This is a genomic window from Streptomyces sp. NPDC052107 (assembly GCF_040680215.1).
GTDB lineage: Bacteria > Actinomycetota > Actinomycetes > Streptomycetales > Streptomycetaceae > Streptomyces.
Map to the genome: position 1 here is coordinate 1 of NZ_JBFAWG010000051.1, position 56,061 is coordinate 56,061.

General features: G+C 69.8%; 51 protein-coding genes and 3 pseudogenes. 27 read left to right on the forward strand and 27 right to left on the reverse strand.

What is annotated here, in order from left to right; genetic code table 11:
* Window positions 1-555 precede the first annotated feature (555 nt).
* Both AB0M27_RS33745 and AB0M27_RS33750 read right to left on the reverse strand, forming a co-directional pair.
* Entirely contained in the window at window positions 556-3,798 is a 3,243-nt protein-coding gene (locus AB0M27_RS33745; protein ID WP_365727423.1) for a tetratricopeptide repeat protein, read from the reverse strand.
* Window positions 3,799-3,801: 3 nt separating this feature from the next.
* Window positions 3,802-4,155 carry a hypothetical protein gene (locus tag AB0M27_RS33750; RefSeq protein ID WP_365727425.1) on the reverse strand — a complete coding sequence of 118 codons (354 nt, stop codon included), beginning with the start codon at window positions 4,153-4,155 and terminating at the stop codon, window positions 3,802-3,804.
* Window positions 4,156-4,331: 176 nt separating this feature from the next.
* Here AB0M27_RS33750 and AB0M27_RS33755 point away from each other — a divergent pair, with 176 nt between their 5' ends.
* From AB0M27_RS33755 to AB0M27_RS33785, 7 genes and pseudogenes are all read left to right on the forward strand, one after another.
* The gene (locus AB0M27_RS33755) at window positions 4,332-4,538 is read left to right on the forward strand and encodes a hypothetical protein (RefSeq protein ID WP_365727427.1); all 207 of its coding nucleotides are present in this window, start codon (window positions 4,332-4,334) and stop codon (window positions 4,536-4,538) included.
* Window positions 4,539-4,605: 67 nt separating this feature from the next.
* Window positions 4,606-4,866, forward strand: a pseudogene (locus AB0M27_RS33760) (transposase); the annotation flags it as partial.
* Window positions 4,867-5,166: 300 nt separating this feature from the next.
* Entirely contained in the window at window positions 5,167-5,454 is a 288-nt protein-coding gene (locus AB0M27_RS33765) for a transposase (protein ID WP_365727429.1), read from the forward strand.
* Window positions 5,442-7,502: an IS3 family transposase gene (locus AB0M27_RS33770; protein WP_365727431.1), complete on the forward strand. Its 2,061-nt coding sequence runs from the start codon at window positions 5,442-5,444 to the stop codon at window positions 7,500-7,502. Before AB0M27_RS33765 ends, AB0M27_RS33770 begins: the two co-directional genes overlap by 13 nt.
* Window positions 7,409-8,008 carry a methyltransferase domain-containing protein gene (locus AB0M27_RS33775; protein ID WP_365727433.1) on the forward strand — a complete coding sequence of 200 codons (600 nt, stop codon included), beginning with the start codon at window positions 7,409-7,411 and terminating at the stop codon, window positions 8,006-8,008. Before AB0M27_RS33770 ends, AB0M27_RS33775 begins: the two co-directional genes overlap by 94 nt.
* 365 nt (window positions 8,009-8,373) lie before the next feature.
* Complete coding sequence (locus tag AB0M27_RS33780) at window positions 8,374-8,934, forward strand: sigma-70 family RNA polymerase sigma factor (protein ID WP_365727435.1); 561 nt, start codon at window positions 8,374-8,376, stop codon at window positions 8,932-8,934.
* Entirely contained in the window at window positions 8,931-9,236 is a 306-nt protein-coding gene (locus tag AB0M27_RS33785) for an anti-sigma factor (protein ID WP_365727437.1), read from the forward strand. The genes AB0M27_RS33780 and AB0M27_RS33785 overlap by 4 nt, the downstream gene beginning before the upstream one ends.
* Window positions 9,237-9,882: 646 nt before the next feature.
* Here the strand turns inward: AB0M27_RS33785 and AB0M27_RS33790 are convergent.
* The 6 genes and pseudogenes from AB0M27_RS33790 to AB0M27_RS33815 form a co-directional block, all read right to left on the reverse strand.
* Complete coding sequence (locus AB0M27_RS33790; protein WP_365727439.1) at window positions 9,883-10,092, reverse strand: MerR family DNA-binding transcriptional regulator; 210 nt, start codon at window positions 10,090-10,092, stop codon at window positions 9,883-9,885.
* 19 nt (window positions 10,093-10,111) lie between these two features.
* Entirely contained in the window at window positions 10,112-10,597 is a 486-nt protein-coding gene (locus AB0M27_RS33795) for a hypothetical protein (RefSeq protein WP_365727509.1), read from the reverse strand.
* Window positions 10,598-10,607: 10 nt separating this feature from the next.
* Window positions 10,608-11,399, reverse strand: a pseudogene (locus tag AB0M27_RS33800) (FAD-dependent oxidoreductase); the annotation flags it as partial.
* Window positions 11,288-11,548: an FAD-dependent oxidoreductase gene (locus AB0M27_RS33805; protein ID WP_365727441.1), complete on the reverse strand. Its 261-nt coding sequence runs from the start codon at window positions 11,546-11,548 to the stop codon at window positions 11,288-11,290. The pseudogene AB0M27_RS33800 and the gene AB0M27_RS33805, both read right to left, overlap by 112 nt.
* Window positions 11,549-11,662: 114 nt before the next feature.
* Window positions 11,663-11,923: a zf-HC2 domain-containing protein gene (locus AB0M27_RS33810; protein ID WP_365727443.1), complete on the reverse strand. Its 261-nt coding sequence runs from the start codon at window positions 11,921-11,923 to the stop codon at window positions 11,663-11,665.
* 41 nt (window positions 11,924-11,964) lie between these two features.
* Window positions 11,965-12,525, reverse strand: a complete 561-nt coding sequence (locus AB0M27_RS33815; protein ID WP_365727445.1) for a sigma-70 family RNA polymerase sigma factor — start codon at window positions 12,523-12,525, stop codon at window positions 11,965-11,967.
* Between the two features lie 72 nt (window positions 12,526-12,597).
* Between AB0M27_RS33815 and AB0M27_RS33820 the strand changes: the two genes are divergently transcribed.
* On the forward strand, window positions 12,598-12,903 hold the full coding sequence (locus tag AB0M27_RS33820; protein WP_365727447.1) for a zf-HC2 domain-containing protein: 306 nt from the start codon (window positions 12,598-12,600) through the stop codon (window positions 12,901-12,903).
* Window positions 12,904-12,986: 83 nt separating this feature from the next.
* Here AB0M27_RS33820 and AB0M27_RS33825 read toward each other — a convergent pair whose 3' ends face one another.
* Window positions 12,987-13,346 (reverse strand): DUF427 domain-containing protein, encoded by a 360-nt coding sequence (locus AB0M27_RS33825; RefSeq protein ID WP_365727449.1) that lies wholly within the window; start codon window positions 13,344-13,346, stop codon window positions 12,987-12,989.
* Window positions 13,347-13,536: 190 nt separating this feature from the next.
* Window positions 13,537-14,193, reverse strand: a complete 657-nt coding sequence (locus AB0M27_RS33830) for a methyltransferase domain-containing protein (RefSeq protein ID WP_365727451.1) — start codon at window positions 14,191-14,193, stop codon at window positions 13,537-13,539.
* Window positions 14,194-14,790: 597 nt separating this feature from the next.
* Between AB0M27_RS33830 and AB0M27_RS33835 the strand changes: the two genes are divergently transcribed.
* The 11 genes from AB0M27_RS33835 (at window position 14,791) to AB0M27_RS33885 (ending at window position 25,799) form a co-directional block, all read left to right on the forward strand.
* Entirely contained in the window at window positions 14,791-16,218 is a 1,428-nt protein-coding gene (locus AB0M27_RS33835) for an FAD-dependent oxidoreductase (RefSeq protein ID WP_365727453.1), read from the forward strand.
* Window positions 16,215-16,706 (forward strand): MauE/DoxX family redox-associated membrane protein, encoded by a 492-nt coding sequence (locus tag AB0M27_RS33840; RefSeq protein WP_365727455.1) that lies wholly within the window; start codon window positions 16,215-16,217, stop codon window positions 16,704-16,706. Before AB0M27_RS33835 ends, AB0M27_RS33840 begins: the two co-directional genes overlap by 4 nt.
* Window positions 16,706-18,112, forward strand: a complete 1,407-nt coding sequence (locus AB0M27_RS33845; protein ID WP_365727457.1) for a radical SAM domain-containing protein — start codon at window positions 16,706-16,708, stop codon at window positions 18,110-18,112. The genes AB0M27_RS33840 and AB0M27_RS33845 overlap by 1 nt, the downstream gene beginning before the upstream one ends.
* A 19-nt stretch (window positions 18,113-18,131) precedes the next feature.
* Window positions 18,132-18,920, forward strand: coding sequence for an MTAP family purine nucleoside phosphorylase (locus tag AB0M27_RS33850; RefSeq protein ID WP_365727459.1), 789 nt, complete (start codon window positions 18,132-18,134; stop codon window positions 18,918-18,920).
* On the forward strand, window positions 18,917-19,606 hold the full coding sequence (locus AB0M27_RS33855) for a TIGR04282 family arsenosugar biosynthesis glycosyltransferase (RefSeq protein WP_365727461.1): 690 nt from the start codon (window positions 18,917-18,919) through the stop codon (window positions 19,604-19,606). Before AB0M27_RS33850 ends, AB0M27_RS33855 begins: the two co-directional genes overlap by 4 nt.
* Window positions 19,603-20,385, forward strand: a complete 783-nt coding sequence (locus tag AB0M27_RS33860) for a TIGR04283 family arsenosugar biosynthesis glycosyltransferase (RefSeq protein ID WP_365727462.1) — start codon at window positions 19,603-19,605, stop codon at window positions 20,383-20,385. The genes AB0M27_RS33855 and AB0M27_RS33860 overlap by 4 nt, the downstream gene beginning before the upstream one ends.
* Window positions 20,382-21,797 carry an MFS transporter gene (locus AB0M27_RS33865; RefSeq protein WP_365727465.1) on the forward strand — a complete coding sequence of 472 codons (1,416 nt, stop codon included), beginning with the start codon at window positions 20,382-20,384 and terminating at the stop codon, window positions 21,795-21,797. Before AB0M27_RS33860 ends, AB0M27_RS33865 begins: the two co-directional genes overlap by 4 nt.
* A 22-nt stretch (window positions 21,798-21,819) precedes the next feature.
* Window positions 21,820-23,496: a radical SAM protein gene (locus AB0M27_RS33870; RefSeq protein ID WP_365727466.1), complete on the forward strand. Its 1,677-nt coding sequence runs from the start codon at window positions 21,820-21,822 to the stop codon at window positions 23,494-23,496.
* A gap of 25 nt (window positions 23,497-23,521) precedes the next feature.
* Window positions 23,522-24,730 (forward strand): FAD-dependent oxidoreductase, encoded by a 1,209-nt coding sequence (locus AB0M27_RS33875; RefSeq protein ID WP_365727468.1) that lies wholly within the window; start codon window positions 23,522-23,524, stop codon window positions 24,728-24,730.
* Between the two features lie 215 nt (window positions 24,731-24,945).
* Window positions 24,946-25,170 carry a hypothetical protein gene (locus tag AB0M27_RS33880; protein WP_365727470.1) on the forward strand — a complete coding sequence of 75 codons (225 nt, stop codon included), beginning with the start codon at window positions 24,946-24,948 and terminating at the stop codon, window positions 25,168-25,170.
* Between the two features lie 149 nt (window positions 25,171-25,319).
* Window positions 25,320-25,799, forward strand: a complete 480-nt coding sequence (locus AB0M27_RS33885; protein WP_365727471.1) for a hypothetical protein — start codon at window positions 25,320-25,322, stop codon at window positions 25,797-25,799.
* Between the two features lie 97 nt (window positions 25,800-25,896).
* On the opposite strand, the gene AB0M27_RS33890 is transcribed toward AB0M27_RS33885, so the two are convergent.
* The 4 genes from AB0M27_RS33890 to AB0M27_RS33905 form a co-directional block, all read right to left on the reverse strand.
* Entirely contained in the window at window positions 25,897-26,607 is a 711-nt protein-coding gene (locus AB0M27_RS33890; RefSeq protein ID WP_365727473.1) for a Crp/Fnr family transcriptional regulator, read from the reverse strand.
* A 188-nt stretch (window positions 26,608-26,795) separates the two neighbouring features.
* Window positions 26,796-27,596, reverse strand: coding sequence for a TVP38/TMEM64 family protein (locus AB0M27_RS33895; RefSeq protein ID WP_365727475.1), 801 nt, complete (start codon window positions 27,594-27,596; stop codon window positions 26,796-26,798).
* 142 nt (window positions 27,597-27,738) lie between these two features.
* Window positions 27,739-28,419, reverse strand: a complete 681-nt coding sequence (locus tag AB0M27_RS33900) for a haloacid dehalogenase type II (protein WP_365727476.1) — start codon at window positions 28,417-28,419, stop codon at window positions 27,739-27,741.
* An 86-nt stretch (window positions 28,420-28,505) separates the two neighbouring features.
* Window positions 28,506-29,075 carry a carboxymuconolactone decarboxylase family protein gene (locus AB0M27_RS33905; protein ID WP_365727478.1) on the reverse strand — a complete coding sequence of 190 codons (570 nt, stop codon included), beginning with the start codon at window positions 29,073-29,075 and terminating at the stop codon, window positions 28,506-28,508.
* Window positions 29,076-29,177: 102 nt separating this feature from the next.
* On the opposite strand from AB0M27_RS33905, the gene AB0M27_RS33910 reads away from it, so the two are divergent.
* Window positions 29,178-29,840 (forward strand): TetR/AcrR family transcriptional regulator, encoded by a 663-nt coding sequence (locus AB0M27_RS33910; protein ID WP_365727479.1) that lies wholly within the window; start codon window positions 29,178-29,180, stop codon window positions 29,838-29,840.
* Window positions 29,841-30,285: 445 nt separating this feature from the next.
* Here AB0M27_RS33910 and AB0M27_RS33915 read toward each other — a convergent pair whose 3' ends face one another.
* From AB0M27_RS33915 to AB0M27_RS33925, 3 genes are read right to left on the reverse strand one after another with little or no spacing between them, the layout of a single operon-like run.
* The gene (locus AB0M27_RS33915; RefSeq protein ID WP_365727481.1) at window positions 30,286-30,780 is read right to left on the reverse strand and encodes a hypothetical protein; all 495 of its coding nucleotides are present in this window, start codon (window positions 30,778-30,780) and stop codon (window positions 30,286-30,288) included.
* Between the two features lie 30 nt (window positions 30,781-30,810).
* Window positions 30,811-30,963, reverse strand: a complete 153-nt coding sequence (locus AB0M27_RS33920; RefSeq protein ID WP_365727482.1) for a hypothetical protein — start codon at window positions 30,961-30,963, stop codon at window positions 30,811-30,813.
* The gene (locus tag AB0M27_RS33925) at window positions 30,935-32,398 is read right to left on the reverse strand and encodes an RHS domain-containing protein (protein ID WP_365727483.1); all 1,464 of its coding nucleotides are present in this window, start codon (window positions 32,396-32,398) and stop codon (window positions 30,935-30,937) included. The genes AB0M27_RS33920 and AB0M27_RS33925 overlap by 29 nt, the downstream gene beginning before the upstream one ends.
* Window positions 32,399-32,904: 506 nt before the next feature.
* Between AB0M27_RS33925 and AB0M27_RS33930 the strand changes: the two genes are divergently transcribed.
* The 3 genes from AB0M27_RS33930 to AB0M27_RS33940 all read left to right on the forward strand — a co-directional run bounded on the left by AB0M27_RS33930 (window position 32,905) and on the right by AB0M27_RS33940 (window position 38,689).
* Window positions 32,905-34,260 (forward strand): beta-1,3-glucanase family protein, encoded by a 1,356-nt coding sequence (locus AB0M27_RS33930; RefSeq protein ID WP_365727484.1) that lies wholly within the window; start codon window positions 32,905-32,907, stop codon window positions 34,258-34,260.
* 697 nt (window positions 34,261-34,957) lie between these two features.
* Complete coding sequence (locus AB0M27_RS33935) at window positions 34,958-38,254, forward strand: discoidin domain-containing protein (RefSeq protein ID WP_365727486.1); 3,297 nt, start codon at window positions 34,958-34,960, stop codon at window positions 38,252-38,254.
* A 171-nt stretch (window positions 38,255-38,425) separates the two neighbouring features.
* Window positions 38,426-38,689: a hypothetical protein gene (locus AB0M27_RS33940; protein WP_365727513.1), complete on the forward strand. Its 264-nt coding sequence runs from the start codon at window positions 38,426-38,428 to the stop codon at window positions 38,687-38,689.
* Here AB0M27_RS33940 and AB0M27_RS33945 read toward each other — a convergent pair.
* The 9 genes and pseudogenes from AB0M27_RS33945 to AB0M27_RS33985 all read right to left on the reverse strand — a co-directional run.
* A pseudogene (locus tag AB0M27_RS33945) lies at window positions 38,677-38,760 on the reverse strand (DeoR family transcriptional regulator); the annotation flags it as partial. The gene AB0M27_RS33940 and the pseudogene AB0M27_RS33945 overlap by 13 nt on opposite strands.
* A gap of 228 nt (window positions 38,761-38,988) precedes the next feature.
* Window positions 38,989-41,058 carry a discoidin domain-containing protein gene (locus tag AB0M27_RS33950; RefSeq protein WP_365727511.1) on the reverse strand — a complete coding sequence of 690 codons (2,070 nt, stop codon included), beginning with the start codon at window positions 41,056-41,058 and terminating at the stop codon, window positions 38,989-38,991.
* 245 nt (window positions 41,059-41,303) lie between these two features.
* The gene (locus AB0M27_RS33955) at window positions 41,304-41,588 is read right to left on the reverse strand and encodes a radical SAM protein (protein ID WP_365727488.1); all 285 of its coding nucleotides are present in this window, start codon (window positions 41,586-41,588) and stop codon (window positions 41,304-41,306) included.
* 185 nt (window positions 41,589-41,773) lie between these two features.
* On the reverse strand, window positions 41,774-43,297 hold the full coding sequence (locus AB0M27_RS33960; RefSeq protein WP_365727489.1) for an MFS transporter: 1,524 nt from the start codon (window positions 43,295-43,297) through the stop codon (window positions 41,774-41,776).
* A gap of 165 nt (window positions 43,298-43,462) precedes the next feature.
* Entirely contained in the window at window positions 43,463-43,894 is a 432-nt protein-coding gene (locus AB0M27_RS33965; RefSeq protein WP_365727490.1) for a heme-binding protein, read from the reverse strand.
* Window positions 43,891-45,393: a DHA2 family efflux MFS transporter permease subunit gene (locus AB0M27_RS33970; RefSeq protein WP_365727492.1), complete on the reverse strand. Its 1,503-nt coding sequence runs from the start codon at window positions 45,391-45,393 to the stop codon at window positions 43,891-43,893. The genes AB0M27_RS33965 and AB0M27_RS33970 overlap by 4 nt, the downstream gene beginning before the upstream one ends.
* Window positions 45,390-45,974 carry an NAD(P)H-dependent oxidoreductase gene (locus tag AB0M27_RS33975; RefSeq protein ID WP_365727494.1) on the reverse strand — a complete coding sequence of 195 codons (585 nt, stop codon included), beginning with the start codon at window positions 45,972-45,974 and terminating at the stop codon, window positions 45,390-45,392. Before AB0M27_RS33975 ends, AB0M27_RS33970 begins: the two co-directional genes overlap by 4 nt.
* Window positions 45,975-45,990: 16 nt before the next feature.
* Window positions 45,991-46,926, reverse strand: coding sequence for a fumarylacetoacetate hydrolase family protein (locus tag AB0M27_RS33980; RefSeq protein WP_365727496.1), 936 nt, complete (start codon window positions 46,924-46,926; stop codon window positions 45,991-45,993).
* A 258-nt stretch (window positions 46,927-47,184) separates the two neighbouring features.
* Entirely contained in the window at window positions 47,185-48,036 is an 852-nt protein-coding gene (locus AB0M27_RS33985) for a hypothetical protein (protein WP_365727498.1), read from the reverse strand.
* Window positions 48,037-48,505: 469 nt separating this feature from the next.
* Between AB0M27_RS33985 and AB0M27_RS33990 the strand changes: the two genes are divergently transcribed.
* The 4 genes from AB0M27_RS33990 to AB0M27_RS34005 all read left to right on the forward strand — a co-directional run bounded on the left by AB0M27_RS33990 (window position 48,506) and on the right by AB0M27_RS34005 (window position 54,699).
* Window positions 48,506-49,333 carry a GntR family transcriptional regulator gene (locus AB0M27_RS33990; protein ID WP_365727500.1) on the forward strand — a complete coding sequence of 276 codons (828 nt, stop codon included), beginning with the start codon at window positions 48,506-48,508 and terminating at the stop codon, window positions 49,331-49,333.
* Entirely contained in the window at window positions 49,330-50,949 is a 1,620-nt protein-coding gene (locus tag AB0M27_RS33995; protein ID WP_365727502.1) for a thiamine pyrophosphate-dependent enzyme, read from the forward strand. The genes AB0M27_RS33990 and AB0M27_RS33995 overlap by 4 nt, the downstream gene beginning before the upstream one ends.
* A gap of 107 nt (window positions 50,950-51,056) precedes the next feature.
* A complete protein-coding gene (locus AB0M27_RS34000; RefSeq protein ID WP_365727504.1) occupies window positions 51,057-52,514 on the forward strand; it encodes a benzaldehyde dehydrogenase in 1,458 nt (485 codons plus the stop codon).
* A 529-nt stretch (window positions 52,515-53,043) separates the two neighbouring features.
* The gene (locus AB0M27_RS34005; protein WP_365727506.1) at window positions 53,044-54,699 is read left to right on the forward strand and encodes a xylosidase; all 1,656 of its coding nucleotides are present in this window, start codon (window positions 53,044-53,046) and stop codon (window positions 54,697-54,699) included.
* A 237-nt stretch (window positions 54,700-54,936) separates the two neighbouring features.
* On the opposite strand, the gene AB0M27_RS34010 is transcribed toward AB0M27_RS34005, so the two are convergent.
* Complete coding sequence (locus AB0M27_RS34010) at window positions 54,937-55,737, reverse strand: hypothetical protein (RefSeq protein WP_365727508.1); 801 nt, start codon at window positions 55,735-55,737, stop codon at window positions 54,937-54,939.
* Between the last annotated feature and the right edge of the window lie 324 nt (window positions 55,738-56,061).

Below are 56,061 nucleotides of genomic sequence, written 5' to 3' on the forward strand. Positions count from 1 at the left end.
TGGGCGCTGATCCGGCCGCTGAGCTCGCCCTCGATCAGCTCCTGCAGCATGCGCTCGGCGACGTTGCGGACGAGCTCGATCCCGTCCGCCGTGCGCAGTGACTCCAGCAGGCGTTGTGGGTCAAACTGGGACAAGGCCATCGGGCACCTCCAGGGTGGAACTGGCCGTTCACCAGGGAGATTTGCACGGTGGCCTGCCTTGTGCGCAGGGAGCGAAGACCGTCACCGGATGCACGCCCCGGGCACCCGCCCGCGCACACCCGCACGGTGATCGTCTACACCATCACGCGGGACGCCATCCACCCGCATCTGGCCAGCGAAACCACCCGCACGGCAGTCGGCAGTCGGCACACCCGACGGGACCACGTGTGGCCCATGCACTGGACCTGCACCTCCACAAGGACGGCTCCTTCCCGGCCATCCTCCTTGAGGAATAAGCATCGATTTGCCCACGCCAGCGGCACCGGAGAGGGGCCGGGCTCCCGCCGGATAACGAGGGCGAAGGGGTGTCGCCGCTACCGCCCCGGCGGGTGTGCCTCCCGGATCCCGCACGGGCTTACGGGAGTCGCCACCGCCGATCACTGCGTCCATCGGGTGCAACGGGTCCCCTGTAGGGCTGGCCGACCAACTCAGCAAAGCCCAGCTCGCCTTCGGACATACGGTCCAGATCGTGAGCGATGCCATGGAGATCGGCGCCGTTCGGATTGCCCCGTAGCCAGTTGCCCAGCAGCCACAGAACGCCCACGAGGAATTTGGCCTCGGGCGGAAGCCCGGTGCCGTCGTCCGGCGGGAGCACCTCGTCGATCTCTAGCACTCTTCGTTCGATTACGGCGGCCGGCGCGGTCCGCGCCGCTTCCTTCAGGGCATGGATGGCAATCGGCAGGAGCGTCAACCGCAAGCGCTCGTCCGCGGACCGGATGCAGACGTGACCGGCCAGCATGGCGGCCGACCAGAGCGACTCTCCGTCCATCTGACGGCTTGCACACCCAACGAGTTGGGCTAGCACGTCCCCGCCTATGTCCCAGGCGCCGATCTTCACCGCGAGGGCCGCCGATTCACGGTAGTAGTCCAGCGCCGCGGTGTATTGCTCGCGCAAGGTCAGGAGCTCAGCCAGATCGTAGGCGAAGCACACTACTTCGTAGGAGTCATCGATGCGGCGGGCCTGTGCCAGGCCCCGGACGGCGTACCGTTCCGCAACGGCGAGGTCGCCCTTGATGCGGTAGCACGAACCGAGGCGGCCGAGAGCCGTCAGCTCCTTGCGTTCATCGTGGTCGAGACGGGACAACTCCAGGGCCCGGTTCGCCGCCGCGATCGCCGCGTCGGTCTCCCCCTGAAGCAGGTGGAGGGTGCTCTGGTCGAGGTTGAACGCGACCTGCTCGCCCCGGTTCTGCAGCCTGACCGCCAGCGCGTGGCCCTCCTGTGCGTATGTCAGCGCTTCGCCGTACCGCTCAAGCCGCTTGCTGAGCTGCCCTAGCAGTCCCATCGCACGCATGGTCCCGTCGCGGTCCTGCTGCTCCTTGCACAGGTCGTGCGAGGCGAGCGCCAGACTCTGTGCCTGCTCCCAGTCACCGAGCTGCATATGGATCGTGGCCATCTGGTGGAGCACGGATGCCCGGTCACGGCAGAACTCGCCGTAGCCGGCGCAGCGCCCGAAGTCCGCCAGTGCCGCGGTCCACTCGTGGCGCTGCCTGTGCAGCATGCCGGTCGCGTGGAACCTGTCGGCCCACCGTGGCTTGGCCTCCTCCGGCGGTAGGTCGAGCCGGTTCAGAGATCCCTCGATCCGTACGATCAGCTCGTCCTCCGTTGCCCAGCCACCGGTGGGTTGCGAGTCGTGCCAGGTCAGCATGCGCAACTCGGTGAGCAGAACGTCGACGTACGCCGGTGTCCGCTCCTGCGGCGTGCCCTCAACAGTCCTCCGCAGTACGGTCATCTCCCGGTGCAGCACGCGTGACAGCTTGCTCGGCTTCCTCCCGGCAGCGTCGTCGAGGATCGCGCAGGCGGCGAGCGCGGTCTCCGCTCCGGTGACGGCATGGTCACGCCGGTGGTCCAGTCGTCCGGCAACGGTTCCCACGTACAGGTAGGAGCGTTCAATCCCAGCACGTAGCCCGGTGTCCACGATCGCCTCGCACGCGGGCATCTCCTGTGTGGTGAGCCGGTCGACCACGAGACGGGCGAAGTCGGCGGCGGGTTTCGAGGGAATGGACCACAGCGACCCGATGTATCCGCGCGCGCCGGCCCTGATGAACTCACTGCCCACCCCAGTCCAGGACAGGCAGGAGTTGTTGAAGATGACGGGCCGATGGCTGAGGGTCAGCCATTGAGGGATCAATGAGTTGCGAAGCGGAATTTCGCCCAGCAAGATCGAATCGTCCGAGCCATGGGTGTTGAAGAAGATGAGCTCGACCGGAAGTTTTTTGGGAAGGGTGACCAGGGCGTCCAACAAGGTGTCCCGTTCTGACAGCAGGATCGGATGCGTCAGATGGGTGCCGACAGCGCGCATCACATCCTTGGTCTCCGACACGCGGAAGAACCCTGGGTCGAAAACAAGGCTGAACGCCGCGGTCGGCTGAGGGGCTACGGCGCTGTACAACTCGTTGAGGATGATGAGGACGGCATCCGCGGCCACGTGCCCGATGGGCTTGCATGACCAGTCGGCGGTGTCGGTGCGGACGAACGAGTACGGAATCCCTGTGGTGAACGCGGTGAGGCGGCGGCCTCCCACCTCGGCGATCACAGAAAGTGGGACCTGTTCGGTCACCGCGCTCTCCACCTCGGCGAACGGGTTGCCCCCGCCGGCAGCCAACACCCGCCACAGCACGTCGAGGAACGCCGGTCCCCTGGCCTCCTCCTCGCTGACCGAGCGGGCCGCCGCGGTGATCCGGCGCTGTTGCTCAGCGATCGCCGTCCGGACCGGTCGCAGGTCCGGCCGCGGCGTGATCACCAGACGTGCCGCACGATGGTGCGCGTAGATCGCGCCCAGCAGGGACTCGGCGGACCCGGTGTTCTCCACCAGAACCGCCTCCTCCGCGTCGGGATTAGCCGCCGAGAGGGCAGCCGACGGCTCCACGTCCGCATGCTCGACGGCGCACAAGGTCGCCCCGGTGCGCAGGGCGGCGAACAACGCCGCCACGTAGACCGTCGGATCGTCCGCCGGTACCTCGATCACGCGTTCCGGTGCGCCATTCGGATCACGCAGCAACTGCCAAGCATGCGAGGTCAGTCGTGTCACATCCGTACTCGGCAGCCGAATCTGTTCCGGCACGCTATCGAACATGCGCTCACCGGTCTGGTCCGCAGCGTACGTCTCGCCCAGGAGCCCAGCCTGATAGCCGTGCCATTGCGCGGCAAGCGCGGGATCGATGGCATTCAGTTCCTCTGGGGCGAAGTCGTCGAGGAATACGGCGCGTTGGATGCCAAAACCGGTCATGAGGGACGAGACCAGCTCGTTGCGTTTGATCCAGGAGCGGTAGGGCGCGATCAGCTCTCGGAGCCCGTCGGTCCTGCCCATCTGGGCGATCAGGCGATGCACCGCCTGGCGGTCGGCTGAGGCAGCCTCGTCTTTGCCGATATCTGTCCCCACAACTTGCTGAACACCGTCCTGTGACCGCTTCAGCTCTTCGTACAGGGCGATGTACTCCGCCTCCGGCATTGGCGGCGACTCGACCGTGACAACGGGCGTCAGCCGGTCGGCAGGGAGGCACGACACCACGATGGCCGCTTCACGCAACTGATGGGGGCGACACACCACCACGGTTTCGCTGACACCTGTACCGGCTCCGTGAAGCGAAGCGAAATCCATGGCCTACAGGCCGTTCAGGTACGAGTCGACCAGAGCGTAACGCTTGGGAGCGCTGGGATGAGGCGAGGGCCCTGAATGGCTGGACCGCATCTCCGACCGTGTCAGCTGACGGCCTTTGCGTGTCATGGAGTTGATCAGAACTGGCGTGGACACACCGATGTACAGCGCACCCCAGTATGTAGTGGCAGGCATCACCAACGCGAGCAGTCCGCCAAGGCCCCCGAAGGCAACGGACGCTATGAGGTAGAACCACGACCACGCGAACCGGGTCGGATCCTCGCGGATGCTGTACAAACGGACGATCTCCGGTGCCAACGCGCCCACCATGCCCAGGGAGAAGACCACTTCGGAATTCACGCAATAACACTAGATCGCTATCTCGGCGCTTGGGCTCGAACCTCAGCATCCAGTGGGCGGTTCGTGAGTTGATGTCCGTTCCGAAGTGAGGCTTGGGTCAGGGATGCTGCCCACGGTGCCAGCTGCTGCCGGGCAAAGCCGCATTGGACGTCTTCGAGCAGGGCTGGAGCCCGCCCATGCCCTTCCTGTTCCAGCGCCGCCACGGGATCGAGCACCATGCTCTCACCCGCAGCTTTGTCCGTACTTCCCTGATCCGGGCACTCACCACAGCCGGGCTGACTGACGCCAGCAACCAGCCACTGACGTTCACGCCTCACGATTTCCGCACGCTGTTCATCACCGATGGATTGCGTCCACTGAAGTGGTGTACGGGTTCGACCTGATCCGGGGGTTTGCTCCGGCATCGGTGTGATGCCCGCATAGACGAACGGCCACCGGCTGATCTTCGAGGTGTCGAAGCCCGAAGGAGATCAGCACGATGACCGCACCCGACAGTCTGCCCCTGCGGCCCTCGCCGAAGACAACCTCGCCGCGGCGAGTCCCGATCTGCTGCGCGCGATGGTCAAGACGTTCGCCGACGCCCTCATGTCCGCCGAGGCCGACGCCCTCTGCAACGCCGAATACGGCCAGGTCAGCGAGGAGAGAGTCAACCACCGCAACGGTTACCGCCCACGCGAGTGGGACACAAGGGCCGGCACGGAGCCTGTTGCGTTTTCATTCGGGCTGCGCAGCAGCCATAGGGCACCGCTTCCGACCTGGATGCCCCGGTCGTCTCAAGCCCATGGCTGTCTGTCCTGGTGGATGCAGACGCCGGCACTGGTCTTCCTGTCGGCTGGATTCCCCTCAGCCAGCCAGGGCTGCTGCCCGAAGGCGGGAGTCCAGTCGGCAGAACTTGCGGAGGTTGAGCACCAGCGCGGCGAGTTCCAGTTCAGACTGGCAGGCCGTCCGCCCTCGGCGGGTGTCCCTCCCCTCGTAGCGTGAAGACCCTGACTGCAGGGGAAGTTGGGATTCATGGCGGAGAAGCGACGGAAGTTCGATCCGGAGTTCCGCGAAGGGGCGGTACGGATCGTGACGGAGACCGGGAAGCCGATCGCCGAGGTCGCCAAGGACCTGGGCATCAACGAGACCACGCTCGCCAGCTGGGTTTCGCGTGCTCGCCGGGCCGGGACCACGTCGGACGGCGAAGGTGACGAGCTGGAGCGGTTGCGGCGGGAGAACGCCCAGCTCAAGCGAGACAACAAGGAACTGGTCATGGAGCGTGATGTGCTCAAACGCTGCATGGTCCTGTGGGTGAAGTAGCCGTGGCGGACCCGGCACAAGTGGCCGGGGTGATCAGCGACTTCAGGACCGCGCACCGTATCCCGCACCGCGTCTCGTGCCGCGCCCTGGGCGTGAGCGAGTCGTGGTTCTACAAGCACCGCACCCGCCGGCCGACCCGGCGGGAAGTACGCCGCCGGCAGCTGGCCGATGCAGTGCAGGAGGAGTTCACCGACTCCGGCGGCACCTATGGCTCGCCGAAGATCTGGGTCCGGCTGGTGCGGCAGGGCTGGCGGGTCTCGGTGAACACCGTCGCAAAGCTGATGGCCGAGCTCGGTCTGGTCGCCCGCAAGGTCCGCAGACGGCGGGGGCTGACCCGGCCGGGGAAGCGGCCGGCCGCCCCGGACTTCGTCAACCGGGACTTCGCCGCCGAGGCATCCGACCTGGTGTGGTGCGGGGACATGACGGAGATCGAGACCGGTGAGGGAAAGGTGTATCTGGCCACGGTCATCGACCTGTTCTCCCGCCGCCTGCTCGGCTACGCGATGGGAGAGCGGCACGACGCCGGCCTGGTCGTGGCCGCCCTGCACATGGCCGCGGCCACCCGCGGCGGGGACGTGCGCGGCGTCATTTTTCACACGGACCGCGGCAGCGAGTACGTCTCTCGGAAGTTCCGCCGCGCCTGCCGTTGGTGGGCGTGCGTCGACTCCCGCTATGTAAGCGCGATCACAGAAGGCGGCCCCAGGCCGGGGCTAGCGTCCAGGCCACGACCTGTAGGCACGCTTCAACGGCTCCAGGAGGAAGAGACCCGCCATGACGTCACAGACGTTCCCCTCCCACCTCCGTACCCGTTCCGTCACTCACCGCTCCTCCTCATGACTTGCGACGAGTACGACCTGCGGGCCTCAGCCGCGGAAGCATCCGCTGCCGACGCGCCGCCGGACGACACCTGCGCGGATAACAGTGGAGCCCGTTACTGTCTGACCGAGAGCGCCGGCGCGCTGGCTCAGCCCCCATGGGGCGCGGCACCGCCGCCCTGGGCTCCCGGACGGCGTGAGGAGACTGCCAGGATGATCTCCACCGGCACGAGCGACGACAGGACCTGGTACCTGTCCGAGGTGGACATCTTCCGCGACCTGAGTGAGCGGGAGATGGACGCCATCGCCGCCGCAGCCCCCATGAAGTCCTACTCCGCCGGGGAGATGCTCTACATCCCCCATCAGCCGTGCGAGGTGCTGTTCATCCTCAAACGCGGCAGGGTGCGGATCTTCTGTGTCTCCGCCGACGGCCGCGCGCTGACCTGCGCGATCCTCAGCCCCGGCACGATCTTCGGGGAGATGCTGCTGCTCGGACAGCGGATGTACGGCAACTATGCCGAGGCCCTCGACGACGTCACCGTGTGCGTGATGCACCGGGCCGAGGTCAACCGGTTCCTGCTCTCGGACGCCCGTATCGCCACCCGGATCACCGAGATCCTCGGCCAACGCCTGGCCGACCTTGAACAGCGACTGTCCGACAGCGTCTTCAAGTCCGTCCCCCAGCGCGTCGCCACCACGCTACTCACCCTGATGTCCGAGCAGGAAGGTTCAGCCCTCCCGCTGCGGCCGGGCGCCAAGCACCCCCACGTGGCCCTCACCCACGAGCAGCTCGCCGCCCTGGTCGGCACGTCCCGGGAGACCGTCACCAAGGTGCTGCACCAGTTCGCCGACCAGGGGTTGATCCGCCTCGCCGGGGCCGTATCACGGTGGCGAAGGCGGAACAGCTGCGCGACGAGGCCGGCTGAGGGCACAGCACCGTGCGCCTCCTGCAGAAGGGCCGTACCTACACGGTGGATGAACAGCAGTGGCGCCGTTACCTCGGCGCCTATCACGACACCCGCCCCGGGATCACCGAACGGCTCTTCCGACTCGCTGACGCCTCCCCCTACGAGTGGCTCGCTACGGCGCTGCCCGCGCCGCAGTGCACGGTGGTGGACCTGGCCTGCGGTTCGGCTCCGATGCGGGCCCTGCGCCCGGACGCACGCTGGATCGGCATCGACGCCTCCGCCGGCGAACTCGCCGAGGCGGCTCGGCTCGGGCGTCGCCCGGTGATGCGGGCGGACGCGACGGCTCTGCCCGTGCGCTCGACCTCCGCCGATGCCGTGTGTGCCTCAATGTGCCTGCCCGTGCTCACCCCCCTGCCCCAGGTTCTGGACGAGATCCGGCGCGTGCTGCGCCCGGGCGGCACGCTCGCCGCGCTGGTGCCCGCGCAGTCCGGGCTCTCGCTGCGGGGAGCCCTCGCCTGGGCCCGGGTGATGTACACGCTGCGGGCACTGCGCCAGCCCTGGCCCAACCCCCGGGCCCGCGACGGCCTCGCGGCACTGCTGCGAGATGCCGGTTTCCACATCCGCTCCGATGAACGCCGCGTATTCACCCTCCACCTCGACACACCGGAGGCCGGAGCCCTACTCGTCGACGGCCTCTACCTCCCCCACCTCACTGAGCATCGTGCCCGCACAGCCAAGAGGGATCTGGCCGACTGGGCACGATCCGGGCGGCGCCTGGAATTGCCGCTGCGCCGCGTTGTCGCCGCACCCGCGCCAGGACTTGAAGGATGACCACAGCGGCGTCCGCTTGAACACAGTCGACCGGGACGAGGCTCGTCAGCCCAAGGTCGTCGCGGGCGTGGGCGACGAGCGCCAGCAACATCAGCGCAGCACCGGCCAGCGATATCGGTCGCGAATTGGATCAGACCGGCTCCCTCAGCCACCTCAAGTCGCCACGGACGTCGCAGGTGGCCGAGAGCCGAGACGAGGGAGAGTGCCGCGAGGAGAACGCAGCCGTATCAGGACGTTCTTGGTGACCTCCTGAAGTGGTATCCGCTGAAGCAGAAACCACCTGTTCGACGGGTACGCTCCGCCCATGCCGCCGCGATCTCTGCGGCCATGGAATGCCGACTCGGGAGCAGAGGGTTTCCGTCTTCGTGGAGGAACAGTTGCCGCACGCCCGGGCAGGGCGGGAGAAGGAGTTCGCTCGGTGCGTGCTGCCCGAGATGGAGATGCTGCTCCGGGCGGCGATGACCCTGACCACACGGACGGACCACGCCGAGGAACTGGTGCGGGACACCCTGCAGAACGCGTACCGGGCATTTGACCGATTCGACGGGCACCAGCCGCGGCCCTGGCTGCTGACTCTCATGCACCATGCGCACGCCGACAACCGTCACGGCCGCGGCCCGGGGCCGGTGATTGGGACGGATCCCGGTCCCGGGCCGTCACCGACACTGGTTTCAGCGCCTCCGGCGGAATCACTCGCGGTCGGGAAGACGTTTCACGAGGAGGTGGACGCTGCCCTGGCGGCCCTGCCGGACAAGTACCGGCAGGTGGTCCATCTGGTGGATGTCGACGGCCTGTCCTATGTGGAGGCGGGCGAGTTGCTGGGTTTGAGCGAGGCGACGGTGACGACCCGGCTGCGCCGGGCGCGCAGGCGCATCCGCGTCCGGATGGCGGCGGCCGGGCTGGTTCCGGGACGAGGTGAACGATGAGCATGTGGTCGAAGCGGAAGCAGCCGGCCGAGCGCAGGATGAACTGCATGCAGGTGGCCCGGGTCCTCCAGGCGTATCTGGACGGGGAGACCGACGAGGTCACTGCCCGCCGGGTGGCTGCGCATCTGGAGGACTGCCGGCGCTGCGGGCTGCAGGCCGAGACCTACCAGGCGATCAAGAGCGCGCTCTCCCGCCGGGCAGAACCGGAGACCGAGGCCATCGAGCGGCTGCGCGGATTCGCCGAGGGGCTGCTGCGGCACGACATGGGCGGCGAGGAGAAGGAGCAGACGCCCGGGGCCTGACCGGAAGCGCACCTGGACGTCGGCGGGCTGCGTTGCTGGAACGCCCGCTGCTCGGGTCGTGTGGGTATACGGAGGATCCGACCCCACAGTGTCTTCAGGCCCGTTTCGCAGCGACTCGCCGCCGCGCTGCTCGCCCGAGTCGGTCACCAAGGTGCTGAGTGGTTTCCGCGGAACTGGAGCAGGTATCGCGCGGCCACGTCGCCATCGCTGGCCCCGACGGCCTCCGGGCGGCAGCCGGAGACGCCGTACGCCGAGGGCGGACCCAGCGGGTGCCTTCTGGGCACCGGTGTGTATGTGGCGGTACAGAGCGGCCCACAGCCGAGCTGCGACAGGGCCAGGGAGGGTGGCGTCTGCGGCACGCTCGCGGCAGGTACATCACCACGATCGGCGAGCCCGCATCTCTCAGCCCCCGCGCGGATCACCGGCCCAGCACAGGTCACCCTGCGTGAGGCCCGTCTGGTGTTCGGCCTCGAACTTCTCGATCCGCTCCAGGGTCTGCTGCTCGGCAGCGATGCTCCCCCAGAGGGGGGTACCCCCAGCCGCAGTCTGTCTCGCGAGCGGCCAAGCAGCTCGGCAAGGTGCGAGCTCACCGACGGCCCTGCGCCGTAAGCCCGGGCGGCGGTCAGCTCGCGGATCTCGGCCACGGTCAGACCGACGCCGCGCAGTTCGTCGATGAAGACCACGCACCACAGGGCGTTGCCGCCGTAGAGCCGGTAGTTGGCCGGGCTGCGGCCCAGGTGTAGATGAGTCCGAGGTTGGTATACTCGCGCAGCGTCTTGACCGGCACGCCGGTCAAGCGGGACAGCTCCCCGACGGTCATCCTCGTGCGGGCGAGGTCCGCATGCATGAACGTCATAGCGTCTCTCCCCGTCTCTTCAGCCGGCGCAGCAGGACAGCTTGGCCACGTCTGCGGTGTAGGTCTGGGCGGCGAGCTTCAGGGCCTCGGTCACGGTCAGGTGCGGCGCCCAGGTGTGGGCGAGCTGCTCGACGGTGAGCCCGGCTGTGAGAGCGTAGGTGGCGGCGGTGATCAGGTCGCCGGCGCCGTCGGCGACGGCGTGCACGCCGAGCAGACGGCCGGTGCCCGCCTCGGCCACGATCTTGACCAAGCCGCGGGTGTCCCGATTGGCCAGCGCGCGCGGCACGTACGCCAGATCCAGGGTGCGGCAGTCGCAGCGCAGCCCGGCCTCGATGGCCTGGGAGTCGGTCAGGCCGACCCGCCGCGATGGCGGGGCTGGTGAAGGTGACCCGGGGCAGCGCCGTGTAGTCCAGGGTGCGCTTCGCGTCCGCGAGGGCGTTGTCGGCGGCCAGGGTGCCCTGGGCTGCGGCCACGTACACAAACTGCGGGCCTCCGGCGACGTCACCCGCCGCCCAGATCCGCTCGTTGCTGGTGCGCTGATGGTAGTCCACGACTACCTCGCCACATTGGCCGGTCTTGACCCCCACGGCGTCGAGGTTCAGCCCCGTCGTGACGGGGCGGCGGCCGGTGGCGATCAGCAGTTGCTCGGCGCGCAGCTCGGTGGGGGCACCGCCGCGGTCGGCGGTGAGGGTGTACCCGTGCCCGCCGCGCTGGACGGCGCTCAGGGCCGTGCCGGTGAGCACGGCGATGCCCTCACTGTCGAAGACGTCCTAGATCGCGGCGGAGACCTCGGGCTCTTCGAACGGGGCGAGCCGGTCAAGGGCCTCGATCACGGTCACGCGGGTGCCGAGGCGGGCGAAGAGCTGGGCCTGCTCCAAGCCGACGGCGTTGCCGCCCACGACCACCATCGACTGCGGCAGCACGTCGAGCTCCATCGCGGTGGTGGAGGTCAGGTAGCCGGCCTGTTCCAGGCCGTCGACGGGAGGGGCCCAGGGGGCGGAGCCGGTCGCGATCAGGTAGTAAGCCGCCTCGATCCTGCGCATGCCGCCGCCGTGCAGGGCGATGTCCAGCATGGGGTTCTCGGTGGTTCCGGCGAAGACGGCGGTGCCATGGACGATCTCCCAGCCGTAGTCGGCGGCAAGGCCGGTGTACTTCTCCGCCCGCAGCTGTCCGACCAGGGCATCCTTGCCGCCGATCAGATCACCGAAGCCGACCCGGACGTCAGCCGGGGCCAGCCCGGGAAAGCGGCCGGCCGCTGCGGCGCCGTGTCGGGCCTCGGCGGCGGCCAGCAGAGCCTTGGACGGCACGCAGCCGACGTTGACGCACGCGCCGCCAATGGTGCCGGCTCGACCATCACCACCCGCTTGCCGCGGTTGGTGGCGGCGATGGCGGCGGCGAACGCCGCCGAGCCGGAACCAATGACCGCTAGGTCGAAACGGGATGCCGTCGTGGCCACAACTGCCTCCTTGTGCGGAGCCGGGAATCCGCACTCGCTGTTATGCGGGTTGCAGGTCTCTCGTGCGGACCGGAAACGGCGTACGCGGTCATCGCGGCGGCCGCGCCAGTTGGCTCAGGCCCAGTCGGGGCCGACCGTCTCGTCGCAAGCCTCAGCCGGTCCTGGGGTGAGCAGGGTGGCGCCGAAGGCGCGCAGACGGGCCATGGCGGTCTCGTTCGGCAGCTCCTGGCGGGCCAGCGAGTTCTTGATCTCCTGGTAGACGGCCGTCTCCAGACCGCAGCGGCGGCAGTCCTCCACATGGGCGGCCACCCGCTGCGCGGTGACCTCGTCAGCCTCACCGTCCAGGTAAGTCTGGAGCACCCGTGCCACCTGCATGCAGGTCATCCTGCGGTGTCCCGCCCCACCCCGTTGCCCGATCACATCCAGCTCCTCTTCGGCGCGAGTCCGGCCGCCGCCAGCTGGGTCCTTATCCGCTTGCGGGCGCGGTGCAGCCGGCTCATCACAGTGCCCTCGGGTACGTCCAGCACTTCTGCGGCCTCCGCGTAGCTGAGCCCACCGATGTCCACGAGGCGTACGACCTGCTGGTGCTTGTCCGGCAGAGCGGCCAGCGCGGCGCCGACTACGTCGTCGAAGTGCTCGCCGACCACAACCTCCTCCGGTGAGGCCACCGTGTCGGCCGCGGACAGCCGGTCCAGGTCGGCGTCGGGGTCGTCGAGCAGGTGGGGCCTGCGGCGGCGGTGCCGGTTGATCTCGGCACGGCGCATGATGGTCAGCAGCCAGGCACGCGGATGCTCCCCGTCGAACCGGTCGATCGCCTTGTAGGCGCGCAGCAGGGTGTCCTGCACCAGGTCCTCGGCGTCGGCGGGCTGCGCGGTCAGCGTCATCGCCACCCGCAGCAGTACCTCGACCTCGGGCAGTACGAACTCCGCGAACGCCTTGTCCCGCACCTCCGGCGGCTTGGCCACTGTGTCTCCCACGGACTGGAAACCCTCCGGACCAACTGGAGCATTCCATGGAATGCCCCGTCTCTTCACGAGGGTTCCCGGGGTATGACGAATCTGGGTGCCGCCAGGGCGTGCCGGTGGTTGGCGGAGTGCCGCGAGAGGCTGCGCCATCTGCGGCTGCGCGGCGCGGTCGGGGCGTACGCGGACGGGCAGCTCACCGGGGCGCGGCACACGCGGGTCGAGGCCCATGTGGCCCGCTGCTGGGCGTGCAGCGGCGAACTGCTCGCCCTGCGGCTCATGAAAGCATCGATACGCGGCTACCCGAACCGGGCACCCACCTCACTGGCCGAGTTCCGGATACGCCGCCTCGCCGAGCGCATCGCCGGCACGTCCACCCGTCCCGGGCGCTGAGCCGGCTGGGCGAGCCCCCAGGATGCAGGGTCCTACGGTGAACGCAGCGGCCGGCCAGTGATCCCGCTTCGCCATCAGGGCCGTCAGCTCCGGAACATCGCGGCGATCCGGCCCAGCAGTGAGGACTTCGGCGAGGCGCCGCCGGTGCCGTTGCGCACCCGGTGCACGCGTACGCCGTGCCAGAACGCGATGTACCCGCGGATCCGCCCGGCATCGGGCAGCGGTTCGGCGTAGCACCAGGCCGCGTCCCGGTTCTCCCGGTCGTCCACGCGGAGAGTGAAGTAGCTCGCCTGCCCCTTCCACGGGCAGGTGCTCCTGGTGCTGCTGGGCACGAGGTGTTCCCAGCGCACGGAGTCGGCCGGGAAGTAGTGGTAGCCGTCCACGCTGAAGATGTCGCCGCTCTCGGCGATCACCTGGCCGTTCCACCTGGCCCGATAGAGCATTGTGAGCCTCCTTGCCGACTCGTGCGGGCACCAGGTGCCCTGACTCACACAGGGGAACCCGGCACCCGGCTCCCGGCCTTCCACCGCTCCCGGGTTCAGCAGCAGGCGCCGCCTGCGCCGTCCGCTGCTGCCGAGGTCTGCTCGACCGGAGCACAGGGGAACAGCCCGAAGTGGGTGGTCTTGTCGCCGGTCACGGTGAAGTGCGGTGCGTAGCGGGTGGCAGAAAGCATGTCGGCGGTGTTGCCGCACACCAGCATCGGTTTGCCGGTGTGGAAGCGGTGGTGGTCGTCGAGGTCGAAGGCGTGCGGGTGCTCGGGGTGGAGCCCTGGTAGACGGCGACCTGGCTGTAGTCCTCGCAGCGGTCCTCCAGCGGCAGCTTGAAGGCGCGCACGGTGCGCGAGGTGAAGGTGGCGAACCCGATCTTCCCCTGGATCTCCAGGTCGTCCAGGGACACCGGCGAGGTGGCCACCGTACGGGCATCGAGGCAGCCGCTGCGCTCCACCAGGCGGCGGAAGTCCTCGGTGTACAGGGCGCCGGCGAGGCACTCGCCGACCAGGACCGGGTCGTCGAGGAGCGCGGCGGGCAGGCGACGGTCGGCGAAGATGTCGGAGAAGTACAGCTCTCCACCGGGTTCCAGAACCCGGAAGATCTCGGCGAGGACACGCTCCTTGTCCGGCGAGAGGTTCACTACGCAGTTGGAGACGACCACGTCTACAGAGGCGTCCGCGATCCCGGCAGCGGCCAGGTCCTCGATGTAGCCGTGGTGGAACTCCACGTTCGCGTACCCGAACCGCTCCGCATGCCAGTCCTGGTGGCGGCGGGCGACGGCCTGCTGTTCCTCGGTCATGTCGACGCCGATGACCCCGGCCGGACGGGCCGACCAGCTGCGCCAGCACGTAGGCGTCGCGTCCGCTACCGCAGCCCAGGTCCAGCACAGTGGGCCGCTCCAGGGCGGGCGGGATCGGGGAACCGCAGCCGTAGAAGCGGTCCAGGACCTCCTCGTGCACCCGGCCCAGCGCGGCGGCGATGTGCGGCGCCCGGGGCGGCCGCGGTGCAGCAGGCAGAGGTCTTCAGTTCGGCGGAGGATGTGAGCACCCTGCCGTGGTACTCCTTCACCGATTCCTTGACCGGGGAGTCACCGACGGGTGCGGCGGTGTCGAGTGCCGTCTCTCTCCAAAGATGCGTCGGGCGGGTTCATGAGGGCCAGCTGGCGGCCTGGCCGGAAACCCGCTGGGCCACAGCCCTCATTCCCCTGGCCCCGGACTGCGGTCCTCGGGGACCTCAGGGGACACGCCGCACCGGTGCCGTTCGCGGCCGCCCACGGCTCTCGCGCGAATAGTCGTACCCGAAGGGAAGGGATCGCCCACCTGGCCGGGTTCCCTGCCCGTACCAGTGGTGAGACAGCAGTTCGGGTCCGTGCAGGAAGGGCGAGTGAGGCAGTTCGATGAGCACGTACGACGCGCATGACGCGTACGACCTGGTGGTCATCGGCGGCGGCAGCGCCGGGCTGACGGCCGCGCGGACGGCGGGCCGGTTCGGTGCCCGGGTTCTGCTGGTGGAGCGGGACCGGCTGGGCGGGGACTGCCTGTGGACCGGGTGCGTGCCCAGCAAGGCACTGCTGCATGCGGCCGCCGAGGTCCAGGCCGCACGCGAGAGCGGACGGTACGGCCTGGACGCACCCACCGGACGGGCGGACCTTGCGGCGGCGATGGGCCACGTGAAGGAGGCGATCGCCGCGATCGAACCCCATGACTCGCCGGAGGAACTACGCAGGCTCGGCGTGGAGGTGGCGTACGGCCCGGCCGTCTTCACCGGGCCCCGGACGCTCACGGCCGGGAAGCGGGAGATCTCCTTCCGATACGCGGTCATCGCAACCGGCTCGGCCCCCGCCCTGGTACCGATCCCGGGACTGGCCGAGGAAGGCCCCCTGACCAGTGACACCGTCTGGCAGCTGTCCGAACTGCCCGGACGACTGGTGGTATTGGGCGGGGGCGCGATCGGCTGCGAGCTGGGTCAAGCTTTCGCCCGCCTCGGCTCACAGGTGACGGCGGTAGAGGCGCTGGATCGGCTGCTGCCCCGCGAGGAGCCACGGGCCTCGCAGGTAGTGCGGGAGCGTCTGGAGGCGGAAGGGATCACCGTACTGACCGGGTACCGGGCGGAGCGCGTGGCCGACGGCGCGCTGCACGGCCCCGGTGCTCCGCTGCCGTACGACGCGCTGCTGGCGGTCACCGGCCGCCGCGCCAACACCGCCGGGCTCGCCCTGGAGGCGGCAGGCGTGGAGCGGGACGAGCGGGGCAACGTCCGGGTGGACGAACGGCTGTGTACCAGCAACCCGCGCATCTACGCCGCCGGGGACGTGACCGGCCGGTCGGCCTTCACCCACCTTGGCGGAGTGCAGGGCGGGGCCGCAGCGACTGACGCGTTGCTCGGCGTGCGGCGGCGGATCGACTACGACGCGGTGCCCTGGGTGACGTTCACCGACCCCGAAGTCGCCCGGGTCGGGCTCACCGCCGAGGAAGCGCAGGCCCGGCACGCCGGCAAGGCACGTGTACTGACCCTCGACCACGACAGGGTGGACCGGGCGGTCGCCGACGGCCACACCGAGGGCTTCACCACCCTGGTGCTGGACCCGCGCGGCCGGATCGCCGGCGCCACGGTGGTCGCCCCGCGCGCCGGGGAGACGATCGCGCATCTGGCCACGGCGGTGCGGCTGGGCTGGACGCCCACGCAGTACGCCAGGACGGTGCACCCGTATCCGACGTACGCGGACGGGCCCTGGCATGCCGCCCTGCTCGACGTCTACGGCCGGCTGGCCCGCACCAAGGGTGTGATCGGCGGTCTCATGGCCCTGCGCAGGAGGATGCGGCGATGATCCTCCGTCTCGTCCTGGGGGCTCTGTTCGCGGCCATGGCCGTCGGCCAGCTCGCCTCCTTCGGTGCCATGCCGGGCATTCTCGACGCCTACCGGCTGACGAGCGGCGCCGGCTCGACCGGCCTCGCCGCAGCACTGATCGCCGGTGAGGCGAGTGCCGGGGCGTGGCTCCTGGCCCGGCCCCGCTCCTCGGCCCGCACCCCGGTATGGATCTTCACCGGAGTGAACCTGCTCTGGGCGGCACTGGCCGTGCAGGCGTACGCACGCGGACTCGCCGTGGACAACTGCGGCTGCTTCGGCCGGTACGCGGCGCAGCCGCTGCGCTGGTGGGTGCTGGCCGAGGACGCACTGATGCTGCTGTACGCCTGGCTGCTCCTTCGCAGGAACAAGAGCAGCCAGGTTCCCTCACCGACCACCGCCGTGCCCCGCACACCCTCGACGGCCGTCCCGGTCGGCCGTGCCGCACAAGGAAAGCAGGAACAGAACTGATGGGACTCGTAGCGAGACTGCGTGCCCTGGAACGCGCCACCCGCCCGTACGATCCGGAGTTCGCCGAGGCGATGGAACGCCGCTGGGCCGAACTGCCCGACGGCGTGAAAACTCCGGCACAGATCATCGGGCAGCACGGCGTGGGCTGCGAAGGCACCCACGGCGTCTTCCCCAAGTGCAACCTCAAGTGCACCCCCTGCTACCACTCCCGGGACGCCAACGCCGTCCGCGTCGACGGCTCCCACACCCGCGAGCAAGTCGCCGCCCAGATGGGACTCCTGCGCCGGCTGCGTGGTCCGCGCGCCCACACCCAGCTGATCGGCGGCGAGGTGAGCCTGCTGCCGCCCGACGACCACGCCGCCACGCTGCGGATCATGCGCGAGCAGGGCCGGGAGCCGATGAGCTTCACCCACGGCGACTTCGACTACGACTACCTCAAGCAACTCGCGCTGGGCCCGGACGGGAAGAAGCGCTTCGACCGGCTGTCTTTCGCCGCCCACTTCGACAAGTTCATGTACGGGCGGCGCGGCATGGAACGCCCGCCCAGCGAAAAGGCGTTGAACCCCTACCGCCGACGGTTCGCGGCCATGTTCCGCAAACTCAGGCGCGAGCACGGGGTCCGCTGCTTCCTCGCCCACAACATGACCGTCACCCCCGGCAACCTGGACGAGGTAGCCGATGTGATCCGTGACAACCACGCGGCCGGATACGGCATGTTCTCCTTCCAGCCCGCCGCGTTCGTAGGCGACGAACGCCGGTGGAAGGAGCAGTACCGGGCGGCTACACCGGACGCGGTGTGGGCCGAGATCGAGCGTGGGGCCGGTACTCGCCTGGACTACAACGTCTTCCACAACGGCGACGTGCGCTGCAATCGCACCGCCTACGGCTTCTACGTGGGCCGCCGCTGGTTCCCCTTCCTCGACGGCGACGACCCGCGCGACCTCGCCGTCCGCGACGCCTTCTTCCGTCACCTCGGCAAGGTCAATTTCACCGGCACGCCGCCCGCGCTGCTCGCAGCCAAGCTGTTGCGCATCGTCGCCCTCCACCCGCACACCATCGCCGTGGCGTTCTCCTGGCTGGCCCGGACGGTGCGCCGGGCCGGTGCCGGAAGCCTGCTGCGGCACGGCTTCCACGTCCGGCCGGTGACGTTCGTGATGCACATGTTCATGGACGCCAAGGACGTCGCCCCGGCCTGGGAGCTGATGCAGCGCGGCGAGATGAGCGACGACCCGAAGGTGCGAGAGACCCAGGAACGGCTGGCGGCCTGCCAGTACTCGATGGCCCACCCGGAGAACGGCACTCTGGTCCCAGCCTGCGTTCAGCACTCCGTGCTCGACCCGGTGGAGAACGCCGAACTGCGCAAACTGCTCCCGATCGTCGAAGTCCGCACGTCAGCAAGCAAGTAACCAGGGGAGGAACTCAAGGATGCGCATCGGCGTCATCACCGGCTCGGGAAGCTACGACTGGCCCCACCTCGAAGGGGCGGCCACTCGGGTCGTCACCACCGAGCACGGGCAGGCCACCGTCACCGACGGCCGCCTCAAGGGCACGGACATCGTCCAGCTGTCCCGGCACGGCGCGGGCCACAGCCGCCTGTCCCACCAAGTCGACCACAAGGCCAACCTCGCCGCGCTGCGCGCGCTGAACGTCGACGCGGTGATCTCCCTGACCGTGTGCGGCTCGTCCGACCCAGCCGCCGCACCCGGCTCGCTGGTCGTCTTCGACGACCTGTACTTCCCCGCCAACCGGCTGCCCGACGGATCCCCGTGCACCTGGTACGACACCCCGGGACAGCCCGGTCGCGGCCACTGGATCTTCGACCGGCCCTTCAGCGAGCCGCTCCGCCAGGCGCTCATCGGCGCCGCCGGACAACTGGACGTGCCGGTCGTGCCGCACGGCGTGTACGGGCATGTGGACGGGCCCCGCTTCAACTCCCGCGCGGAGATCGCCGCCCTGCGCGCCGCCGGAGTCACCGCCGTCAGCCAGACCGCCGGCCCGGAGATCGTGCTGGCCGGAGAGGCCGAACTGCCCCTGGCGCTCGTCGGGTTCGTCACGGACTACGCCAACGGTGTGGCCCCTGAACCGGAGCCGGTGGAGGCCCTGTTGGGGCGCATGGCGGCCAGCAAGGACATCTTCGCCCAGCTGGTCGGCCATACGGTGGCCGTGCTGGAGGCGGTGACGCCCGCCGGGTTCGTCTACCGGTTCGACGCATGAGCGCCGCCTCCACCCCGGCCGTACTCGTCATGGCGAAGGCGCCCCGGCCGGGCAGTGTGAAGACACGGCTGCACCCGCTGCTGGGCCCGCGCGGGTGCGCGGCCCTGCAGGCGGAACTGATCCGCCACACGTTGGACACGGTGACCGCCACCGGGCTGCGCACCTATCTCGCCTACACGCACGGCCGCGGGGACGGTGAGGCCAGCACCCCGGATGTCCGTGTCGCAGCACACCCGGGGGTTCGTACGCTCGTGCAGCGCGGCCAGGATCTCGGCCAGCGGCTGACCGCCGCCGTCACCGACGCCTTCACCGACGGCGGGGGCCCACTCCTGGTGATCGGCACCGATGCGCCCACCCTGACCAGGATGCATCTGGCCGCCGCTCTCACCGCCCTGGAGAACCACGACGTGGTCCTGGGACCGGCGCTGGACGGCGGCTACTACCTGATCGGCACGCGCCGCCCGCACACCGAACTGTTCGCCCTCGACGCCATGTGGTGGAGTACGGACAAGGTGATGGCCGCCACACTCACACTCGCCGCCGAGGCCGGACTGCGCGCCGAACTCCTCGCTCCTCTTCGGGACCTGGACACCTCCGAGGACGCCGCCGCGCTCCTGGCCGACCCGGGCCTGCCTCCGGGGATCACGGCTGTACTGGCATCGCCGCGGTCATGGGAGGACGTATGAGACTCGCCGGCGGCGGGCGGAGGAAACTCACGGCACCGCCCGAAACGTCCGTGTCGATCATCGTGCCCGTACTGAACGAGGAGCGCACGATCCAGGCGGCGCTCGGCCGGCTGTGCCGGGACTTCCCCGACTGCGAACTCGTCGTCGTCGACGGCGGCTCCACCGACGCCACCGTCGAGATCGCTACCCTGCACGCCAAGGTGGTGCACAGCGAGCGGGGCCGGGCGAAGCAGATGAACGCCGGCGCCCGGCACACAAGCGGCGAGGTGCTGTGGTTCATCCACGCCGACACCGAGATCCATCATGCCGCCCTCGCGCACATCCGCGCCGCTATGTCCGACCCTACTGTGGTCGGTGGCGGACTGACCCTGCGCTTCGACCGCCACACTCCGGGCCTGAACTACCTCGCCTACACCTCCAACGCCCGCGCCCGGCACCTGCGGCACATCTTCGGCGACCAGGCCATGTTCATCCGCCGCAGCGTCTTCGAGGAGCTCGGCGGCTTCCCGGACCTGCCCATCATGGAGGACCTGGAGATGTCCCGCCGCCTCGACCGCCGCGGGACCCTGGCCATCCTCCCGGCCACCTCCACGGCCTCCTCCCGCCGGCTTGTCGAGCACGGAGTGTGGCGGATGATCGTGTTCATGCAGTGCCTGAAGCTGCTGTACTTCGCCGGCGCCGACCCCGAGCGCATCCGCCGCCGCTACGCGAAGGGCCCGGCCCGGCTTCTGCGCCGCGGGCGGAAGGCGGCCGGCCCTCAGCGGGTTTCCAGCGCATGACGACGAACGAAGCGTCCGCGCACGCCCGTATACCCGCCGACCTGGCGAGCCGCCTGGACCGGCTTCCCTGGACCGGCCTGCACACCACGATCCTGGTCGCGCTCGGCGCCGGCTGGCTCTTCGACTCCCTCGAAGTGCAGCTGTTCGGCAGCGCGGTCGGCCCCCTCGGCACCCACTTCCACGCCACCGTCTTCGAGCAGGACGCCATCCTGGCCATCTGGCTCACCGGCATACTGCTGGGCGCGCTCGCCGGCGGCCATCTCGCCGACCGGTTCGGACGCCGCCGCCTGTTCGTACTCACCCTGCTGTGGTACGCGGCCTTCACCGTGCTGACCGGGCTCAGCCCCGCGCTCGGCTTCGTCTACGCCTTCCGCTTCCTGGCCGCCCTCGGCGTGGGCGCCGAGTACGCCATCGTCAACGCGGCCATCGCGGAGCTGATGCCCGCCCGGGTACGCGGCAGGGTCGGCGCCGTGGTGATGAACTTCTGGGCGGCCGGGGCTGTGCTCGCCGGACTGCTGGCCTACCTTCTGCTCAACACCCTCGCGCTGGACGATGCTGTCTCCTGGCGGTACCTGTTCGTGATCGGCGGCATGCTCGCGTTGGTGGTGCTGTACTTCCGGCGCCGCATCCCCGAGTCGCCGCGCTGGCTGATCTCCCAGGGCCGGTACGCGGAGGCGGAGGCCGTCGTCGTACGCATGGAGGAGCGATCGGGCCTGACCCCCGGGACCGGGCACGGCACCCAGGACGCCCAGCAGGTTCCGGCACCGGCGCCCCACCAGGCGCTCGGTGAGCTGCTGCGTCGGCATCCGGGACGCCTCGCGCTGGGCTCGGTCCTCGATCTGGCCGAAGCGTTCGGCTACTACGGCATCTTCGCGCTGTTGTCGGTGGTGGTGTTGAAGCAGGTGCACATCGGGAACGCGCAGGTGCCGTTCTTCTTCATCGTCGGCAACGTCGGCGCGCTCGCGGGCGGCCTGGCCATGTCACTGGTCTTCGACCGGCTCGGCCGCCACCGCACGGTAGCCGCCTCCTACACGCTCGCCGCAGCCGGGGTCGGACTGCTCGCCTGGGCCACCGCGAGTGGCAGCGCAGTGTGGGTCACGCTCGCCTTCATCACCGCCAACGCCTTCGCCACCGCCGCCTGGACCTCTGCCTACCCGACCTTCACCGAGCTGTTCCCCACCCACCTGCGCGGCGCCGGCGTCGGCTTCTCGGTCGCCATGGGCCGCATCGGCGCCATCGTCGGCACCCTGGCCCTTCCGGACCTGGCCACCCGAATGGGTGCCACCACCTCCTACCTGCTGGTGGTGGCATGCTGGCTGGCCGGAGTTGCCGCGATCGGGATATTCCGGCTGCGTGGCGGCGTCGACGCGGCCACCCGTCCCCTGGAGTCGTTGAACCCCACGCCCGCCTGAATCACCCCTGGAGATCTTTAACATGCGTATTGCGGTATGCGGCGGCCCCTACGGCAACCCGTACGCCCTCCAAGCCTTCGTCGACGACGTCCGCGCACGCGGCGCCGAGCGGCTGTACTGCCTGGGCGACTTGGGTGGCTTCGGCGCCGAGGTCGACGCTCTGTGGCCGATCCTGACTGACCATGGCATCACCTGCGTGGCCGGCAACTACGACGTGGCGATCGCCCGGGGAGATGCCGACTGCGGCTGCGGCTACCGCGATCCGAAGGACAACGAGTTCGCCCAGCTCATCTACGACCACACCCTCGCCACCACCAGCCGCGACTTTGCCGCCTGGATGGGCGAACTGCCCACCGAGCGCAGAGAGCAGATTGACGGGGTGAACGTGCACATGGTGCACGGCTCCACCCTCGCCCTGAACGACTTCTGGTGGGAGTCCCTGCCCGAGGACCAGCACCGGCAGCGGGTCGCGGCCTCCGGTGCGGACGTGATCCTGTGCACCCACAGCGGTCTGCCCTGGCAGCGGCGGACCGGCGACACGCTGGTGGTGAACGTCGGTGTGCTGGGCAAACCCGCCAACGACGGCCGCCGCGAGGTCTGGTATGCGCTCCTGGACCTCGACGCCGGGCAGGCGTCGGCCGAGCTGGTGCCGTTGCCGTACGACTGGCAGGCGCAGGCCGCCTCCATGCGCGCCGCCGGACTGCCGGAGGTCTTTGTGGAGACCATCGAGACCGGCTGGTGGACCACCTGTCTGGAGATCCTGCCCTCGCGTGAGCGTGCCCGCGGCCGCTATCACCTCTACCGCTCCACGCTGCCGACCTCCTTCCAGCCCGCCGATGACGGGTGGGGACCTGTGGCAGCGCCCGCACTGGAGGGTGACCGCCCGGTGGTGCCGCTGTTCGGCAGCCCCTACTTCCCCTCCCGCCTGTGGATCTACACCAACTTCCACTGCAACCTGGCCTGCGACTACTGCGCCGTCGCCTCCTCCCCCAAGGCCGCCGCGCGTACCCTTCAGGCTGAGGACTTCCGGGCACTGGTGGACGAGGCGGTGGCGTCCGGATTCACCGAGCTGTACGTCACCGGCGGCGAGCCCTTCCTGCACCCGGACATCGTCGGCATGCTCGACTACGCCTCCGCCCAATTGCCCACCGTGGCGATGACCAACGCAATGCTGCTACGCGGCCGGCGCGCCGAGGGTTTGGACACCCTCGCCGACCGCAAACTCACCGTCCAGACCTCCCTGGACGGCGCCACACCGGCCACCCACGACCTGCATCGCGGCCCCGGCTCCTGGCAGCGCACCATGGACGGCATCCGCCACCTGATCGACATCGGCCTGCCCCCGCGCGTCGCCCTCACCGAAACCCCCGAGAACACCAGCGAGATCCCGGCCGTCGCCGCGCTCCTGACCGAACTCGGCCTGCCCGACGACCACTTCGCCGTACGCCCCCTGCTGCGGCGCGGCTTCGCCGAAGAGGGCGTCGAGATCGGCGAGGACTCCTCCGTCCCCGAGCTCACCGTGACGGCGGACGGCCTGCACTGGCACCCCGCCGGAGCCGACCTGACCACGAGCCCCGACATGCACCTCGCACCCGCAGGCACCCCGCTGGAACAGGGCAAACGACTGGTGACCGAACGGTTTTTCGCCGCCCGCCTCGCCGACGGCAGCCTGCCCCGCCCCGTCCACTGCGCCATCTGACCACCGCCCGGGAGGTACCCGCAGCATGCCCGCCACCCCGCACGTCGCGATCCTCGGCGCCGGCCCCGTCGGACTGGACGCCGCCCTGGCCTACGCCGACGCCGGCTGGCCGTTCACCGTCTACGAGAGCGCCGACGCCGTCGGTGCACACGTCCGCGCCTGGGGCCACGTCCGCCTGTTCACTCCCTGGGAGCTGAACGTCTCCCACCGGATGCGCGCCCACCTCTCCGACGCACCATCGGACGGCGCCTGCCCCACTGGAGGCGAATTCGTCACCCGCCTGCTGCAACCCATCGCGGAACTCGCAGAGCTGAAGAGCCGGATCCGCTACCGCACCCGCGTCGCCGCCATCGCCCGCACCGGCCTGCTCAAGCACGAGCAGATCGGCACGAAGGCCCGGGCCGCCGCCCCCTTCACCCTGCTCCTGGACACCCCGGACGGCGAGGACTCCGCGAAGGCGACCCTGGTCCTGGACTGCACCGGCACCTACGCCCACCCCAACACCCTGGGCGACGGCGGCATCCCCGCCCCCGGCGAACGCGCCCTTGGCCACCGCATCACCCGCACCATCCCGGACACCACCGACCCCAGCCGCTGGCAGGGCACTGTCCTCCTCGTCGGCGCCGGAAAATCCGCCCAGACCGCCGCCCGCGACCTCGCCGCCCTCCCCGAGACCCGGCTCGTCTGGGCAATCCGCAGCCCTGCCCCCGACTGGGGCGTGGTCCCCGACGACACCCTCCCCGCCCGCCAGGAACTCGTCGACGCCTCCCAGGCGCTGTCCGACGGCACCGACGATCGGGTTAGCGTCCACACCGGCGTCCACGTGCAGTGCCTCATCCCTGACGGAGACCGCATCCGCGTCCGCCTCGCCGGCGCCGCAGGCGCATCGGACGTACTCGCCGACCACGTCGTCTCCCTCACCGGCTACACCGGCGACCACACCCTCTACCGCCAACTCCAGGTCCATGAGTGCTACGCCACCGGCGCCCCCATGAACCTCTCCGCCGCGCTACTGGCCGCCTCCGGCACCACCGCGGACTGCCTGGCCCAGCCCGCACCCGGCATCGACCAACTCCGCAACCCCGAACCCGACTTCTACATCCTCGGCGCCAAGTCCTACGGCCGCCTCAACACCTTCCTCCTGCGCACCGGCTACCAGCAGGTCGACGAGATCGTCGCCGCAAACGCCGACTCTGACGGTGCGCCCGCGGCCGAAGTGGGCGCCACTCACTGAATCCCAGGCCCGATCGGACGCCGTACCGGAATGGAATGCGACCGCCGCCCTGCCGGGTTCCCCTCCCACACAACCGACGACAGCCCGGAGGCATTCACCATGAGCGACCCCGGGGCGGCGCCCACCGTGTCGGCCGTCCACGTGAACTGGCGCCCGGGATGCCCGTACTGCTTCACGCTGCGCCGTGGCCTGGAGCGCACCGGGCTGCCCGTCCAGTGGCACAACATCTGGGACAACGACCAGGACGCGCCTACGTCCGCTCCGTCAACCAGGGCAACGAGACCGTGCCCACCGTGAGCATCGCCGGGCAGGCCCTGACCAACCCCGGTACCCGACAGGTCCTTGCCGAGGTCCGCGCACGCGCCCCGCACCGGCTCCCACCAGACGACGGGGCCCCGAAGCGTTCCTGGCTGTCGTGGCGCCGCCGCACACCCGCCTGAACACCGGCCCGCCGCTGCTCGGTGGCCTTGACGCCCTTCAGAGCGTGTGAACGACACCCCGCCTGGAAACCCGTCGGACAGCGAAGAAACCGAGCCAGCCTCTTCCTCAGGCAACGAACGATGCAACGCGACCTCGCCCGGAGGTGATCGTGACCGCACGGCTGGGACAGATGGCTGCTGCCATGGGCGTCGGGCTGGCTGCGGGCCTGGTCGGCACGCTGGCGATGACGCTGAGCAGCACTGTGAAGGTGCGCGGTCGGCAGTCCAGCAGCGCCCCGGCCGACGCGGCGGGCAAATTGCTCGGCGCGGCTCCGGTTGACGAGCGGGGCAGGGCCCGGTTCTCGAGTGCGGTGCACTACGGGTACGGGACCGCCTGGGGCGCAGCCCGTGGTCTCCTGGCGGCGCTCGGCGTGCCCCCGGCTGTCGCTTCCACGGTGCACATGGGCCTGGTCTGGGCCAGCGAAATGATCGCGCTTCCGGCCCTTGGGGTGGCGCCCCCGGCCACCGAGTGGGGGACGGCCGAGATCGCCGTCGACGGCTGGCACCACCTCGTCTACGCCACGGCCACCGGTGCCGCCTACAACTTCATGGACAAAGGGACGGGCTGCTCATGGTCCCGACCTGGCTGAACGTCCTGGCATAGCTGGCACTGAGCCTACGCGCGGCATCCGCCACCGTGGGCAGATGGGCAGGCCCGGAACACTCAATTGCATGGAGGGCCGGCAATCAGGCGCTCCCCTGGGTTCGGCGGCGCAGCCGATCGGGTGCGAGCAAATCGACGCGCCGGTAGCCGACCAGCACGAGACCGTCCTGCTCGAGCTCCTTCAGAACCCGGTTGAGGGTCGGGCGGCGCAGGCCGAGCATGGCCGCGAGCGTCGTCTGGGCGCAGGTGACCGCACCGTCGCGGGCCTCGCGCAGCAGCAGCGCCGCGGTCCGGCTCTCGGCGCTGCCCTCGACGGTCTGGGCCAGGGCCTGCTGGGCCCGCAGTTGCCGCCGGGCCAGGCCGGTCAGCCAGGCCCTGGCCATTGAGGGACTGTCATCCAGCAGGGCAAGAAACCCAGCCGCGGGCAGGTATCCCGCCTGGACGTCGCTCAGAGCCCGCGCCGTGCAGACCGCTGGCTGGCCCAGCAGCAGCGGAATGTCCCCGGCAATGCCGCACGACTCCAGCATGCCTACGACAACCCGTTCGGTCCCGGAGCCGGCGGCCAGTTCGAGCTGTCCGCTGCGGAGTACCCAGATCCCGTCCGGGACCGCTCCCTGACGGAAAGCTGTTTCCCCTGGCCGAAGTCGACGCTGCTCGAGCCGAGCCGCCAGCCGAGCGGCGTCCTCCTTGCCGGGGGGCCAGCAGCCACCCAGGCAGCGCATGATCCAACCAGCGGTGCGCCCGGCAGTCTCGCTCACCGCCAGTGTTCCGAGCGTGCGTTTCGGATTGCTCATCCGCGTTGTGTCACATCCCTGACCATACGGTCACCCGGCCGGATCGGACCGCGGTCGGAGCGGTGCCGTGCGGCATACGACTTGCCATAGTGGGCGGCACCCGCCGCCCGGTGTGTCGGCGCGGCAACCACTGCTTCGTCCGTCGGCCGGCACGCGCAGGTTGACTGGCCTGAGCAGGAGACTGCTGGTCAGGGCGGTGGATCGGCCAACGGCTGGCCTGCTCGGACACCGCCAGTGCCGCCCGCATCGGTTTCGTCGCGGCGAGGTTGGTGCCCGCGGAGACGGCGCGCGCCCCACGCACCTCCAGCGGCAAGCAGGACCAAGGCGCTCAGGGCCGCCCAGAAACCGGGCGATGACGGGTCATCCAGCGTTCCGCCCAGTCCTGCGTAGGCGACGGTGGCGGGAACGATCCCGATCGCCGTGGCCATCACGTACGGCACCAGCCGGATCCCCGTGATCCCGGCCGCGTAGTTGACCAGCGCGAACGGGAACACAGGGATCAGCCTCAGGATCAGCACGGCCAGGAAGCCGCGCGCGGAGACCAAGGCGTCCAGCCGGGCCAGCCGCCCTTCGCCGGCCCACCGGGCTACCGCGGGTCGTCCCAGCCAGCGGGCCAGCCCGAACGAAAGCATCGCCCCGGCGGTAGCGCCCACCAGTACCGTCACCGTCCCAGTCACCACACCGAACAGCGCCCCGGCGGACGCGGTCAGCACAGCTCCGGGCGCAAACGCCGTCTCGGCCAGCGCGTACAGAACGGCGAACGCCAGCGGGGCCCACACTCCCCACGCGTCGACCTGGTCGCGCGCCTCGGCCAGCAACCTGCCGCCGCCGAGCAGCATGGCCGCACTCAGCGCCACTACCAGGACCAGAAGCGACACGGCTCGCAGACCGGAACGCAGTGGGCTGCGCTGCGTGACAGGAGCGCCCATGCTCTCGGCGTCCGGGCGCAACGCGGACGTGTCCGGCTGTGGTTGGGTCGGCTTCGGCACGACTACGGAACCCTTCTCGGGCCGCAGGAATTCCCTCGCCAGGGACATCGAAGGCCCCAGGGGCGCTGGGCGCTACTACGCCACCATCGAATACGCCGAGCCCGATAGGAACTGAGCCGGACAGGTCCCAGCCCCAGCCGTGTCACCCGATGAGGCGGGCGAGTTCCATGAGGTCCTCTGCTGCGAGGGTGGGGCCGTTCAGCGCGCGGGGATAGGCAGTGGCGGGGACACCGCGCCGCAGCCAGGCTCCTGACAGTCCAGCCCGGCGCGCGCCGTCGATGTCCCACGGATGGACGGCCACCAGCATCGCTTGGTCGGGACGGACGCCGCAGCGTTCGACGGCGTAGTGGTAGGCACGGCGGTCGGGCTTCCAACGGCTTGGACCAGTCACGTCCAGCAGCGCCTCGAAGCAGTCCCGTATCCCTGCCCTGGTAAGCAGCTTCTCGGACAAGGCGGCACTGCCATTGGTCATCGTCACCAGCCGGTAGCCGGCTGAGCGCAGTGCCCGTACGCCCTCCACGACGTCGATGTGCACCTCCAGCTCGGCGAACCCCTCCACAACGCGCCGGACAGCTTCCTCCGTCGTGGTGGCCCCGAGGTTTCCGGTGAGCAGCCAGCGCAGGCTGTCACCGGCGAGGGTGCCGAAGTCCGCGGGGCCGCCGGCGGCGGTCAAGGCGAACCCGTCGCGGAGGATTCCGGCGAACCACAGGGGCAGCAGGTCGGGGGACGCGCCGATCTCCTCGAATCGGTGGCGCAGCGGCGAGAGGTCACTGAGGGTCTCGTTCACGTCGAAGACCAGGACCGACGGGCGGTTCTGGGGCATGGTCGAACACCGTCCTTCCCTTTCCTACTGCAGGGCTTCTGCGGCTTCCTACTGCAGGGCTTCTGCGGCCTGCACGTCGGCGGCGGTCACTCCTCCCAGGCGCGGTGGGCAAACATCTCGTCCACGGGGGTGTGAAAGAGGTGGTTGGTGTAGTTGCTGATCGTCTTGACGGAGACGGCCAGCAGGACGTGCAAGATGTCCGTCTCCGCGTACCCCGCCGCGAGGAAGGCGTCGACCTGAGCGGCGGTGGGAAGGCCGCGGCTTTCGACCATGACGGCGGTGAACTCGGACAGTGCGTCCAGGCGGGCGTCGGGCAGCGGCTTGCCGTCGCGGAGGGCGTCGGTGACCTCGGTGGGCACCTTGTTCATGTCGGCGAGGGCGCTGTGCGCGGCGACGCAGTAGGTGCAGCCGTTGACGCGGCTGATGGTCAGCAGGACAGTCTCCTGCTCGGCCGGGGTGAAGCCGGAGTTCCTGCGGAAGGCGTTGTAGCCGCTCAGGTAGGTGTCCAGCAGGCCGGGGACGTTGGCCATGCGGGCGTACATGTTGGGGATCATCCCGGTCTGCGCCTTGGCCCTGGCCAGCGCCGCGGCGACAGCGGAGTCCGGGTCGGCCTCGGTGCGGGCCGGGAGGGAGAGGGGACGTTCGGCGTGGGCCATTGGGTGCTCCTCGAATGCGATGCGGTGACGAGTGGCGTCCGACATCAGGGCCTATTTCTGGAATAGATACTCCGGAATGATTCTGGATCGTACACTTCAGAAGTGCAAGACGACCGATCCACCCCCGCCAGGTCCCCTCGCCGTGGCCGCCCCCGCTCGTTCGATCTCGACGCGGCCACGGCTGCCGCGCTGCGCACGCTGTGGACGAAGGGGTACGAGGCGACAACCGTCGAGGACCTGGCGGAGGCGACCGGGCTGTCCGCATCGAGCCTGTATGCCGCGTTCGGCAGCAAGCACGGGGTGCTCCAGGCAGCCCTGGCCCGCTACGACCGGGACCGCGATGAGCTTCTGGGGTCTCTGGAGCACGGCACGGCCGGCCTGGACGACCTGTACGGGTTCCTGGACCGCGTCCGCCGGGGCGTGACCGAGCCGGGCAGTCCGGGCTGCTTCATGGTGAACACCGCCACCGAAGTGGCCCCCCGTGACGAGCGGATCGCCGACCACGCTCACCGCTACCGCGAGCGTGTACGCGACGGCATCGCCGCAGCCCTTCGGCGGGCCTTGGACCGCGGGGAGCTGCCGCACATGGGACCCGAGGAGATCCTCGGCAGGGCACGGCTGCTGCAGGCTGCGCTGTACGGGGCCCAGGTCGCCGCGCGCAGCGGAGCAAGTCAGGAGGCGCTCCACACCGTCGGCGCGCTCGAACGGCAGATCGAGCAATGGGCGACGGCCTCGTCCCCGGCTCGCCCAGCCACAGGGAGCTGAGCCTGGGGGCGGACGTGGCCCGGCCGTGCCTTCTCCTACATCGAGGAGCTGGGCAGCGAGGGTGCCAGGACGGTCGTGCTGTCGCCACCGTTGCCGTTCGCCGTCCCGGCGACCGCACGCTGCGCAGCATCCGCCGTCAGCTGACCGCGATGCTCGATGCCGACGGCAAGGACATGGCACGCGCCGGGGTGGTCGCGGTCACCGCCAGCAGCGATCGCGCCGCCATCGTCTTTGCATGGACGGCTCGTGGTCCCGTTCGCGGCATTCGCAGGGCACCTGCTCCTACCATCACGGCGTCCGCTACTGGTTCAAGTAGCCTCCACGCACCGCAGGTCGCCTCCTCCGCAACCGGAGAAGGTGACCTGCGTGCTATCGCCCGACAATGAGCCGGCGCTACCTGCCGTCGAGTCAGCGACGGTGCCCGCGGTGGTAGGTCACGGCACAATCAACCGCAGTCCTGGTAGCGGTAGTTGTAGTAGTCCTTGCCGCCCACCAGGACAGAGGTGACGTACCTCGGAAGACCGTCGGAGTCCCGCTCGACTTCCTGTGAGGTCTGCCGGGTGAAGCCCAGCGACACCCCGGGGATCACGGGGTACTCGGGCTGCGACTTGTCGATCGTCCACCCCCGCTCGGCGGCGCGCCGGAAGAGGTCCTCGGCAGGGGTGGTGAAGACCTCGTCCCCCTCGAGCAGGACGCGGGTGGTGGAGGTGCGGCCCTCGCCGGGCCACCACAGCTCGATCGCGGTGACCTGGGTTCCGCCCTCGGCCAGGGCCTGGACGCCGACGTGGTCGAGGGTCCAGGACGCCTTCGCCGAGTTCCGGCTCGGGTGCCTCAGCACCCGGGGCTCGCCCCAGTCGGGCACTGCGGCGAGCGCCTCGTCGAGCGTCATGCCCAGCAGGATCGGCGCGACTCCGCGCGGCGGGTCGAGTACCAGATCCATCGCGTAATCCCTCAGTCCGTCACGGCGTCGTCATTTCAGGATGTCGTAGTTTATCGTCCAGCCCTTCTTGGTCAGCATGGCCTGGAACTTCTTGTTGTTCTTCAGGCTGTCGACCATGTCCTTGATGTAGGTGTCGTACTTGTCGCCGTACAGCTCACGGATCTCGTCGATGTCCATCTTCATGGCCTGGTCCCAGTGCCCGGCGTCGATCAGCTTCCGCTGTTTGGCGCGCCATTCCTCGCTCTCCTTGCTGGAGCCCGTGCTCGTCAGGTCGCGGTGGTCCTCGGCGTCCATGCGGATCGCGGGTCCCATGCCGGCGCCGCCGCCGTTTTTGTTGGTCCGGAACCCGGGCATGTCCAGATGGGCGTAGGACGCCTTCGCGGGGATGTGGTTGATCTCCTGGTCCACGGGGTTGATGCGCTGTTTGTCGTCGTCCAGGAGGTTCGCGGGCTTCAGGCCGCTGTACCAGCCGCCGTTTTCCGTGCATCCCTTGGCGATCAGGCCCTCGGGGTCCATCCGGGTGTGCGGGTTGATGACGTAGGCAACCGGGTTGGATGCCGGGCCCAGGCCGAGCGGGTCGGGGCTTGCGTAGCGCGGTGTCGGGGTCGTAGTGGCGCTGGTAGTTGTAGTAGAAGCCGGTCTCGGCGTCGTCGTACTGGCCCGGCAGGCGCAGGGGGGTGTAGGCCGCCGCGTCCCGGTTCCAGCTGGTGGCGCCCCAGACGGTGGATCGGCCGCGCCAGGCGATCGCTCCCTGTTCGTCGACGAGTTCGCTGGGTGCGCCCACCAGGTCCGTGACGATCGCGAAGAAGCGGGCGTCGACCTCGCTCTGTGGCTGGTGCCCGGGGCTGGTGCGGCGCTCGAGCTGGGTCAGCGGGCGGTGGCCCTCGTAATCCCAGGTGGTGGTGATGTGGTGGGCCGTGTCCGTCTGCTCGGCCAGCCGAGTGCCGTCCCAGGTGAAGTGGACGGACTGCACGACGGTGCGCCCGTCGTCGGCCATGCGGTGCTTGGCCGTGCGCCGCCCGAGCGGGTCGTAGGAGTACGTCCACCGGGTGCCGTCGGGGGTGACGCAGGCAACGAGGCGGTTCTCCTCGTCCCAGGTGTAGCGCCAGGTGTCCGGCTTCTTCGCCAGCCGTGTTTTCTGGCGCAGCGTGGTGCGTCCCGCGGCATCGTACTCGTAGCGGATCCGTCCGGCGGTCAGGACGCGGGTGCCCTCGTAGGTGCGTTCTCCGCGGCCCTCGGTGCGCGCGGCCTGATCGGGCCACTGGGCATGGGCCTCGTTGCCGGCGCTGTCGTATGAGTACGACTCGGACCAGTTCTCGGCTGTGACGCGCAGGGGGCGGCCGACCGGGTCGAGGTCGAAGCTGCGGCTCGTGCCGCTCAGCTCGTCGAAGATCCGCTCCAGGCAGCCGTCGGCCCGGTAGTCGTATGCCCGGGCGCGCAGGGTTCGGCCGCCGGCGGTCAGCAGCTGTGAGGTGAGCCGGCCCATGTCGTTCCACCCCGAGGTGAGGGTGACCGGTGCCTCGGCGGGGCCGAAGCTGCGGGTCAGCTCCTTGCCCCACGCGTCGTGGGTGAAGGTCAGGGCGTGGCCGTCGTTGAGCAGCGCTGTGCGGTTGCCCACCGCGTCATAGGTGGAACGCGTCAAGGCGCCGGTGGGCGTGGAGCATGTGGTGCGCCGTCGGGCGGCGTCGTAGGTGAAGCGGGTGGTGCGCCCGTCGACGGTCTCGGCGACGACCCGGCCGACCGATGGCGGCGGAGATGGCCCGCCTGCTCGACGAGCACATCCACGGCGCACGCACCGACCTGACGTCGGTCGTCTTCGAGCCCGAACTCGGGGTGCGCGAGTCGGCATGACGGCACGGCCAGGTCCGTACCGGGTGCGTCAAGCGATGTAAGAACAGACCGACTTGAGGTCACCCGAGCGGTAGGAAGCTGAATACGCCGAACGCACTGTGCGCGATGCCAGTGCCGAGATCGGTGCCGTGTCGTCCGCGCGGGCGCAACCCGATTGATTTCGGCTTCAGTTGTTGACGGCGGACACCGGCGGGGCTACAACTCGTGAGAGCGCTCTCATGTCTGCCGTTGCTCCATCCCCACGCACGCCGAACCGGCTTGAGGAGACCTCGCATGCAGAGTTCCGCCAGTGCACCCACCCGCAGACCACCGGTCGGCGCCGCACGCTCACGCGCGACTCTCGGCCTGGTCGTCGTCCTGATCGCCGCCTGCTTCGCCGCCCTGGCACCGTCACCCGCGCGCGCCGCCGACCAGTTGCTGTCCCAAGGCAGACCCGCCACCGCCTCCTCGACCGAGAACGGCTCCTTCCCCGCAACCGCGGCGGTCGACGGCGACACCGGCACCCGCTGGTCCTCGGCCTTCTCCGACCCGCAATGGCTACGGGTCGACCTCGGATCCGTCCAGCAGCTCAGCCACGTCACCCTGAACTGGGAGGCCGCCTACGCGACCGCCTTCCAGATCCAGACCTCCACCGACGCCAACACCTGGACCACCGTCTATGCCACCACCACCGCCACCGGGGGAACCCAGAACATCTCCATCACCGGCAGTGGCCGCTACGTCCGCCTCTACGGCACGGCGCGGGGCACCCCGTACGGTTACTCCCTGTGGGAGTTGCAGGTCTACGGCCCCGGTGGCACCACCCCGCCGGACGACTTCTGGGGCAGCACCAGCGACATACCCCCGGCGAGCAACGCCGTCGAGGTGAAGATCCTCAACCGCACCAACGGCAAGTACCCCGACAGTCAGGTGTACTGGAGCTTCAACGGCCAGGTGCACTCGATCGCCGAGCAGCCCTACCTCGACATGCCGGCCAACTCCTCGGGCCGCATGTACTTCTACCTGGGCTCGCCCAACAGCCCCTACTACGACTTCATCGAGTTCACGGTCGGCGACAACGTTTTCAACGGCAACACCACCCGGGTGGACGCCTTCGGCCTGAAGCTGGCCATGCGCCTGCACACCAAGGACGGTTACGACGTCGAAGTCGGCGAGAATCGGCAGACCTTCGCCGAGGACCGTGCCACCACCTTCCAGCGCTTCACCGACGCGATGCCCGGTGAGTTCAAGGTGCTGGCCCAGACTCAGGCCCCGTACCGGATCATCGCGCCCGGCAGCGACCCGAGCTTCCGCGCGGGCGGCGCCAACGCGAACTACTTCACGGCGTACGCCCAGTCCGTGGGCGTGAACGCGGCCACCTCCGACATCTTCGGCTGCGCCGCCTCCTTGTCGGGCAACCCCGACATGTGCGCCGCCCTCAACCGCCACGTCGCCACACTGCCGGCCTCCCAGCAGTCCGACCCGGCCCAGTTCTACAAGGCCACACCGGCGAACTACTACGCCAAGTTCTGGCACGACAACGCCATCAACAACCTCGCCTACGGCTTCCCCTACGACGACGTGGCGGGTCAGTCCTCCTTCATCTCCCACGCCAACCCGCAGTGGCTCCTGGTCGCCGTCGGCTGGTAGCCGATCCGAAGGCGCGGACGCCGAATGCACGCTGATCCCCTGACGAGCGGGTCCGGCCGGGTCACACCCCCCGGCCGGACCCGTCGGGCGCCGGTGCGGTTGCGGCTCAGTACGTCCGCTCGAGGATCTCTCCGCACCTCCGTCTCGTCCGGAAGGCGCGCAACAAGCCCCGCCGCCAGAACCGGCGGTGGGCGACGGCGTGGACTGGCCGGACAGGGGCTGATGCCCCGACCTGGAAGGGTGCTGACGCGGGTCGGGTGAGCCTGCGAGGACCTGATGACCGACGGCAGCGGAACCGAGGAACAAGTTGGACGTCGCAACCCCGCTGAACGCGGCCACAGAACAGGGCGAACGTTGCCTGATGAGGCCCCAGAGGCCATGACCCGCGCGACCGCCGCCGTTACGCCCCCACACTCACCGAAGCGGGCCGCGGGCGGATGACCGAGGTGCGCGAGCGCGTGGAGCGGCTGCCCGTCGACCCCGCCTGACCGCACCGGCCTGGCACGTCCCAAAACGACCGAGGCCGCCAACTGCCTTGTATTTATGGGAGGTTGGCACTCCCCACGACCGGGCATAGACATCGCTTCGGTCAGAGAGTGCTCTCTTCCTATCCGTGTTCCTCCCTCCCCGCACCACGAGAGCGCACCGGTTCATCCCCTGCCCGAGCGAGCCGACTTCCGACACGTAGGAGCACAGCATGAGGGTCACCCCACTGGGGCTCCCCGCATCCCGTAAACGTTTCCGATCCCCTCACGCCGCCGTGGTGCTGGCCCTGGTCGTGGTTGCCTCGGCCTTCCTGGCTCTCACGCCCGGCGCCTCGCACGCCGCCACCGCGACTCTGCTCTCCCAGGGCAAACCCGCGACCGCCTCCTCGGTGCAGGGCACTTTCACGCCCGATGCCGCCGTGGACGGTGACGCGGGAACCCGCTGGTCCAGCCTTGCCAGTGACCCGCAGTGGCTCCAAGTGGACCTCGGGTCGAGCCAGCCGATCACCCAGGTCACCCTGAACTGGGAGACCGCGTACGCCACGGCGTTCCAGATCCAGGTCTCGGACGACGGTTCCACCTGGAACAGCGTGTACTCCACCACCACCGGCACCGGCGGCATCCAGAACCTGGCCATCTCCGGCACCGGGCGCTATGTCCGGATGTACGGCACCCAACGCGCCACCCAATGGGGTTACTCGCTGTGGGAGTTCCAGGTGTACGGCGGCTCCGGCACCACCCCGCCCCCCACCACGTGTGGCACCACCACGGCCGCCCTCGGTAAGCCCGCCACCGCCTCGTCGGTGGAGAACGCCGGGACCCCGGCCTCCACGGCGTTCGACGGCAACGCCGGCACCCGCTGGTCCAGCGCCGCGTCCGATCCGCAGTGGATCCAGGTCGACCTGGGCACCTCGCAGGCCATCTGCGGGGCGCAGCTGATGTGGGAGACGGCGTACGCGAAGGCGTACCAGATCCAGCTGTCGAACGACGGTTCCACGTGGAATACCGTGTTCTCCACCACGAACGGGCCGGGCGGGACGGAGAACCTGTCCTTCAACGGCACCGGGCGCTATGTGCGGATGTACGGCACCCAACGCGCCACCCAATGGGGTTACTCGCTGTGGGAGTTCACCGTCCTGACCCCCGGCGGGTCCACCACCCCGCCCAGCGGCGGCAACGGGAACTGCCCGTGGGTCGGCTCCACCGCGCCGATCGCCACCCGGGTCGCCGAGGTGATGGCCCAGATGACCAACGCCCAGAAGGTGTCGATCCTGCACGGCAACAACAACTCCTCGCCGTACATCGGCAACATCACCGGCATCCCCTCACTGTGCGTCCCCGACATCGGCCTGCAGGACGGCCCGCACGGTGTGGGCGACGGCCTCGGCGGCGTCACCCAGATGCCCTCGGCCAACGCCATGGCGGCAACCTGGGACACCGCGCTGGAGCAGCAGTACGGTGCGGCGATCGGCGCCGAGTTCGCGGGCAAGGGTGTGCAGGTGGCCCTCGGGCCGACGCTGAACATCGTGCGCGACCCGCGCTGGGGCCGGGCCTTCGAGACGTTCGGCGAGGACCCGCTCCTGAACGGGCAGATGGCCGCAGCGGACATCCGTGGCATCCAGAGCCAGGGTGTGATGGCCGAGATGAAGCACGTGGCCGTCTACAACATCGAGAATCCGGCGGGCACGGTCATCGTCGACAACCGGACGCTGCAGGAGATGTACCTGCCGGCGTTCCAGGCGGCGGTGCAGCAGGGCTCGCCCGCGGCGGCGATGTGCGCGTACAGCGTCGTCAACAATGTGCCGGCCTGCCAGAACCCGGCGCTGATGAACGTCGGCCTGTACCAGCAGGCGAACTTCGGCGGCTTCATCACCAGCGACTGGGGCGGCACCCACTCAACCGTGGAGTCGGCCAACGCGGGTCTGACGGTGGAGATGCCCAACGGCTACTTCTACGCCGACTTCCTCGCCCAGGCCGTCGCCAACGGCACGGTCAGCCAGGCCACGCTGGACACCATGGTGAACCGGCTGCTCACCCAGTTCTTCGCGTTCGGCCTGTTCGACAAGGCGCCCAGCGGCAGCACGGGTGCCACCGTCACCACCCCCGCGCACGCCGCGGTCGCCCTGCAGGGCGCCGAGGAGAGCACGGTCCTGCTGAAGAACAACGGCGTCCTGCCGCTGTCCACCTCCACCACCCACTCGATCGCGATGATCGGCTGGGACGGCGGCGCGGGTGTGCAGTCCATCGGCGGCGGCAGCGCCACCGTCACCAGTCCCGGCACGGTCTGGCCGATCACCGGCATCCAGAACCGGGTGGCGGGCACCGGCACCACGGTGACGTACAACGACGCCACCGATCTGCCCTCCGCGGTCAGCCTCGCCCACAGCTCCGATGTGGCGATCGTCTTCGCCAGCGACAATTACGGCAACGAGGAGCACGACACCACCACCCTCGACCTGCCGAACAACGGCGGCAGCACGGTCAGCCAGAACGACATGATCAACCAGATCACGGCGGCCAACCCGCACACGATCGTGGTGCTGAACACCAACTCGGCGACCCACATGCCATGGCTGAACCAGGCCGCGGCGGTCTTCGAGGGCTTCTACCCGGGCCAGCAGATCGGCACGGCGATAGCGGCGCTGATCTTCGGCGACGTCAACCCGTCCGGCAAGCTGCCCGTCACCTTCCCCAAGTCGCTGGCCGACGTGCCCGCGAACACCCCGGCTCAGTGGCCCGGCGCCAACGGGCAGGTGCAGTACAGCGAGGGCCTGAACGTCGGCTACCGCTGGTACGACGCGAAGAACATCACCCCGCTCTTCCCGTTCGGCTTCGGCCTGTCGTACACCACCTTCGCCTACTCCAACCTCCAGGTCGGGGCGCTGTCCGGGAACACCGCGACCGTGAACGTCACGGTCACCAACACCGGTTCACGGGCCGGCACCGACGTCGCCCAGCTCTACGTCGGCGATCCGGCGTCCACCGGTGAGCCCGTGCACCAGCTGCGCGGCTTCCAGCGCGTGACCCTCAACCCGGGCCAGGCGCAGACGCTCACCTTCACCGTCAGCACCCACGACCTGGCGTACTGGAACACCAGCGGCAACACCTGGACGACCGCGGCGGGCACCTACCAGATCCTGGTCGGCGACTCCTCGCGCAACCTGCCGGTGTCCGGCACGCTCACCGTCCCGACCACGGTCAACGGCAGCCTGGCCGCCGCGGCCACCCCCAAGGCCGCCGGTACGGCCACGGCCGCCGCGCCCCTGTTCGTACCGAACCCGCACGGCATGAGCGGCCCAGTGCACGCCCGGGTGCACTGGACCTTCGACCCGAACAGCGCCACCGGCACCACCTACACCGCGACCGGCCTGCCGCCGGGCATCTCGCTCACCAAGGCGGGGCTGTTCACCGGCGCGGCCACCAGAACCGGCACGTACACCGTGACGGTCACCGCGAAGAGTCCGGCGGGCTCGGCGGGCTCCGCCACCTTCGTCTGGACGGCCACCTGACCCTTGCCTTTCCTCTCAGGGACAGCCCGGGCCGTTCCCACGGCCCGGGCTGTCCCCCTCTTGGTGACGCCGCCGACCCGTGATCGCCACGGAATCGGTGATCCAAGGGGTATATGTTCCGGTTGGGTATGATCTGCGACATGCGGCTCTACGGCAGGGAGAGAGCAGCGCGTGCTCGATGGGCTGGTGCGGGCCGCGGCCGGCGGACGCAGCGGTGCGCTGGTCCAGCGCGGCGAACCCGGCATCGGCAGGACCGCGCTGCTGGACCACGCGGGCGGGCTCAGCGGTCACGTGCTGCGCCATGCCTGCGCTGAGGCCGAGGCCGCACTCCCCTACGCGGGCCTTGAGCCGCTGCTGCGCCCGCTGACGCACCTGGCCGAGCGCCTCCCCGACCCGCAGCGCGAGGCGCTGGGCGCTGCCTGCGCGCCACCGTAGACCCGCCGACACAGTCCCTCGGAGGCGAGATCGCGCCGGTCGCGCCGCACGCATTCCTCGGAGATCCCCACCGGCCTGGCCGTCAGATCAGTTTCATCAGGACGTCCGCGCGAGCGTAGTAGTCGGTCACCGGGGGGGCACGGGGGATTCTGACGAACCCGGCGTCCTCGCAGAGGTGGATGGCGGGGCCGAGTTTGCCGTTCGTGCCGAGAAACACCCGAGCCGCGTTGAGCGCGGGCGCGGTCGATCGCTGAGGAACCGGGGCACGGGCCGCTTGATCGCGGCCCGGGCCCCGGAGTTCACTGCAGCACGCGTACGTAGTCGATCAGCATGCGCTGCGGGAAGACGGTGGAGGCGTCCGGCGCTCCGGGCCAGTCACCGCCCACCGCGTTGTTGAGGATGATGTAGAAGGGGTGGTCGTACACCCACGGCCCGCGGGTCTGCTCCACCGTCGAGCGGTCCGCGGTGAGGAAGTTGTGGCCGTCCACCGAGAACGTCATGTGGCTGGAGTCCCAGTCCACCGCGTAGGTGTGAAAGTCCGAGGCGAAGTCGGACCCCGCGACCGTGTACGGCGACCCGTAGCCGTTCCCGCCGTTGTACGCCGGGGCGTGCAGGGTGGAGTACACCGAGTCCGGCACCTTGCCGACGTGCTCCATGATGTCGATCTCACCGCAGTTGGGCCACGGCGTGCCCGACTTGAAGTTCGCGCCCAGCAGCCAGAACGCCGGCCACAGGCCCTGCGTGCCGCTGACCTTGATGCGCGCCTCCACATGGCCGTAGGTGAACGTGAAGTGGTCGGAGGTGTTGATCCGGCCCGAGGTGTAGCTGCCGTCCGCCTCCTTGCGCGCCTCGATCACCAGGTTGCCGTTGCCGTCCATGGAGGTGTTGTCGCCGTTGGTGTAGGTCTCCAGCTCGCCGTTCTGGCCCCGGCCCGGGTCCTGCGACCACTTGGCGGGGTCCGGCTTGGTGCCAGCCGCGCCGTTGAACTCGTCGCTCCACACCAGGTGTTCGGGGTTGCCGGGGTTCGGCGGCAGCGCCGGCGGCGGGGTGGGGTTGCCGCCGGTGCCGTAGACGTCGAAGGTCCACAGCGAGTAGCCGTAGCCGTTGCTGCGCGCGGTGCCGTACATCCGCACGTACCGGCCCGTGCCGTCGACCGTCAGCGTCTCCTTGAAGCCCTTGCCGGTGGTGGTGGAGTAGATCGGGGTCCAGTTGGTGCCGTCCGGCGAGACCTGGATCTGGTACGACGTCGCGTACGCCGGGTCCCACTGCAGCACCACCTTGGTGATGTGCGCGGTCGCGCCCAGGTCCACCGCGATCCAGCCCGGGTCGACCCATCCGTTGACGGAACTGGTCGCCCAGCGGGTCGCCGGGTCCTCGTCGAACGCCTTGGACGGGGTACACCCCGGGCAGGCTCCGTCGTCCTGGTACGTCGAGGCGGTCGCCGGCTTGTTGTACGACAGCAGGACCTCACCGTCGGTCGGCGGCGGGGTGGTGGTGCCTCCCGTGCCTCCGCTGCCGGTGAAGACCTGGAACTCCCACAGCGAGTAGCCGTACTGCGTGGCGCGCTGGGTGCCGTACATCCGGATGTATCGGCCGGTGCCGCTCAGCGTGATCAGTTCGGTCGCGCCGGGACCGTTGGCCGTGGAGTAGACGCTGTTCCACGTCGTGCCGTCGTCGGAGACCTGGATCTGGTACGCCTTGGCGTAGGCCGTCTCCCAGGAGAGCTGCACCCCGCAGATCGCTTGCGAGGAGCCGAGGTCGACCTGGAGCCACTGTGGGTCGGCTGCGGCGGAGGACCAGCGGGTGGTGGTGCTGCCGTCCACCGCCGCGGAGGCGGGGGTGCCGGCGTTCTCCGTCGAGGAGGCGGTGGCGGGCCTGTTCAGGGCCGCGTTGGTGGTCGAGCAGCCGGTGCTGCCGGTGTCCGCGGTACCGTAAACCTGGAACTCGTAGAGCGACACGCCCCATTGGGTGGCCCGTTGGGTGGTGTAGATCCGGACATAGCGCCCGGAACCATGTATGGTCAGGTTTTCGGTGCCGCCGGGCCCAGTGGTGGTGGAGTAGACCGTCGACCAAGTGGTGCCGTCGGCGGAGGTCTGGATCTGGTACGCCTTCGCGTACGCCGTCTCCCACTCGAGGGTGACGGAGCTGATGGTGGCCGTCGACCCGAGGTCGACCGACAGCCACTGGGGGTCGCCGGAGGCGCTGGACCATCGGGTGGTGGTGTTGCCGTCCACGGCCGCCGAGGCGGGGGTGCCGATGTTCTCCGTCGAGGACGCCGCGGCGGGCCTGCCCTGCGAGAGCGGAACACCCGCGGCGCGGGCGGAGTTCTGGGTGATCGTGAGCGCGAAGGTGGCCACCAGGGCGGCCACGAACGCGAAGATCAGGGAACGGGGCAATCTGCTGAGGGGGAATCGTGGGGGTCTGTCAGTCACAGCGTCTCCTGAAGGTCGCTGAGGATGAGAGCGCTCTCTTTGCTGTGATGATTACGGCGATGTCACGGACACGTCAATGTAGTGAACGAGGTTCGCACTACCTGCTTAACCGCCCGTCCCCAAGGAGTTCGGAACTCGAACACGAGCCGAACTCCTTGTCGCGATTTGCCGGTTGTAATGACTTACCTGTTGTCGGAGACCTCGAAGAGGTTGCTGTAGACCCGCACCTGAAGCCCGAGCGCCAGGGCGCGGTGCACCAGGGCGTCAAAGGCATCGTGCTGGGTGGGCTCGCCGCCGATGAACTGCACCTTCTTCACGCCGAATTCGGCGGCCCCGCTGATCAGCCGCTTCCAGTCGTCGGCCGTCATGCTGCCGTGGTCGCTTTTGGGGCCGGCCTTGGCGTAGCACAGGGACGGGCAGGTCAGCTGACACCGTCCGGTGATCTCCAGCTCCAGGAACTCCGGCACGGCCGGCCGAGAAGGCGCCTCGCGGGCGATCGTCCGCCATCGCCATCAACATCGAGCGCCTCAGCGGACTGCCACCGACCGGAGGAGAGCCCCTGCCCCGACAGGCGACGGCCTTCCAGAGCTATCTCGACCTGCACAAGACCTCACCCAACGACCCGAAAACACCAAAGTCACCGGTATTGCGTCTAGGGGTGCGGCGGCCCGCAGGCGCGGCGTGCGGCCGAACGGGTGGACGAGCGAATGGTGGTCAGCCCCGGCAGGGCGACGAGGAAGGCCACGGAGGCCAGTGCGGCCGCGCCCAACAGGCCCGTACGCGCCGCGGCGGAGGAGTCGCCGTGCGTGGCGAGGAGGTGGCTGAAGTACAGGGAACCCGCCAGTGCCGTGCCCAGCGAGGTGCCGATCTTCATGCCCGTCTGGTAGACACCGGCCGCGGTGCTGCCCTCTCCGCGGGGCACCAGTTGGAGGGCGAGCGTCTGGTTGGAGGCGATGACGCATCCGGCGCCGCAACCCGCTACCAGCAGAGGCAGGGCCGTCAGCAGGAACATGTTGTCGCCGACGGAGGACTGGCCCACGATCAGGGCGTTGGCCGCCAGACCCACGGCGGTGAGTGCGGTGCCGACGATGACCAGCGGACGTCCGACGCGGTGGACGACGCGACCGCTGATGATCCCGCAGACGGCCGAGCCGACGGTGAACAGCACCGTGCACAGGGACGCCTTCAGCGGGGAGTAGTGCATGCCCTGTTGCAGGAACTGCGACAGGACGATGAAGATGCCGGTGAATCCGCCGTAGAGCGCGGCGGCGACCAGGGCGCCGACCCAGTAGGTCCGCTCGCGGAACAGGGCCACGTCGACCAGCGGCCGCCTCGCGCGTCGGGCGACGCCGCGCTCCCACAGAACGAACACGGCCAGCAGGGCGAGACCGGTCCAGGCCAGCCACCAGCGGCGGTCCGCCCAGCCGCCGCTCTGCAGCAGGGGCAGCATCACGGCGGTGACGGCCACGCCGAGCACGAGCATGCCGACCAGGTCGAGGCTGCTGGGCCGCTCGGCCCTGCGTCCCTCCGGCAAGAGGCGGCCGGCCAGGAACAGGGCGAGCAGGTCCAGCGGAATGAACAGGTAGAAGATCCAGCGCCAGCCGTCGGCCGTGCCGAAGCCCTGGAGAATCGCGCCGCCGAGGAGCGGCCCGATGGCCGTGGAGAGGCTGACCGTCGCGCCGTAGTAGCCGAAGGCGCGGCCGCGCTCACGCGGCGGGTACATCTGGTGCAGCAGGCCGACGACCTGGGGCGCCACCAGGCCGGCTGCGATTCCACGGGCGAGTCGTGACGCCACGAGCCAGGTGGCGTCGGGTGCGACCCCGCACAGCACGCCCGTGACGGTGAACAGCGCCATGCCGACGAGGAGGACCTTTCGGCGGCCGAACTCGTCGCCCAGCCGGCCGCTCGGGATCAGCACCAGGCCGAAGGTCAGTGTGTATCCGGCGATCGACCAGGTCGCCTGGGAGGACGACAGGTGCAGGTGGTGCTCCATGGACGGCAGGGCCACCGTCACGATGCTCACGTCGAGGAGCGTCAGAAAGGCCGCCGCGATGCAGACGGCGAGGGCCTGGGCGCGGCGCCCGGGCGTGAGTCCGGCGGTTTCGGCGAGCCCGGGGCGCCCCCTGCCGCCGGGCGTGTCACGTGGTGCGGTGAGGTCTTCCGGCGTCTTTGCCATGGTGTACCTCTGTTTCCCATCAGCTATCTGTACGGGGAGATCGATGCCGTGGGGGCGCGGGAGCGCCCCGCCGGGGATTGCGGCTCGTGCGGTGGAGCCACATCCGTTTCCGGTACGGGCCGGGACCGTCCTGAGCTCCCGTCCCGGCCCTGGCGCTGGGCGCGGTCAGCCCACGTCAGCGACGAGGCCGGCCTTCTCGACGCCGAAGACCGCGACGGCCTCGTCGTTGTCGGGCCGATCACCGCTGACGCCGACCGCTCCGAGCAGTTCGCCGTCCTCGTCCCGGATCAGCGCGCCGCCCTTGGACGAGGCGATGCGGCCCTCGGAGATGCCGGCGAGGGCGGCGAAGAACGCGGGATCCCGGGTGGCGTGCCGGGCACCGGCGGCGCCGCCCTGGCCGGTGCCTAGGCAGCCCCATGCCTTGGCGTGGGCGATCTGGGGGCGCAGGATGCCCGCGGTCTCCTCGCGCTTGACGACCAGCGGGTGGCCGCCGGGGTCGAGGACGGTGACGGTCAGGGGGCGCAGGCCGAGCTCTCGGGCATGGCTCAGGGCCGCGTCCACGATCTCGGACGCCTGAGTCAGCGTCAGTGCACTCATGGCTGTGGTTCCTCTTCCTTGTACGGGGTGTGTTCCGGGGATGGTGGCTGGGGGATGGTGCCGGCCGCCTCGGTGTCGCTGACGCGGGTGGCCGCGTACAGGCCGAGCAGGTTCAGTGCGGCCAGGGCGAGGAAGGCGGCGCGGTAGCCGGACATGCCGGGCGCGGTGTCCGTACCCGTCGTGCCGGCCGTCACCAGCACGGTGGTGGCCACCGCCACACCGACGGCTCCGCCGAGCCGGCGGCCGACGTTGAACAGCGTCGAGGCCCGGCCGGAGGACGAGGAGGAAACCGTCGCGAACGACGCGGACTGGGTGCCCACGAAGACCTGGCCGACGGCGAGCCCCAGGCAGAACAGCAGCGGTACGACCAGCCACCGGCCGGTGTCCGCCCGCAGCAGCAGGCCCATCGCGGCGACCGCCGCGCTGGTGCCGACCACGCCGAGCACGAGGTGCCGGCGCGGCCGCAGCCGTCGGTAGAGGACACGACTCGCGAGCTGTGAGCCCGTGACCACGCCCAGCGCCTCGGGAAAGGTGGTGAGGCCCGCGGTCATCGGGGTCATGCCCCGCTCGTCCTGCAGGTACAGGCTGAGGGTGAACAGGGTGCCCAGGAAGGTCACCGACCCCACCGTCATCACGGTCGTGCCGGACGCGAACAGACGGTCCTTCAGCAGCCGTACGTCGATCACAGGGGACCGCTTGCTTCGTTCGACGACGACCATCGTGGTGGCCAGTGCGGTTCCGCAAGCCAGGGCGACGACCACGGACGACGTGCTCCAGCCCTGCTCGGGACCTACCGAGACGCCGTACATCACCAGCCCGAAACCGGATGCGGCGAGCAGGAAGCCCGTCAGGTCGAACCGCTCGGTCGGCCGGGCGGGCTGATTGCGCAGGCACAGCGCGCCGAAGACGGTGGCGAAGACGCCGACCGGCACGTTGACGTAGAAGATCGCCCGCCAGGAGACCTGGGTGACCAGGACGCCGCCCAGGACCGGACCCAGGGTGGGGGCGAGGCCGTTGGCGATGCTGAGGACCGCCGAAGCCCGCACCCGTTCGTGCGGGGCGAAGCTGCGCAGCAGCATCGCCATGCCGACCGAGGCGAGCATCCCGCCGCCTGCTCCCTGTACCACCCGAAAGGCAACCAGTTGGCCGAGGCTCTGGGCCGTCCCGCACAGCGCCGAACCGAGCGTGAAGACGGCGACGGCGGTGAGCAGGGTGCGCTTGCCGCCGAAGCGGTCGCCGAGCCATCCGGACGCCGGCACGGAGACCGAAAGGCTCACCAGGTAGGAGATCGACACGGTGTCGACGGCCGTTGAAGGGACGTCGAAGGCGCGGCCGATGGTGGGCAGGGCGACGTTGACGATGGTCATGTCGAGGGTGCTCAGGAACAGCCCGGCCACGTAGACGACGCAGACGGCCACCTTCTGACTGATGGCGATCCGGGGGCCGCGTCGCGCGTCCGCCACCTCGTCGGCGGCCGCAGCGGCCGGGTCGGCGCTCATCCGACCCGGGTGGCGGGCCCGCTCGCGGAGCGCACGGTGGTCAGCCGCAGCAGTTCGTCGAGCACGCCGGTGGCGTTCTCGTCGAGGCCTGGGGCGGGTTCGAACGTGCCGTCGGAGGTGAACGACAGCCGGATGAAGGGAATGTGCACGGCACCGGCCGACGGCACCATGCCCAGGGCGATCACGACCGGAAGCAGGGCCTGTACGGCTCTGGCGCCCCCGGCGACCCCGCCGTACCCGACGAAGGCAACCGGCTTGCCCTGCCACTCCTTGGCCAGGTAGTCGAGGGCGTTCTTGGTGGCGGCGTTGTAGCTGTGGTTGTACTCGGGCACCACGAACACGAAGGCGTCGGCAGCGTCGACGGTCCGGCTCCAGCGCCGGGTGTGCTCGTGCTCGTACTGGCCGCGCTGGGGAGGACGGGGTTCGTCCAGCAGCGGCAGTCCGACCGCGGCGAGGTCGACGAGTCCGGCGTCGAAGCCGGAGTGCTTGAGGGCCAGGGCGTGGAACCAGCCGGCGACGGCCGGGCCGCGGCGGCCGGGGCGGGTGCTGCCCACGATGATGTGCAGACGGGGTTGGGACATGGTGACCTCCGGTCGCTCAGTCGCCCGGGACGACTTTGTTCTCGATGACTCCGAGCCCCTCGATCTCGCCGCGGACGACGTCGCCGGGCCGCACTGGGCCGTGGCCGGCCGGGGTGCCGGTGGAGAGCACGTCTCCGGGTGCGAGGGTGAGCGCGGCGGTGAGCCAGGCAAGCTGCTCGGGAATGGTGTGGAGCATCTCGGCGGTGCTGCCGTCCTGGCGTACCTCGCCGTTGACCCACTGGCGGATGCGCAGCGCGTGCGGGTCGGGGATCTCGTCGGCGGTGACGAACCAGGGGCCGCAGATCCCGTAGGTGTCGAAGCCCTTGCCGCGGTCCATGCGGTTGTTGTCCCGCTCCGAGACGTCCCGGGAGCCGACGTCGCAGAAGCCGACGTAACCGGCCACGGCGCGCAGGGCGTTGTCGGGGGTGAGGCGGCCCGAGCGGGGACCGATGACGACGGCAAGCTCCGTCTCCGGGGCGACCTGTTCGCTGATCGCGGGGTATCGCAGGTCGTCGTGCGGGCCTGCCAGGGCACCAGGTGCCTTGAGACAGCCCTGAAGGCCGCGGCGAGGAGGCGGCTCCTGACCGGCGGACGGCCGGCGCGGATAGTTGGCAAGCATGCACCAGACGGTGTGCGGCTTCCCGACGGGCGGTGCGAGCAGGCGGGGCTCGTCGGACCACAGACAGTCCTGGTCCAGTACGCCGGTGTCGGCGTGTCCGGCCGCCCAGTCGAGCAGGCGTCGCAGGGACGCGAGTTGGGGGTCGACCTGGAGCAAGGAGGGCAGGTCACCGGGGACCGCGTAGCGGGCGCGGGCGAGGGCGTCGTCCCGGTGGACGCCGTCGGTCTCAAGCCGTCGTACGAACGCGGCCTGGATGTCGATGAGGTGGTGCGGAACGACTTCGGCGAAGCAGAGCCGATCGCCGAAGGGGGTCCGCCGCGAGGCGATTTTCACTGGGTGAGGGAAGCTTTCCGGGTAGCGGGCGAGTCGGGTGCGGCGCCGCGCGGGCAGGCCGGTCGGGCCGGAAGCACGGTGCTTCCGCGCCGGGCGGCCGTGGCCGGGCGGCCCGAGGTGCGAAGCCGCAGTGAAGACTCCGGAGCGGACGGGGCGTGGAGGCTCCGGCGCGGACTACCCGCGCCACACCTCGGCGCGAGGGCCGAGGTGGCTCGGGAAGGACGCGCGGTTCCGGGACACCGCCCGATGCCGAAGGGCTCAGCCGTTGTCGGCGTCCTTGGGGTTCTCGAAGCGGATGCCGCCGTCGGTGACGACGGTGACGAACTTGTCGTCGTCCGGTTCGACAGGGAGCTGGATCGGCGGCAGCCCGACGGTGAACAGCACGAGTTCCTCTGTCGACGCGTAGCGAGCCTTCTCCCCGGGGTCGGCCTCGACCGCGCCGAGCCTGCCGATCCCGGTGTCCTCCACCGTGCCCGCACCGGAGAGCACCACGGTCAGCCGCTTGGCGTTCTCGCTCTCGGAGATCCACTCGGCGCCGGCCTCGATCTTGACGAACTCGACCCAGAACTGCCGCTCGGTGTAGGTGCCGATGTGCCTGCGCTTCACCCCCGGCCAGCCGGCCACCGGAAGCCAGTTGAAGTGGGCGGGGTTGCTGATGACGACCCCGTTGTAGCGCGGCTTCGGGAACTTCTGCTCCCGCCGGGGGCGGCGCTCGGTCTGCGCCTCCTTGTTGTCCGGGCCACGGCCACGGCCGGCACCCATACCCAGCGCGGAAGCCCCGCCGAACTGCAGCACGAGCTGGAGCTGCTTGGGGTCGGTGAGCTTGTCGTCCTGGGGGCCGTAGGTCTGGCCCTCGGGGAAGTAGCCGACCTCGCCCTCGCGCAGGATGCCCTGCTCGCCCAGGTTCATGTCGCCCACCAGCGGCAGACGGATCTGCTCGAAGGTGTGGCAGTGCCGGGGCATGAGGAAGGCGGCCTCCTGGCGGCCCAGGATGTAGCGGTAGTTCTCCAGCGGCTTGTCCCGGTCGCCCATCAGCAGGTAGTTGAACGAGACGGTCCCCCTGGGATGGTCCATCTTGAACGCGTTCTCATCGAACGGCGCGATCTTCATCGCTGTCCTCCGTGGTCGGGTGCTCGCCCGTGTGGCATCCGCGCGGCCCGGGGCTCGGACGGAGCGGGCGTGATGACTGACGGCGATCGGCCGGTCCGGCTGTCGCGCGGTCGGGGCCGCGGCGCGGCCTCCTCGATGACTTCCGGTCGTCGCTCGCCATCCAGCAAACCTTCCTAGTAGGTTTGCGTCAAGGTAGCTGGCGAGCTCTCATCGAAAATGAAGGAGGGCGGCGGTGAGCGGCACAGACCGAAGGGACGGTCGTGATGGCCCCGTGGCCGGCAGACGTCATCGACACTGTCGAGTGCGGCACGAGCCCCCGACAGACGCGACCCGCGAGCACTTTCTTCACCCTGGCCCAGCCAGTCAGAGCACTGAAGGCCTTGAGACTAACCTACTAGGTAGGTTAGAGTCCTTTTGAATGGGCCGCTCTGGCCGGGCCGTTTCGGCCCTGGACACCCTTGGGAGCCACATGTCCGTGCCTCACACTCCGGCGAAGATCTTCCGTGGCCGGGTGGCCGACCAGATCGTCGAGGACCTGCGCGCGCAGATCCTCAGCGGCACCCTGCCCGACGGCTCGCGTCTGCCCGCCGAACGGGAGCTGGCCGCGTACTACGACGTCAGCGGCCCCACCGTCCGCGAGGCCATCCGGGTACTGACCGCCATGGGTCTGGTCAACACCCGCAACGGCAGCCGGGCGACCGTCACCGCGCAGGGCGACACCCTGCTCGCCGTGTCGATCGCCTCCGTCGTGCAGTTCGAGAAGGTCGGCGCCCGGGAAGTGTTCGGCCTGCTCGGCGCGCTCAACGCCTACGCCGCCGAACTGGCCGCCGAGCACGCCTCGGACGAAGAGGTCCACCGGCTGCGCGAGGCGGCGCAGGCCATTCCCGGCACCGAGGGCGCGGAACGGTCGGCCGCCGCGCTACAGCACTTCTTCGGGACCCTCTCCGACATCTCGCACAATCCCCTGCTCGCCGCACTGAGCCGGTTCATCACCGAGATGCAGCTCGGACTCGCCGTGAAACTGTCCGGCGGCGACGGTGGCGACTGGGGGCGGGTCTCCGACACCCTCCACACCGAGCGGATGCGGATCGTCGGCGCGATCGCCTCCCGCGATGCCCGGCACGCGGCCTCCGTGGTCCGCGACTACCACCGCCTGACCGTCGAACGCATCACCTCGGCCCGCAAGGACGGCGAGAACACCGCCTCCGACGCCGGCCTCACCGAGGCCCTCACGGCGTGGCTGCGGTCGAACGTCACCCTGGGCGGCCAGGTCCCCAGCCGGGACAGCAAGTCGTGACCGGGCCGACGATCACGACCCGCACCGTCCGTGACGCCGCCTTCGACGTACTGCGCCGACACGGGCTGACCACCGTCTTCGCCAATCCCGGCTCCACCGAGGTCTCCCTGCTCGCCGACCTGCCGGAGGACCTCCGGTTCGTCCTGGCGCTGCACGAGGGCTCGGTGGTGGGCGCCGCCACCGGCTGGGCGCTCGCCCGCGAGCAGCCCGCACTGGTCCTCCTGCACACCACCGCCGGCCTCGGCAACGCGGTCGGCGCGCTGGCCACCGCACGGGTCAACCGTGCACCTCTGGTCGTGCTGGTGGGCCAGCAGGACCGGCGCCACCTCGCCCAGGAGCCGTTCCTCGCCGGGCGGTTGGAGGGGCTGGCCGGGAACTACCCGGTACGGGTGGAGTCACCGGTGCGCGCCCAGGACGTGCCCGGCGCGATCGGCCGGGCCGTGCACGCCGCCCGTCAGGAGCGCGGCCCGGCGCTGGTCCTCGTCCCCATGGACGACTGGGCCGAACCGGAGGAGGACCTGCCGCTCGCCGCACCGGCAGCCGTCCGCATGCCGGCAGCCGCCGACCCCCGGGCGGTCGCCGAGGTCGCCCGCCTCCTCGCCCGTGCCGCGTCACCGGTCCTCGTGGTGGGAGCGGGCGCCGACACCGAGGACACCTGGGCCACGCTCAGCGTCCTGGCCGAACGGCTCGACTGCCCCGTATGGCAGGAGCCCTTCGGAGCACGCGCCGGATTCCCGCAGGACCACCGGCTGTTCGCCGGTCACCTGCCCGCCGACCGGCCCCGGCTGCGCGCCACGCTCGACCGGCACGACCTGGTGCTGTGCGTGGGCGCTCCGTTCCTGCGCCAATACCCTTACGCTCCGGGGAAGTTGACCGAAGCTCGGGTGATCGTGGTCACGGACGACCCGGCCGAGGCTCACCACTCCCCCGCCGGACTGGCCGTCGTCACGCCCCTGCCCGACTTCTGCGACCGCCTCGTCCGGCGTACACCGGTCAGAGCGACGGCGGCCGAGCCCGAGCCGCTACGGCGGGCCGCACGCCCCGGTCCCCCCGCCCCGGGCGAGCCGTTGACTCCCGCCCACGTACTGGCCGCCCTCGCCGAGCGCCTGCCCGCGGACACGGTGGTCGTGGAGGAGACCCCCTCCTCCCGACCCGAGCTGCACACCCTGCTGCCCGCCCGCGCACCGCTCGGCTTCCTCAGCGCCGCCATGGGCGGCCTCGGCTTCGCGCTGCCGGCCGCGGTCGGCGTCCGCATGGGACGGCCCCGCCGCCCCGTGGTCGCCGTCGTCGGCGACGGCTCGTCGCTCTACCAGATCCAGGCCCTGTGGACGGCCGTGCACTACGGTGTGGGCGCCGTCTTCGTCGTCCTCTCCAACGGCCGGTACGCGGTCATGGACAAGCTGGCCGAGCAGCACGGCGGCAAGCCGCCGTGGCCCGCCTTCAGCGAGGTCAGCGTGGCCGGCCTCGCCGAGTCCCTCGGCTGCCCCGCCCGCCGGATCACCGGGTACGCCGACCTGTGCGCGGCGCTCGACGCCATCTGCCCGAGCCTGGCCGACCGCACCGAGCCCCTGCTCCTCGACATCTCCGTCACGACCGGCGGCACATTCCTGCCCTGAACAACCGGCCGCTCCCTGCCCTCACGCCCTGCGCAGCGTGCCAGGCCGGCCCCCACCACCCGCAGTCGTGCTCCTCCCGTCCCCCGACCCGTACCCTGGAGGCCGTCATGTCCCTGCTCGATCCCGCCCTCTGGTCCGGCAAGGCCAACGTCGGCGGCTGGACGGCTCCGACGGGCGGTACCGCTCCCGTGACCGAACCCGCCACCGGCGAAGTCCTGGACGTCATAGGCGTCACCACCCCCGAGGACGTCGTCACAGCGGCCGAGCGGGCCGCCCGGGCACAGACCGCCTGGGCCCGCGCCCCCTACACCGACCGGGCCGCCGTACTGCGCCGTGCGGGAGACCTGTTCACCCGGCACGCCGACGAGATCCGGCAGTGGCTGGTACGCGAGGCCGGCAGCGTCTCCGGCAAGGCGGCCTTCGAGACCACCACCGCGGCCCAGGAATGCTACGAGGCCGCCGCGCTCGCCTCCCGCCCCCTCGGCGAGGTGCTGCCCACTGCCGAGCCCCGGCTCAGCCTGGCACGCCGGGTGCCCGCGGGCGTGGTGGGCGTCATCGCCCCGTTCAACGTGCCACTCGTCCTGGGCATCCGCTCCGTCGCACCGGCCCTGGCGCTCGGCAACACGGTCCTACTCAAGCCCGACCTGCGCACCGCCGTGTCCGGCGGCGTGGCGATCATGCGAGTGTTCGAGGAAGCCGGGCTGCCCGCGGACGTGCTGCATCTTCTGCCGGGCGGCGCCGACACCGGGGCCGCGCTGGTGGCGGCCCCGCAGGTGCGCGTGATCTCCTTCACCGGTTCCACCGCCGCCGGCCGTAAGGTCGGTGCGGCGGCCGCCGAGCACCTCAAGCGCGCCCACCTCGAACTCGGCGGCAACTCCGCCCTGATCGTGCTCCCGGACGCGGACCTCGACCGCGCCGTGTCCACCGCCGCCTGGGGCTCCTTCTTCCACCAGGGGCAGGTCTGCATGACCACCGGACGCCACCTGGTGCACGCTTCGATCGCCGGTGAGTACGTCGAACGGCTCGCGCACAAGGCCGAGCACCTCCGTGTCGGCAACCCGGCGAAGGAGGCCGTGGCGCTCGGCCCGGTCATCGACTCCGGCCAAAGGGACAAGATCCACGGCCTGGTGACCGCGAGCGTCGACGGCGGTGCCCGCCTGGCGGCCGGCGGCACCTACGAGGACCTCTTCTACCGCCCCACCGTCCTCACCGACGTGACCGACGCGTCCCCGGCCTACGCGGAAGAAGTCTTCGGCCCGGTCGCACCGGTCCGCACCTTCACCGAGCTCGACCACGCGGTGTCCCTTGCCACCGCCACGCCGTACGGACTGTCCCTGGGCATCCTCACCTCAGACGTCATGCGCGGCCTCGACCTCGCCGAGCGCATCCCCACCGGCCTGGTCCACATCAACGACCAGACTGTCAACGACGAGGCCGTGGCCCCCTTCGGCGGCGTCGCCGCCTCCGGGACCGGGGCCCGCTTCGGCGGCGCGGCCAACATCGAGGCGTTCACCGAAACCCGCTGGATCACGGCTCGCGCGAGCCAGGCGCCGTACCCCTTCTGACGAGACCACGCAGCACATGGGGTGCGGGGGGATCGGGTCCCCGTCATACATCCGACGGGCCTTCACCTGCCAACCCTCAGCTGCGGGTCGTCGCCGGCGTAAGGGTGGGCTGTCGCCCACACGATGCGAGCGCCTGGCACATGCCGGTTACGCCTTGTGGTGGCAAGCGTCCCGACGACCGTGCCTTTCATGCCTCGTACGTTGAACCTGTGGAGCCGGTCGTCCCACGCCCGGCCCGTTCCAGCTGGTGCAATGAGTAGCACCTCAATAGGAAATTACTGGATTATGGACTGAAAAAAGCGTTGGTCCAGACCTCTTGACGGGGTCTTTGTTTCAGCAGTTGAATCGCCGCAGAACATTCAAACCGCAGATGCAGTAGCGCTCAGCGTGGTGTGCGCCCGTGCCGGCCCGCACCTCCCCCACCGCAAGCCTGCGCAAACAAAGCGGAAACCTTGCGCGAATTTGCGGGCCCTTGCGCCCGCACGCGGGTCAGGGACGCTGCGTTCAGCTGTTGAACATTGGAGTCAACATGGGTGTGACGCGTCGTACATTTCTGACCACGGCGGTCGGCGGTTCGACGGCCGCAGGGCTTGCCATGCTCGGACTGGCCCCCACCTCATCGGCGGCCAGCGCGCCGGGAGACGTGGTCGGGAAGATCACGGTCGGCTACCAGGGCTGGTTCGCGTGCGTCGGGGACGGCGCGCCGATCAACGCCTGGTGGCACTGGAGCCCCAACTCCAGCCAGGCGCCGTCCCCGTCGAACAACGGCATCAAGTGCTGGCCGGACGTGCGCGAGTACACCAGGACCTACCAGACCGGCTTCGCCGCGCTGGGCAACGGCCAGCCGGCGACGCTGTTCTCGTCGTACGACCAGCAGACGGTGAACACGCACTTCCTGTGGATGCAGCAGAACAACATCGACACCGCCGCCCTGCAACGGTTCAACCCCAACGGCGCCGAGGGCCCGACCCGCGACGCGATGGCCACCAAGGTGCGCAGCGCCGCGGAGTCGTACGGCCGCAAGTTCTACATCATGTACGACGTCACCGGCTGGACGAACATGCAGTCCGAGATCAAGACGGACTGGTCCAACAAGATGAAGGCGCACACGGCGTCTTCGGCGTACGCGAAGCAGAACGGCAAGCCGGTCGTCTGCATATGGGGCTTCGGCTTCAACGACAGCAATCACCCGGCCACCGCCGCACAGGCCCTGGACGTGATCAACTGGTTCAAGTCCCAGGGGTGTTACGTGATCGGTGGCGTGCCGACCTGGTGGCGGAGCGGCACCGGAGACTCCAGAACCGGGTTCCTGGACGCCTACCACGCCTTCGACATGATCTCCCCGTGGATGGTCGGCCGGATCGGCACTGTCGCCGACGCCGACAACTTCTACAACGTGGCGACCGTGCCGGACGTCGCCGACTGCGCCGCGCACGGCATCGACTACCAGCCGTGCGTCCTGCCCGGCGACGTCTCCGCTCGGCAACGAGCGCACGGTGACTTCATGTGGCGGCAGTTCTACAACATGGTGCGGGCCGGGGTGCAGGGCATCTACATCTCGATGTACGACGAGTACAACGAGGGCAACCAGATCGCCAAGACAGCCGAGTCCCAGGCCTGGACACCGGCCAACAGCGGCATGCTGGCCCTGGACGAGGACGGCACCGCCTGTTCCTCCGACTACTACCTGAGGCTCACCGGTGACGGCGGGAGGATGCTCAAGGGCCAGATCGCCCTCACCGCCACCCGCCCAACCCAGCCGGTGCTCTCGGGCACCACGCCCGGCGTCGGCTCGGTGATCTCGCTGAAGGCGCTGGCCAACAACCAGTACGTCTGCGCGGACAACACCGGTACGTCCCCACTGATCGCCAACCGGACGAGTGTCGGAACCTGGGAGCAGTTCACCCTCGTCGACGCGGGCAGCGGCAACGTCGCGCTGCTCTCCCACGCCAACAACCAGTACGTCTGCGCCGACAACACCGGTACGTCCCCGCTCATCGCCAACCGGACGGCCATCGGAACCTGGGAGAGCTTCCAGCTGATCAGGAACTCGAACGGCACGGTCAGCTTCAAGGCGCTGGCCAACAACCAGTACGTCTGCGCCGACAACACCGGTACGTCCCCACTGATCGCCAACCGGACGGCCATCGGAACCTGGGAGCAGTTCACCATGGCCACCGCGTAGCCCGCCGGCCGGCCGGCCCGGCCCTGCAGCACTGTGCGGCGGCCGTCGCGCTCGGGCCGCCTGGAAGGCACCCGGCCCGAATGCAGGGCTCGGGAGCAGCCCTCGGGGGTGGGGAGGCCGACTGCCTGAGCGCCGAACCGCCGGGAAAGCGGGGGCCGGAAGACCGGGTTGCCACTGGGGGCGTGCCGCCAGCGGCAACCCGGGCCGGCGACGGGCACCGGCGCTCCGCCGCGGCGGCTACTCGTAGCCGAGGACCTTGAAGTCCTTGCTGACGAAGATGTGGTGCGGCCAGTTGACGCTGATGTTGTGGACCTCGTACTCGCCGTCGCTCAACTTCACCACACGGTCGTTGATGCCTCCGGGGACGACGGCCTGCGCGGCCTTCGTCGCCTTGTCCGCTTTCGTCCCGCTGACTATCGTCCCCTCTCCTTCGGTGTAGTCCGGAATCCGACCGACCGACTTCACCGGTGACGGCGTGCCCTGCTGGAAGGGGATCACCCCCGCCGCCTTGGCAGCCGCAGCTCCACCATCGCCCCCGGGTTGCACGATGACCCGCGTGGCCGTGATGGTCGCGCTGTCGACCGTTCCCAGGACGAGGACGCTTGCGCCCTTCCTGACGGCCTTGGCCGAGGCGCGGTGGACTCCCTTCTCATAGGTGGTGGACTTCGCCACGTCGACGGTGACCTCCACGCCCGTTGCCGTCGAAAAGGTGAAGCCCGACGCGGACTTGGTGTCAACGATGCCGGTCGCACCCCCGGCGGCGGGGGCGGAACGGGACCCGCCGCCTGCGGGCAGGCTGGGCGATGGAGCCGGTGCGGACGTGTCGGCGGCTGAAAGGGACGACGCGGACGAGGAGAAGTCCGCCGCGGCGGAGGTGCCGGTGAGTCCAGCCGCCGCACACGTCAGACCGGCGGCCAGGATCCATCCGCTTCTTTTCTTCGGCAGCAACCGCCGAACACCTGGCCGACGCGATTGCACGGCCGTGGTCGCCTGGGCTGAACCGGCCGGCGAGTGGCTTGTCGGGTCGTAGTCGTTCATGATGGCACTCCTCTTGACTGAGGTGACGCCACAGAGCCTGCCGTCCGTTCGTATGACGACGCTTAGGTTTATCTGTGGAACTCCTGACAAAGTGATCCGGACCAGGGTCGGCGCAAGGTTGAGGGGGCTTTCATGAGCGTCGGCTCTTTGAAAACCGTTCCTAATCAGTGAGCAGTAGTGAGTCTTGGACCCATACCTGGTCACTGCGGGCATCCCGAACGGTTTTGGGTGTCCTGGTCGCCCGCTTTCGCTCCGTGTCCGGTGACACGGATCGTGTCCGTGGTCCGGGGATACGGGGGCGGGTTTCCTCACGCCCTCGGGTGT

Bases quoted from the DNA above. Each gene is read 5' to 3' on its own strand.
- AB0M27_RS33745 (WP_365727423.1), bottom strand. From the start codon at position 3,798: ATGGATTTCGCTTCGCTTCACGGAGCCGGTACAGGTGTCAGCGAAACC.
- AB0M27_RS33755 (WP_365727427.1), top strand. From the start codon at position 4,332: ATGCCCTTCCTGTTCCAGCGCCGCCACGGGATCGAGCACCATGCTCTC.
- AB0M27_RS33765 (WP_365727429.1), top strand. From the start codon at position 5,167: ATGGCGGAGAAGCGACGGAAGTTCGATCCGGAGTTCCGCGAAGGGGCG.
- AB0M27_RS33775 (WP_365727433.1), top strand. From the start codon at position 7,409: ATGCGGGCCCTGCGCCCGGACGCACGCTGGATCGGCATCGACGCCTCC.
- AB0M27_RS33785 (WP_365727437.1), top strand. From the start codon at position 8,931: ATGAGCATGTGGTCGAAGCGGAAGCAGCCGGCCGAGCGCAGGATGAAC.
- AB0M27_RS33790 (WP_365727439.1), bottom strand. From the start codon at position 10,092: ATGACGTTCATGCATGCGGACCTCGCCCGCACGAGGATGACCGTCGGG.
- AB0M27_RS33810 (WP_365727443.1), bottom strand. From the start codon at position 11,923: ATGCAGGTGGCACGGGTGCTCCAGACTTACCTGGACGGTGAGGCTGAC.
- AB0M27_RS33820 (WP_365727447.1), top strand. From the start codon at position 12,598: ATGACGAATCTGGGTGCCGCCAGGGCGTGCCGGTGGTTGGCGGAGTGC.
- AB0M27_RS33825 (WP_365727449.1), bottom strand. From the start codon at position 13,346: ATGCTCTATCGGGCCAGGTGGAACGGCCAGGTGATCGCCGAGAGCGGC.
- AB0M27_RS33830 (WP_365727451.1), bottom strand. From the start codon at position 14,193: ATGACCGAGGAACAGCAGGCCGTCGCCCGCCGCCACCAGGACTGGCAT.
- AB0M27_RS33835 (WP_365727453.1), top strand. From the start codon at position 14,791: ATGAGCACGTACGACGCGCATGACGCGTACGACCTGGTGGTCATCGGC.
- AB0M27_RS33840 (WP_365727455.1), top strand. From the start codon at position 16,215: ATGATCCTCCGTCTCGTCCTGGGGGCTCTGTTCGCGGCCATGGCCGTC.
- AB0M27_RS33845 (WP_365727457.1), top strand. From the start codon at position 16,706: ATGGGACTCGTAGCGAGACTGCGTGCCCTGGAACGCGCCACCCGCCCG.
- AB0M27_RS33850 (WP_365727459.1), top strand. From the start codon at position 18,132: ATGCGCATCGGCGTCATCACCGGCTCGGGAAGCTACGACTGGCCCCAC.
- AB0M27_RS33855 (WP_365727461.1), top strand. From the start codon at position 18,917: ATGAGCGCCGCCTCCACCCCGGCCGTACTCGTCATGGCGAAGGCGCCC.
- AB0M27_RS33860 (WP_365727462.1), top strand. From the start codon at position 19,603: ATGAGACTCGCCGGCGGCGGGCGGAGGAAACTCACGGCACCGCCCGAA.
- AB0M27_RS33865 (WP_365727465.1), top strand. From the start codon at position 20,382: ATGACGACGAACGAAGCGTCCGCGCACGCCCGTATACCCGCCGACCTG.
- AB0M27_RS33870 (WP_365727466.1), top strand. From the start codon at position 21,820: ATGCGTATTGCGGTATGCGGCGGCCCCTACGGCAACCCGTACGCCCTC.
- AB0M27_RS33875 (WP_365727468.1), top strand. From the start codon at position 23,522: ATGCCCGCCACCCCGCACGTCGCGATCCTCGGCGCCGGCCCCGTCGGA.
- AB0M27_RS33890 (WP_365727473.1), bottom strand. From the start codon at position 26,607: ATGAGCAATCCGAAACGCACGCTCGGAACACTGGCGGTGAGCGAGACT.
- AB0M27_RS33900 (WP_365727476.1), bottom strand. From the start codon at position 28,419: ATGCCCCAGAACCGCCCGTCGGTCCTGGTCTTCGACGTGAACGAGACC.
- AB0M27_RS33905 (WP_365727478.1), bottom strand. From the start codon at position 29,075: ATGGCCCACGCCGAACGTCCCCTCTCCCTCCCGGCCCGCACCGAGGCC.
- AB0M27_RS33915 (WP_365727481.1), bottom strand. From the start codon at position 30,780: ATGGATCTGGTACTCGACCCGCCGCGCGGAGTCGCGCCGATCCTGCTG.
- AB0M27_RS33920 (WP_365727482.1), bottom strand. From the start codon at position 30,963: ATGAAGATGGACATCGACGAGATCCGTGAGCTGTACGGCGACAAGTAC.
- AB0M27_RS33930 (WP_365727484.1), top strand. From the start codon at position 32,905: ATGCAGAGTTCCGCCAGTGCACCCACCCGCAGACCACCGGTCGGCGCC.
- AB0M27_RS33935 (WP_365727486.1), top strand. From the start codon at position 34,958: ATGAGGGTCACCCCACTGGGGCTCCCCGCATCCCGTAAACGTTTCCGA.
- AB0M27_RS33960 (WP_365727489.1), bottom strand. From the start codon at position 43,297: ATGGCAAAGACGCCGGAAGACCTCACCGCACCACGTGACACGCCCGGC.
- AB0M27_RS33965 (WP_365727490.1), bottom strand. From the start codon at position 43,894: ATGAGTGCACTGACGCTGACTCAGGCGTCCGAGATCGTGGACGCGGCC.
- AB0M27_RS33970 (WP_365727492.1), bottom strand. From the start codon at position 45,393: ATGAGCGCCGACCCGGCCGCTGCGGCCGCCGACGAGGTGGCGGACGCG.
- AB0M27_RS33975 (WP_365727494.1), bottom strand. From the start codon at position 45,974: ATGTCCCAACCCCGTCTGCACATCATCGTGGGCAGCACCCGCCCCGGC.
- AB0M27_RS33985 (WP_365727498.1), bottom strand. From the start codon at position 48,036: ATGAAGATCGCGCCGTTCGATGAGAACGCGTTCAAGATGGACCATCCC.
- AB0M27_RS33990 (WP_365727500.1), top strand. From the start codon at position 48,506: ATGTCCGTGCCTCACACTCCGGCGAAGATCTTCCGTGGCCGGGTGGCC.
- AB0M27_RS34000 (WP_365727504.1), top strand. From the start codon at position 51,057: ATGTCCCTGCTCGATCCCGCCCTCTGGTCCGGCAAGGCCAACGTCGGC.
- AB0M27_RS34005 (WP_365727506.1), top strand. From the start codon at position 53,044: ATGGGTGTGACGCGTCGTACATTTCTGACCACGGCGGTCGGCGGTTCG.
- AB0M27_RS34010 (WP_365727508.1), bottom strand. From the start codon at position 55,737: ATGAACGACTACGACCCGACAAGCCACTCGCCGGCCGGTTCAGCCCAG.